Source organism: Herbaspirillum sp. RV1423, assembly GCF_000577615.1.
Taxonomy (GTDB): Bacteria; Pseudomonadota; Gammaproteobacteria; order Burkholderiales; family Burkholderiaceae_D; genus Herbaspirillum.
In genome coordinates this window covers 57,672-99,633 of record NZ_CBXX010000036.1, presented here as the reverse complement: position 1 = coordinate 99,633, position 41,962 = coordinate 57,672, and the positions used below count along the sequence as shown (strand labels likewise).

The following is a 41,962-nucleotide window of genomic DNA, read 5'->3' as shown; positions in this document are numbered from 1 at the left end:
CTTACCGCCTTTATTAGCCGTCCGTTCTGGAGCGACGGGATTGCGGCACTTTTGCTTCATATGCGGCGGCGATTGGCAAATTCGCTTCAGATAATCGGGCACTTTTACTTCAACGGACGGTGGCGCTCGTAGTCGGTGATAGGTCACACGAAAACGCACCTGCGACACAACTATAACAAAGCAATCCAGCCGTGGTAGCCAACGTAAAGACCAACCAGGACGATGAGGCCGCTAGAGAAGTAAGGGGCTTTACGAGCGAACTCACCGAAACCAGACCAGCGTTTTGAAGCATGGCGCACACTAATGGCAGCAATAACGCCTGAGAAAACCATCGTTAACGCCAGGCCGATGCTGAAACAAAGCACCAGGGTGGCGCCCAACGCCACCTTCTTGAGCTGCAAGCAGAGTAGCAGTACCGTAATGGCGGCGGGACACGGAATCAGGCCTCCGGTGATGCCGAATATCACAATCTGGCTATTTGTGACCTCGCGATTCTGGAAGCGTTGCTTGATGTCGTTGGCATGTGCCAACTCGTGTGGGTCCTGATAGTCCGGACTGCTGACATCCAGTCCGTTTGTCGCAGAGGCGTGTTCGTGGCCATGATGATGCTCATCCTCCTCATACACTAGGTCATAGTGATGGCCATGCTCACCATGAATAAGGGAAAGGCGAGCAGTGAAGGCATGCGGCTCAGGGATGTCGTCGATTGACTCCAGGAAGCCATCTCGCTGTACAAAAGCGAATTGCTGCGTCGAGCCATCACCACGCATCGTCTGTATGAGAACGTCACCGGCTTGCCAACTTTGTCCTTGGTTTCCTTCGTCATAAAATCGGAAGCGCGGTGGTACACCTGTCTCGAATATTTCCACACGGACAGTGCCATGCCCCGTATCCACCCATTTGGTTTCTTCATGACCCTGCGTGTGCAGCGCATGATCGTGGGATGTTTGCGCCAAAGATTGACGCCAAGTGCGCCAGGCCATCCACAGCGCAATACCGATAATCAAAACGCTCGACGCAAGCTGAAAATATGGCTCGGTGGTCTCCGCATCCCATTGGCTACCGAAGTACATACCTATGATTGCAACAAGCCAGACTACCGCTGTGTGTGAGATGGTCGCGGCAAGTCCAAGCATCACCGCCTGCCCGACAGTGCCGCGAATAGCCACGATGAAAGCGGCCATCATAGTCTTGGAATGCCCTGGTTCAAGCCCGTGTAAGGCGCCGAGCAAAATGGCGCTCGGAATGAAAAGCCAAGCGTTACCCGCTCCTTGTTGCAGGAGGGTAGAAAAATCAGTCATGCCAGTGTTCCTTACAAATACTTGGTGATTTCTTTGAATTCGCGGATGGCTTCAGCGGAATCCTTGGTGTTGTCGCCGATAGCGTGTTCGAGGCAATGTTCGATGTGATCGTGAACGAGCGCTTTCTTGGCATTGCCAACGGCGCTTTCGACCGCCTGCAGTTGCTGGGCGATTTCCAGGCAACTACGCTCTGTCTCAAGCATCGTGATGATGCCCTTTAGATGGCCTTCGGCGCGTTTGAGGCGTTTGATGATGTCAGGGTGAGATGTATGTGTACTCATGTTTAATATCCTATGCTGGGGTATAGGATACATGAATTTAAAAAAATGCTCATTCCTCCGAAAAAACCGTTGTCCGGCCACCACCATATGTATTTCGATATAAAATTTAAGCGCCATATAACCAAAAGTGTTATGAGCTATTTTTACCCTTATCTCGGCACGCCCCCAACATGGCGCGAATGGCAAAAAACAAGCTGGAGAAATGTTACGGCATCAATACGGTCGCGAAGAACGACTGCGCTGAGGGTGCGCATTCCTGTGCCGGCCAGGCCACCCAGGCACGCGATCCGAAGTCCTTCGTGTTGTTGCCGGCAGGTGACTGCTCCAAGATTCAGGGTGGCAAGTCGCAGGCAAGTTGAGCAGGCATCAAAGTATGAACGTTATTGCAGCCAAGATGCAGGACATGTCCAGCCCGATCCCCGCGAAAGCGGGAGTCGGGCTGCGTTTCCGACATCATCAAGCCGTTATCGATTCGGTCCCGAATGTCGCCTGGTTCGAGGTGCACACCGAAAATTACATGGGTGGCGGTACTGCACCAAAATACCTGAACCAGATTCGCCGCGACTATCCGATTTCGCTGCATGGCGTCGGTTTGTCGCTCGGTAGTGCCGACGGACTTGACGCGGCACACCTGGCCCGCGTACGAAGCGTGGCCGACCGGATTGAGCCCGGATTGATTTCCGAACATTTGTCTTGGAGTGCCGTCGGCGGCACGTATCTGGCCGACCTGCTGCCGCTGCCGATGACCGAAGAAGCGTTGGATATTGTTTGCCGGCATGTCGATCAGGTACAGGCTTACCTCAAGCGGCGCATTCTGGTCGAAAATCCCTCGACCTACCTGCGTTTCCGCCACTCGACGATTCCGGAGTGGGAATTCCTTGCACAAGTCGCCCAGCGTACCGGCTGCGGCATTTTGTGTGACGTCAACAACATCTATGTCAGCGCCAGCAATCACGGCTGGGATCCAATTACCTATCTACACGCTCTGCCGCCAGCAGCGATCGGCGAAATCCATCTGGCGGGCCACAGCATCCGGCAGCTCGATAACGGACAAACGCTGCGCATCGACGACCACGGCTCGCGTGTCGCGCCGGCAGTCTGGGCGCTCTATCGGGAAGCGCTTGAACGTTTCGGGCCGGTTCCCACCTTGATTGAATGGGACACTGACGTGCCGGTGCTGGAGATATTGATGGAAGAAGCCGCGGTCGCCGAGGCGGCGCTCGAGAAACAGCGACAGGAGTCCATCCATGTCAACGCTGCTTGAACTGCAACGCGCGATTGCGCAAAGCATGCTGCACCACCAGGATGGTGGCCTGTCTGCCCATATTATCGCCGACGGCTTGGATAGCGGCGCGCGACTCGACATTTACCGCAATACCTGCGCCACTGTGCTCGCAACGGCGTTGACCTTGTCTTTTCCGGCAGTCCGCTATCTGGTGGGCGCGGAATTTTTCGAAGGTGCTGCGCGCCTGTTCGTCGCCGAAGCCCCGCCGCGCAGTGCATTGCTGGATGAATATGGTGCAGATTTTCCGGATTTCCTGGCGCAGCTTCCGCAGGCCGCATCGTTGCCCTATCTCGCCGATGTAGCCCGCCTTGAATGGCAAGTGAATATCGTTTTGCATGCAGCAGACGCCCAGCCGCTCAATGTAGCCCCGCTTGTGCAATTAGATGAAGCTGAGTTGTCGCATCAGCGGTTTGCACCTCACCCTGCGGCAAAACTGTTGCGGTGTGATTTTCCTGCGGACGCCATCTGGCATGCGGTACTGGAGCGTGACGATAGTGCCATGGCGGCGATCGATCTCGCAGACGGTCCGGTTTGGCTGCTGATTCAGCGAGCACAGAGCAGTGTCGCCGTGGTGCGCCTGAGTAAGTGTCAATGGCGTTTTACGGCGCTGCTATTTTCCGGACAACCATTGCACGCAGCGTTGGAAGACGCCCCTTGCGCCGATGCGCAAGCCGTGCTGGCCGCGCATCTGACACGCGGATGCTTTACGGACATCGGTCTGACAGACACCGCGTTCGAATCTTAATTCAGGAGGATTCCGCAATGACGCCACTACCTCAATCGGCTACGCCGCCGACCATAAATAACAACCGCCTGCTGCGTCTTGTCCAGTGGTTCGATCACGTGCCATATACGCTGCTCGCCATCCCGCTGCGGATCGCGGTTGCGACGATATTCTGGAATTCCGCGATGACCAAACTGGCGAATTGGGAGACTGCGCTCGATCTGTTCCGGGAAGAATATAACTTACCGCTCCTGCCACCGGAACTTGCAGCCTACATGACGGTGTCGATCGAGTTGACTGCACCAATGTTGCTGGTGCTGGGACTGGCTACCAGGCCCGTGGTGGCGCTGCTGTTGGGCATGACGGCGGTCATCGAGATATTTGTCTATCCGCTAGCGTGGCCCACTCATATCCAGTGGGCCGCGATGCTGCTGGTGCTACTTTGCCGTGGCGCTGGAAGTTGGTCTATCGACCATTTTCTATCGAAGCGGTGGACAAGGTAGCCCAGGAGTAGCAATAATCAATCATCGTCTTCATCATCGTGATGGTGATGCCTATAACGATTCTCTTTCCAATACCAGCGATACTCCTGATCCCTATCGATATAGACCGGCGTCGGCTGGACATAATAAGGCCGAGGTTGAATATATACCGGCCGGGGCTGGATATAGACCGGCCTTTGCTCCACGTAAACCGGTGCTGGCCGTACATAGACCGGCTCTGGCGGCGGGGCGTAAAATCCTGGAATGCCAATATTGATACCAAAATCAACATTAGAAGCCATGGCAGGTGCTACTAACACCATGAGAGAGGCGCTGGCAATGCCGACGATCGCTGTGGTTAATGATGTCTTCATGATTATTCTCCTCACTGTCTTTGCCTGTATTTAACGATGAATGAACAAGTCATACTAGGGGAGTTATCGTAATCCATGTAACATTTTGTATCAGTCCGATGCTGCGCTTTATCAGTATTTCGTTTGGTACAACAGCAAGACGACTTCTTTCATAATCTTTTCACAATCGGAAATTTACCGCCCCAGAACTTCCTGATCCCCTGGCGGCACCAGAACAATCGGACGACGCAGCCCGTTCTCTGTGTTCGGGAGTACCGCAGTTTGCATGCCCACCTGCAGCAGACGAGGAATAACCAATGCATCCGGGAAATTTGCCGTACTACCCAGCGTAAAAAGATGCCACGGGCGCTGTAATTTTTCCTGGTAGAGCGCGCCATACCAGATCGGAACGCTGCCCTGATGCACAGAACCCTCCAGCAGATAGTTGGATCGCCACAGCCTGAGTATCGTCCGCATCATAGGCCGCGCCGGATCGAGCGCAACGAAAGCCAACTCTGAGCTCTTGCCCTGATCGTATTTCGGCAGCACCGGCAGATTCTTCACTTCCGTATTGGGCGAGAGCCATAGCAATGCTGCCTGTATCGACCATGGTGATGCGGGCTGCCAATGGGCAAGTGCCAGGCGTCTTTGTAGTGTTGTGGCGCTGTCTGCCCATTGCAAAGGGAAAAATTCCTCGTTATCCCCACTGATCTCGGTTCGCTGCTGAGGCAACTGGCGCCATCCAGTATTGATCCATTGATCCAGCGCGACAGTCCGCACCTGTGCAACAGGGGTATAGCCGGTCAGATCTGCCGAGAACTGATTGTGCATGGTCCAAGTCGCACCGGCCAGCAATGCCGATGCTGCCAGCGCCCCCAGGATTCTTGGATGCAGGTCTTCCTTTACCTGTTGATGGGTATAGACGATGGCCATCAACGCAATCCACGCAAGGCCAAGACTCCATCCTGCCAATACATCCGACAACCAGTGAGCACCCAGATACAGACGAGAGAAGCCTATGAGTGCGATGCCAACCACGGTGATCGTGGCGACAAACATTCGAATCAGCGGTGGCTGGCGACATGCGATTAAAAACGCCAGGAAACCGTAGATGACCATGCTAGACGTGGCATGGCCGCTCGGGAAAGCATACTGCTCGACACCGCTATACAGGTTCAACGGGCGTGGCCGACCTATCGTCAATTTCAGTAGCTTGACCAGGACCTGAGCAAAAACGGTCGTAATCACCCAATAGCCGGCCGTGCGCCAACAGCGGCGCACCAGCAGCCAGCCCAACACCGTGAGCGCTACCACCCAGAGAACACCGGCGCCGCCAAGCCCGGTGATACCAGCCATCAGATAATCGACGGGTGAAGTCCGCAGTCCTTGCAGCCAATGGAAAATGGCCCCATCCGCGCTCACCAATTGATCGTTTGCAATGACATCCTCCATGATGCCGAGGAAAAGCAAACTGCTGGCGGCCAGCAGCATCGTCAAGACGAGCAAGATCCGCGACTCTGGACGACGAAGATCAAGGACGAAAGATATCCAGCCCTTGATGCGTGTAAACCGTCCGGACGGTTGCCGGGTGGCCCATTGTAAGAGACGGTCGCGCCAGCTCTCGACAATAGGTAAACCGATGCTGATGCCTACACGCGTCACCCAGGTTGCAAACCATACGAATCCGCCCATTATGATCAAGATCACCGCCAATCTGCCGCTCACTGCTTCGGCGAGCTGGATTGAGGCGCCGAAGATGACGCCTGGCAGGATGTGTGCGGGTGACCACGCCAGCGCGGAACCGACATTCACCGCATAGAATTTGGCGCGCGGCATATGTGCTATGCCGGCAATGACGGGTACGACCGCCCGTACCGGCGCGAAGAATCTCGCGAACAAGATACTCTTGCCCCCGTGTCGTTGAACAAACTGTTCTCCGCGATCGATCACGGCGGTGCGCCGTTTAACAAATTGCCATGTTCTGAGGCGTTCGTAGTACGTACGTCCCGCTTCGTAACTCAAGCCGTCGCCAGCCATAGCGCCGACTGCCGCAATACCCAGCGTCAGCCAGATATTCAATACCCCGGCGCCGATCAACCCGCCGGCGGTAAACATCACAATCCCGGCGGGGACAAGCGTGCCGATAAGTACCAGCGATTCAGCAAACGCAACAAGAAAGACGACAAGTAGTATCCAATGGGGGTGAATGGCAATATCGTTCAGCAGCGCATGCATTCGCAATTCCTTACCCAGTCGACAGACTGTCTTCGCTATACCGCTGTTTGTCACTACCGAATTGCCCGAAGCGTAGCGAGAGCGTCGGTAATATGATCAAATTTAGCAACGTGGAGGTCGCCAGACCTCCAAGAATGACAATGGCCATGGGCCCTTCGATTTCATTGCCGGGTTCCCCGCTCGATAGCGCCAACGGCAATAACGCCAATGCGGTGACCAGCGCGGTCATCAGGATTGGAATTAAGCGCTCGGCGGCGCCTTGCACAGCCGTCTCAATATTCCAAGGCATCCCTTCGACATGCACCAGATTCTCGTAATGACTGATTAGCATGATCGAATTGCGCAGGGATATGCCAAAGAGCGTGACGAAACCAACCATGCTGCCGATAGTGAGGCTGCCACCAGTCAGTGCGACGATCAATACTCCACCGACCAGCGCGAAGGGCAAGTTTGCCAACACCAGCGCCACGCCGCGACGGCTCTTGAGCGCCATGAACAGCAAGAGCACGATCCCGAGTCCAGCCATTGCGCCATAGGCCAAAAGATCCCTTTGAGACTGGACCCGGGCCTCATCCTCGCCGGAAAACAACGCATAGGTTCCAGCAGACATAGTAATGTCCCGGTTGACACGCATTTGCGCCTCACTGACAAAATCGCTGATAGGCCGTCCTGCCACATTGACCGATACGGTTTGCATGCGCTGGCCGCGGTTATGGGTAATCTGGTAGCGCCCCGAGGTTTGAACGATGCTCGCTAGTTCAGATAGCGGCACCATCATGCCATCTGGATTATGTAGCGGCAGCGCACCGATCTGGGCAATATTTGCCCTAGCAGCAGGCGCCAGCATCACTGAGATGTCAAATATCCGGTTGTCCTGATACGCTTGCGCAACCGGCACTCCCTGATAGGCGCTTTGGATGGTGTCCAGCACGTCCACCGGTTTGAATCCCCATCGACTCAACTGCTCCTGTTTTAGCTTTACATCCAGCTCCGGCGTACCCGGCGGCGCCTCCAGGCGGACATTCGCCGCGCCAGGGATGGTCCCGACCAGTTGGGCTATTTCCTGTGCCTTCCTGTCGATGACGTCGAGATTGTCGCCAAACACATTGATCACGACCGGCGCTGTGTTGCCTGAAATCGTCTCGTTAATGCGCTCAGTCAGGAATGTATTGACGGCAGTGGAGACGCCTGGAAATTTGGCGAGCGTGTCACGAATCCGTTGCAAGGTAACATTTTGTTCCCGGCCGCTCATCGGCTTGAGATCCACTTCCAATTCACTGGTATTTACGCCGGCGGGATCGACAATCTCGCTTGCCCGGCCGGTATGCTGCGCCACCAGGCGAACGCCGGGAACATCCATCAACGCCGTGGATATTGCGGTCCCGACGCGCATCGACTCGGTCAGCGACGAGCCGGGCGCCAGCACCATGTGAACGATGTAGTGCCCCTCTTTTAACTCGGGAATGAAGTTGCCGCTAAAAAATGGCAATGTCGCCAGTGCCCAGACCGACATGATCCCAACCATGATGATGATCAGGCGCGAACGGCGTTCAACGGCCGTCAGCAGTCCTATGTAGCGCGCCTTGATCGATGTAATGAGCCTTGGTTCCTGGGCATGCGGAGGTGCTTTAGTCAGCAAAGCCAGGGCCATCGCCGGCGTGAGTGTGAGTGCGACGCCGAGTGAGGCCAGTACCGCCAGAATATATGCCATGCCGAGCGGCGCGAAGAGTTTGCCGCCTACCCCTGACAGCGACAAGATCGGCAGAAAAATCAGAATCACGATGAAAGTCGCATACACGACCGCGCTGCGCACCTCGATCGAGGCGCGCAAGACGACCTTGAACGACGGCAACGGCTGCGACAGATTCCGGTTCTGACGCAATCGTCGCAAGATATTTTCCACATCGATGATGGCATCGTCGACGACCTCACCCAGCGCAATGGCCAGGCCACCCAAGGTCATCGTGTTGAGCGTGACGCCAAAGGTATGCAACACAATAACGGCGACCAACAGCGAGAGTGGAATAGCCACGGCGGAAATAATGGCTGTTCTGACGTTTTGAAGGAATAGAAATAGCACGATGACAACAAGTGCTGCGCCGATTAACAACGCTGTTCGCAAATGACTGATCGCCGCATCGACAAAGCTCGCTGGTCGGAATATGTCGGCATGCAGTTCAATCCCTTGCTTTGCGAGCACGGGTCTCAATGCGGTCAGCGTGCCTTCCAGCGCCTTCGTCACGGACAGTGTGTTGCTGCCGTACTGGCTCTCCAGCATCAGCAGCACGCCGGGTGTCCCCATAATGGATGCGGCCCCTGCTGCGGGAGCCGCTGCGAAAGAGACAGTGGCGACGTCACCCAGACGAATCCCGGTCCCGTTGCTCCACTTCAGCACCACGCCGGCAAGCGCATCGGGTGTCACGACCTGCCCATCGGTATTAAGCACGATGCGTTGATTTGTATTTTCGACGAAGCCGGCGCCGCGCACGCCGGTAGAAGTCCGCGCCGCGGCGACCACATCCTGGATCGATAGGCCGTAACGTGTCAGCTTTTGAGGATCGATCTGGATTTGCAGTTGCCGGACATCGCCGCCAAACACGATCGCGTCGGCCACCCCTGATGCGCTCAGCAGTTGCGGTCTGACCGTCCATTGCGCCACGTCGTTTAACTCCATCAGGGAGCGTGTCTTGGAGGTCAGGCCGATCACCAGTGCGTTACTGGTCGCCGTCGTCAGGGGAAGTAATTTGGGAGGATGCACACCCTGCGGCAAGGTGGATGCCAGCGCATTAACACGCTCGCTCACTAACTGCCGCGCCTGATAGACGTTGGAATTGTCGCTGAAGACCAGCGTCACGACGGACAATCCTTGCAATGACTTTGAACGCATGGACTGGACGCCAAGCGTTCCATTCAAGGCGTTTTCTATTGGTTGAGTGACCAACGTTTCGACCTGCTCACTGGACAACCCCGGGGCCTCGGTCTGCACCACCGCCATGGGAGGAGCGAACTCGGGGAAGACATCAAGTCTTGCTTGTGTCAGGGTATAGAGCCCATAGGCGGCAACCACGACAGCTAGGGCAAAAATAACGCCACGGAAGCGAAGTGAGAAACGGACGATGGCGTTTAGCATGGGCAATAGTTGTTAGATGACGGGGTGGGACTGCACGTTGCGAAGTTAAGTGAAATCAGTCGTCACATTCCGGCGGATCTTTGCACTGCTGTGCGGCGATTCCCTGCGGCCGCAGTTCTTCCGATAACAACAACTGCGCGCCGTCGATCACGACTTGATCGCCGGCGTGAAAGCCGTCGGTGACGACAAGTCCGCGCTGCGTTGTTGGGTCGAGCGGTACATGCCGGCGCGTAAAGTGATTGGCGTCGGTCCTGACATAAGCCCATGACTGTCCGCCGTACCAGACGATTGCTGCCTCTGGAATACGAAAACCCGACGTGCTAGATGCATTCTTCCCGCGCAACGGCACATGTGCCAGGGTATGCATGCCCACCGGCAAAGCGCTATCGGCCACGTACAAATAGGGATTGCCCTGTACCGCGGGGTCGACTAGCGGCGAAGGTGATAGCCTGTGAACCAGGCTAGGCTGACCATCGCTGCCATCCATAGTGATCTGCTCCGGCGCAGATGTTGGACTACCACCTGGCAGCGTGACCCGTACTATCGCGGCGTGCCCGCTAAGCAGGCGGTCAGAGAGCGCGGAACGAGGTGCGACTGCTGCTACTGCCAGTGCATTGCCGTATTGCTGGCGCAATGCGGCGTCAAGGCCGCTCAACATTGCCTCGGCGGCCTGCAGTTTTGCCTCGTCTGCTTGCATCATCACCTGGGCGTCTTGCAGGCTTTTCTGCGATGCGTTGCGATCGTCCTGAAACAGGATGCGGGTCCGTTCAAATTGCAAGCGTGAAGCGTCGGCATGCGCTCGCGCGCTCTCACGATCTGCCCGCGCCGCAGCATGGCGATTGCGCAGATCAAACAACGGTTGCAGATCAACGACCGTGGCGTAGGCCGTGATTTCTGGCTGGTCCATTGCAGCCGCGACCGCGTGCACGACGATATGACTTGCGCGTTGTGCATCAACGCCGACCATTACCACCGTCTCGCCGTTCACAACCTGCACGCGCTGCAGGTCCTGAGATTGCGGCGTGGGAACCGTCGCAACGGGAGCAGTCGGCGCGGCGCTCATCGCGCGATAGCCATACCATCCTGTCCCAGCCAACAGCAGCACGGCGGCAGTCAGCAGTGTTATTTTGATTTTCATCGTGATATCTCTTTTTCAGTGTCCATCCCATCTATGGCATTCGGCGAATTCGTCACAATTAGTGGCCGTTGCATCGTATCCTCTAATGCGCCGGCAGCCTGCTGTACTGCCACCACGCCATTGAGGTGATCGATCTGGCTGAGTGCGAAATCCGCCTTGAACTGGGTCAGCGCCAGGCGATCGATGGCGCCGATGCGAAATCCGGTTTCCTGGCTCTCCAGCTGTTTCCGCGCTACGGAGAGTCGCTGACTGGACACGGTCAAAGCGTCGAGACTGGCCTGATAATGGGCAAGTGCATGATCGAGGTCGTTGATGATGGTGTCTTGCAGCGCCGCGGTTCTGGCAGCCGCTTCAGTGCGTTTTGCCTCCGCCTGCGCAATTCCGCCCTGATTCTGATCGAAGAGCGGCAGTGTGATGCCTGGGATGCCTAAACCAAATTTGTTGGTGCCAACGTCATACGTGTAGCCCACACCGATATGTATGTCCGGGTATTGTTTGGCGATCTCGAGTTGCAGCGCCGCCTGAGTGGCCTCATATTCCGCCAGCGAACTTTGCAGATCGGCACGATTAAAAATCGCCATCCGGCGTGCATCGGCCGAGGGAGGGATTGTGCCGGTCTGCCCGAATTCATCGAGATCCAGTTGAACCGACTGCAGGGCACTCAGCGGGATGCCGATCACGTTCGCCAGTCGCGCATTCGCATCTTGCAATGCGCCTTGTGCGGCCATCAAATCGGTTTGTGCTTGCGTAAGTGTAATCATCACCTGATGCACGTCCGGCCCGGAGCCATCGCCGACAGAGAGACGCTTCTGCGTCATGGCGAGGATCTGTTGTTGATCTGTGACTTTTTGTGTGAGAAATGCAATGCGCTCGCGCCCGGCATACATGCTGAGCATGGCGTCGCGGACCTGGCTGCGCACTTTCCACGCTTCATTACCTATGTTCAAACGAGCAGCATCCGACAGGCGTGAACTTTGATCGACCCGGTAACCGCGCTTGTGCGCGGTCTCGATCGGGAAGTCGAGCGCCAAACCTGTCGTATAGGGGCGGCCAGGTCCTGTCGAGTTGGAGCTGTACTCAAACGGTAGTTGCAATACCGGATTCGGTACGGTTCCCGCTACGTCGACTCCGGCTTTGGCCGTTCCCCATTGAGCCCGCGCGATATCCAGCGCTGGACTGTAATAGATCGCGGCAAGCGTGAGCATGTCACGGTTCCAGCGCTGTGGCGGCCATGCCGGTGCGTTGTTACCCCATCGCTGGATAAAGTACGCGTGTAATTCGTCGCTGGTTAGAGAGCGCGCTTCAAAAATTGCGGTTAGCGTCGCCGGCGTGATCGGCCGCGGCTGATAAGTCGCGCATCCCGCCAGCACCAAGCAGATCAGACCGGCAAAAGTAATGTTTTTTTGCATATTTTTATTCAATCGTCTTGTCCCGCAGTGCCAAAACCAGTACCCATGCCACAATAAATTGCCAAGACAAATCAGGGGCTGTTGACATGCTATCTGGAGGCAGATGAAGTTTTGCTTAAGGCTATGGTGATTTCTGGGCTAGCCCACCCAGGAAGCATTTCGTCTTGGCGTGCAGCACCTTAAGCAAGTTTTAAGCGAATTTGATCTACTCTCGCTCCGTAACGCCAAAGGGCATGAATCAACTCTATGAGAAAATGACCAAACGGCAAGCTTCCCTGATTGAAATGGGCGGAATGCATCGAGGCCGCATTGCTTGGCAGGAAAATCATGAAATTGGCGCCGATTGGTTCGCGGGTCAAAAGCTAAAGGGATGGAAACACGATGCGCTTATTGTTGGCGGAAGACGATTCCTTGATCGGCCAGGGCTTGCAGCAAGGACTGCGTCAGGAAGGTTTTACTGTGGACTGGGTGCAGGACGGTCATGCAGCCGCGCTGGCCCTGGACAGCACGACTTACTCTCTACTATTACTCGACCTCGGCCTGCCGCGGCAGGATGGCATGACGCTGCTTAAAACGTTACGGCAGCGCGACAATCCTTTGCCGGTGATCATTATCACTGCGCGCGACGCGCTGCCCGACAGGCTCAACGGCCTGGATAGCGGGGCTGACGATTATTTGGTGAAACCGTTTGCCCTGGAGGAGCTGGTTTCCCGGATTCGTGCGGTTAGCCGCCGTCAGACAGGCCAGGTGCAGACGGAACTTGCTGCCGGCGCTTTGCGGCTTGACCCCGTCCGGCATCTGCTGTGGCTGCGCAACGAGGCCATATCGGTATCGCCAAAGGAATTCGCACTACTGCATGAGTTGATGCTGGAGCCAGACGCTGTGATTTCACGCGAACAACTTGAGGACCGCCTGTATGGATGGGACGAAGAAGTCGCTAGTAATGCGCTGGAAGTCCATATCTACAACCTGCGAAAAAAATTAGGAGCCGAGGTCATTCGGACCATACGCGGCGTCGGATACCGGATTGGGGACGACGCATGAAGTCGCTGCGTCGCCGCCTGCTGCTCTGGCTGTTGCCGGCTACCTTCCTGGTTGGGGTATTGGCCAGCGTAGGCACCTACTGGGGCGCATTGATTGAGTTGAGTGACTTGCTCAATGATCAAATGCGCTATATCGCCGAACAGGTCAGTGTGGACGGCGACGGCAAGGTGTCTCTCCAGCCCCCCGTCAAACGTATGCAAGACCCTCTTGCTGAAGACAAAGCAGACGAAGTGCTGCTGCAGGTGTGGCGTAACGGAAAACTGGAATACACCACGAATTCCGCCGTGGTATTACCGCCGCCACAGCAATCGGGATTGCACGACGTTCTGGCTGGCGGCCAAACTTGGCACACCGTGGCGAGTGAGCGCGGTGACAGATGGGTTCGTGTCGCTCAAGCTAAGGATGCGCGCTGGGAGGCGTTGGCCAAGCTATCGATACATCTATTCTGGCCGGTGCTGTCGTTGATTCCACTCATGGCGTTGTTCCTGTGGTTCGGTATTGGTTATGGACTCAAGCCACTGCGGAAAATTACGGCGGAACTGGCCCAACGTAACGCCAACAGCATGGAGCCGATTGATTCCGTTTCGTTGCCAAGTGAAATCGCGCCCTTTGCCGGGGCGGTGAATGATTTGTTGTTGCGGCTGGAACAGGCGTTCACTATGCAAAAAAATTTCATTGGCGACGCTGCCCATGAATTACGGACACCAATTATGGGACTACGTATTCAGGCGCAGCTGGCACAGCGTGCTGACAATGACGGAGAGCGGCAGGCAGCGCAAAGCCAGCTGCAGACAGGGATCGATCGACTGGCCCACCTGGCTCAGCAATTGCTAGCATTAGCCAGACTGGATCCGCAAGAGAACGTCGCCATGAAACCTGTCGAGTTGGCTGCACTGTGCAAGTCGGTGATTATCGACCAAGCCCGTCTGGCGGAAGCCAAATTCATTGATTTGGGACTGGCCGAGCAAACGGTTGTGGAAGTGTGGGGGAATATCGATAATCTACGCATTTTGCTCAATAACCTGGTGGATAATGCGATTCGCTACACCGGCCGTGGGGGAAGCGTCGATATTTCTGTGCGCCGCGCATCGCACGGTGTCGTTCTGGAAGTCTGCGACGACGGCCCAGGTATTCCGGACGCCGAACGTATGCGGGTGACAGAGCGATTTTATCGAGGCGGCAATGCCACTGAAGCTGGTAGCGGATTGGGACTGTCTATTGTCAAGCGCATCGCTGAGCAGCACGGCGCAACCATTTCGCTGGATACAGGACCAAATGGCAAGGGACTCAAGATCCAGGTCCGCTTCCCGCCCACGGCCAGTGCAGATGCAGGGCGAGCTGGCATGCAGCAATCGATGTCAACCTCGTCTGATAGATGACGCTTAGTTGAAATCGCAAAAAATTAGCGGATGTTTTTTCCCCATTGTTTTTGGAGTGTTACTTGCAAACCACAGACACCGCAAAAAGTACATTGAGCCAGATCCCAACCGGAGTATGGGTACTCGGATTCGTTAGCATGTTGATGGATATTTCTTCGGAAATGATCCATAGCCTACTACCGCTGTTCATGGTGACGACACTCGGCGCCAGCGCCTTGGCTGTAGGGCTGGTTGAAGGACTAGCTGAATCGACCGCTCTGATTGTCAAAGTGTTCTCTGGCACATTGAGCGACTACCTTGGCAAGCGCAAAGGATTGGCGGTGTTCGGCTATGCGCTGGGGGCGCTGAGCAAGCCATTTTTTGCCATCGCACCAACGGTAGGCATCGTACTGTCAGCTCGCCTCCTGGATCGGGTCGGCAAAGGTGTGCGTGGAGCGCCGAGGGATGCCTTGGTGGCTGACATTACGCCGCCACATCTGCGCGGCGCAGCATTTGGGTTGCGCCAGTCTATTGATACGATCGGCGCATTCCTTGGCCCTTTATTGGCGGTTGGGTTGATGTTGCTTTGGGCCAATGATTTCCGGGCCGTGTTCTGGGTGGCGGTAATTCCCGGTTTGATGGCCGTCGTGTTGCTCTTCGTTGGCTTGCGCGAGCCAGAGCACAAGCAGGCCGAAAAGCGCACTAATCCGATTCGGCGGGAAAACTTGAAACGACTTAGTGGTTCCTACTGGTGGGTGGTCGGCATCGGTGCCGTGTTCACGCTAGCGCGGTTTAGCGAAGCATTTCTGGTGCTGCGCGCGCAGCAGAGCGGCATTCCGATTGCCTTGGTGCCGCTCGTCATGGTGGCGATGAATGTGATCTATGCCTTGTCTGCGTACCCGTTTGGCAAGCTCTCTGACAGAATGAGCCATAGAAAGCTGCTGGCAATCGGCTTGGCAGTGTTGATCGCATCCGATCTGGTGCTGGCCGCCAGCAATCACTGGGGTGTCGTACTCGCCGGTGTCGCCCTCTGGGGCCTCCACATGGGCATGACGCAGGGCCTGCTGGCAACGATGGTGGCGCATACCGCACCGGCTGATTTGCGCGGTACCGCGTATGGCTTTTTCAACCTGGTGAGTGGGCTTGCCATGTTGCTGGCGAGTGTCGTGGCTGGATTGTTGTGGGATCGGCTTGGAGCATCGTTCACCTTCTATGCTGGAGCGATGTTTTGTATGGTGGCACTCGTTGGCTTAGCCAAAACTGTCGTTCGCACCGACATTTCATCCTAAAATAGAAATTTCGCCAAGTTTCCTGCTATGGCTGGATATAAAGTCCCCCTGTGTTCTGTTTACTCAGTTTTAACGTCATGCCTACGTATTGAATACTAGAAAACAATGAGCAAGCTTGATCCATATATTCATGCAGCCACGCGTGACAATACCCGTCGCAGCTATCAATCCGCCATCCGACATTTTGAGACGGAATGGGGAGGATTTTTACCCGCTACCGCGGATAGTGTCGCGCGCTACCTAGTAGATCAAGCCGAGTCACTATCGATCAACACGCTGAGGCAACGGTTGGCCGCGCTGGCGCAATGGCATATCGACCAAGGGTTTCCCGATCCGACTAAAACACCGGTTGTGCGCAAAGTGTTTCGCGGTGTCCAAGCGCTTCATCCCGCTCAAGAAAAGCGCGCCAAGCCGTTTCAGTTGGCTCAATTGGAGCAAGTCGTCAATTGGCTTGATCGGGCGATTATTGTCGGCCGTAATGCAAACGATCGTAGTGTCCAACTGCGCCGTACACGCGATAAAGCATTGTTATTATTGGGATTCTGGCGTGGCTTTCGCGGAGACGAGTTGACGCACTTGCAGATCGAATATGTGGAGGTCGTGCCGGGCGAAGGAATGACTTGTTTTTTTCCAAAAACAAAAGGCGATCGACAACTAAAAGGGACCAGCTTCAAGGCGCCAGCACTGTCGCGGCTATGTCCGGTGACGGCGTATCTGGACTGGATTGCGTTGACCGGCTTGACTGCCGGTTCCGTGTTTCGGTCGATTGATCGTTGGGGCCATGTGGGCAGCGAAGGATTGCATCCGAATAGTCTGGTGCCCTTATTGCGAGGGCTCTTAGCGGAGGCCGGCATCGCATCGGCTGAACTCTACAGCGGCCATTCGCTGCGCCGTGGCTTTGCCAACTGGGCTACGGGCAATGGATGGGATCTGAAAATGTTGATGGAGTATGTCGGCTGGAAAAACGTCAACTCTGCCATGCGCTACATCGAAAGTGTCGATCCGTTCAACAAACACCGAATCGAAGCAGATATCAGTTTATTGCCTAATGCGGTGATCGGAGAGAAGAACAAATCATGCTAATTTTTATTGATACTGAATTCACAGATTTCGTGGACACGGAATTGATCAGCATTGGCTTGGTTACCGATAGCGATGAACATGAGTTCTATGCGGAACTGCCGGTGAGTCGACAAAAATGCAGTGATTTTGTCATCGAAACCGTCTTGCCACAGCTTGGGAAAACACCGGGTTCCCAGTGCAGCTCTGCGGAACTGGATGTCAATTTGCGATCATGGTTGGAGCAATTCAGGCATCACGCTGAGGTCACAATTTGCTTCGATTTTGACGGCGATTGGCAACTATTCCAGTATGCGTTAAGAGGCCACGTCCCAGGCTGGCTCACATGTCAGAACATTTATCGCGACATCGACCAAGCAATTGTGGCGCAGTTCTTGCTGGACAACCATCTCTTGGAACACCATGCGCTCAACGATGCCAAAGGCAACCGTTATGCCTATCGGGTTAGCAGCGCTGAGATTGCGGTTACCTCCAAGGGTTAACAAATCTAGAACGCTGCCATACAATAACGTCGGCGCCCATTGCGCTATGGTGGTGAATCCGGGTGTCGCGACTTGACTCTTTTTGGAGCTACGCGATGGCGAGTATTGAACGAACGGCTTATCCTCGTTTTCCCAGAACGTTGACGTTAAAGGACCTGCAGGTGTCGTTCTCGCCGCGCCCCGAAGAGACCGAGTGGGCACAAGGCTTCTCACGCAGCCCTGACCGTCGCTTGGCGCTACTGGTGTTGCTCAAATGCTTCCAGTTCCTGCGCCATTTTCCCGCATTAGAGACAATTCCGGCCGAGGTCGTAGAACATGTGTCGGCCACTCTGGCGATGCCGCCAGCGCAACAGATCGCGTATCCCGCCGCCCATACTGCGTTATATCGCCATCACAAAGCTATCCGTACGCTCTTGGGCGTCAAGCCCTATACCGATGCGCAGACGCGCAACTTGGCCATTAGTCTTGCACAACAGGCAGCTGGTGTAGTGGAGACACGTACCGACATCATTAATATCACCATCGAAGAACTGGTGCGCCTCGGCTACGAGTTGCCGGCATTTCGTACATTGGACGAAATTGCCGAACAAGCGCACACGGCAGCCGAGTTGGAACTACATGGGCGCATTGCGCAGCGCCTGCGTTCGAAGCAGTGCAAGTGGCTCGACCAACTTCTAGCTGCCGAACTGCCGGTACGTAGAACACTGTATAACCAGATCAAACGCTCGGCAAAGAAAGCTTCACGCAAGCACCTTGACCTAGTGCTGGATCAACTCAGCTGGCTGGAATCGCTGCCGGACAGCGACATGCTGCTGGAAGGCGTGCCGGCGACTAAGCTCAAGCACATGGCAGATATGGCCTCAGTGCTCGATGCTGGCGATATGAAAGACCTTCGCCCAGCCAAGCGGTACACGTTAATTCTGGCGTTAATTCGTCAAATGCGTATTGGTGCCCGCGATGACATTGCCGAAATGTTCATTCGTCGAATCGGTACGATGCATAAGAGCGCGCGCGAAGAACTGCAGGCAGTTCAGGCGCGTCAGCGTGAACTCAGTGAAGAACTGGTCGCCACGCTCGAACAAGTGCTGGAGATTCTGGCCGAAGGTCTTGACGACGCTGCCACTGGCCAACGTGTACGCGATCTGCTCGCGCCACACGGCGATCTGGAAAAACTACGTGCGGACTGCGAGGCAATACGCGTATGGGGTGGTGGCAATCATCTACCCCTTCTTTGGAAGCCGTATAGCAGTTGGCGCCCCGCGATGTTCCGTATGGCGAAGGTCCTACAATTCCAGGCAGCGACCGCGGATCGCAGCTTGCTTGATGCGCTCGATGTGGTACTGGAAAACGAGCACAAAAAATCCGAGTGGATCCCCGACGAAGTCACGCTCTCTTTTGCTTCGGAGCGCTGGCGCAAGCTCGTACGCCGCTCGCATGGATTAGGCCATCCCACGAACCGGCGTTATCTGGAAGTATGCGTGTTCAGCCACCTTTGTAGCGACCTGCGTTGTGGAGATGTGTGCATTGATGGTTCCGGCGCATTTGCCGACTATCGGAAGCAATTGCTGCCGTGGCAGGAATGTCAGGCGCTTCTCCCTGCGTATTGCGATCGCATCGGTATCGCTGACAACGCACATGATTTCGTTGACGGCCTCAAGAAGTTGCTTACTGACACCGCAGCGGAGATCGACAAAGAATTCCCACAGCATGCCGGCGACGTCACCATTGGTAGCAACGGCGAGCCGACCTTGCGGCGGACCACTGCGCGGGAAGTGCCAGCCTCGGCCATTGCCCTGCAGGCAGCCATCGAGAACCGTACTGTGCCGCGTAATTTATTGGACATTCTGGCCAATATTGAGCATTGGACCGGTTTTACGCGTAATTTTGGTCCACTGTCCGGCGACGAGCCTAAGTTGCGTAACGCGCGTGAGCGTTACCTGTTGACGGTCTTCGCAATGGGATGCAATCTCGGACCGAACCAGGCTGCGCGCCATTTATCGAACGGAGTAACGCCGCATCAACTGTCTTATTCGAACCAACGGCACATGGGCCTTGAGCAGCTGGATAACGCCTGTCGCGATCTCACTGAGCTGTATCTGCGCCTGGAATTACCTAAACTCTGGGGTGAAGGCAAGAAAGTGGCTGCCGACGGCACGCAATATGAATTTTACGAACAAAATCTTCTCGTTGGCATGCATTTTCGGTATCGCAAAATGGGGGCCGTGGCCTACCGGCATGTCGCCGATAACTACATCGCGAACTTTCGCCACTTTATTCCGCCCGGCGTGCTCGAAGCCGTCTATGTGATCGAGGGCTTGATGAAGGCCGGCCTGAGCGTGCAGGCCGATACCGTCTACTCTGATACCCACGGCCAGTCAGAGACCGTCTTCGCTTTTACGTATTTGCAGGGCATTCAACTGATGCCTCGTATCCGTAATTGGAAAGATTTGAAATTCTATCGCCCTGAAAAGGGCACGCGTTACCGCCACATCGACCGATTATTTACCGATGTAGTCGATTGGAAACTGATCCGCGATCATTGGAAAGATTTGATGCAAGTCGCCATTTCGATCCAGATGGGACGCATCCCGTCACCGATGTTGTTGCGCAAACTTAGCCATGAAGGACGGCATAACCGCCTTTTCGCGGCAGCACGCGAGTTGGGGCGCGTATTGCGCACGGTTTATCTGCTGCGTTGGATCTCCCGTAAAGAAATGCGGCAGGAAGTGACTGCTACAACCAATAAGATAGAGTCCTACCATGCCTTCACCAAGTGGCTTGATTTCGGAGGTGACGTCATCGGCGAGAACGATCCGAACGAGCAGCAGAAACGGCTGAGGTATATCGACCTGGTAGCTTCGGCAGTGATCTTGCAAAATACGGTGGATATGATGAAAATTATGCAAGATATGTATGCCGCCGGCGAACCGATCTCTGTCGCCGACGCAGAATTTATGAGTCCGTATGGGACTCATGGCGTCAAGCGATTTGGCAATTACCACCTCGATTTGAAACGGCCTCCTGAACCTTGGTTGAAAGAGTCGCAGTTTCGGGAAGCTGCAAAACGCGCGAAGGCCGCAGCAGCAGAAAACAAACGCACCGAAAAGCCAGGAGATACCGCATGAGCAGCACCGAAAGTACGGTCGCAACCGCCTATGGACGTTTAGATAAAGCTGCGTTAGAAGAAGCCCGGAACACTTACGACACAAGTGCGCTACTGAGTATCGTCGACGAGTTGCATGAGATGATCTTGGCCGCAGGAGAGAGTGATGGCCTTCGAGAAATGCTGTTGCGTTTGCATGGGATGGCGCATTCAGTCATCAACGGCGCTGGATTGTCGGTAGCAACAGACGAGGAGAGTTTGCCGGAACTAGCAGCTGAAGTGATATCCGAAGTCCAGGAGATAATTTTTACGTTGCAAAAATGGGTCAGACGGATTGAGCCGCTAGAAAAGCTTGAAGCTAAACACTGACAGTGTGATAACAGAGTTGGCTCCACAATTTATCACGAACTGATTCCATTCTTTCTTATATTGAAAATAATATAAACAACTGGATTTATATTACTTTTAGGCTTATGTGTCATTTCTGGCCTTATCCCGGCTCACCCTCTTCATGGCCAACTGCGCCGCATTGGGTTTGCGGCCGTTGCATCCCTGATTTTTGTTCCGTTCGCTACGTCCCAACAGCTGCCGGCGTTGCCCTTCAATATGGACGGTAGTGCTCTCGAAGCATATGCAGGCAAGTCGTCGTCGGTCGGTGCAGCTCTCGAGCCAGGCCTTCGGCTTATGAACGCAGCGCACGGATATTGCAAATCTATTGGGCGAGATCAGCCCCAGGATCTGCCAGTCTGCATAAAGACCGTCGTTGACGACACCATTAAGATGCTCGGCGAACACCGTGTGCTGGTGCCGAAGAGATGAGCGTCGTCAAACCCGCGCATTTTCTCCTCGACCCAAGTACATATTTTCGACTTGCCGTCTGTTTTGCCATATTTTTTGGCCCGGTTACGCTCGGTTACGTAGTCAAAAGTTACGATCTAATCAGCGCCGGCATCTTATGGTTGTTGTTTTCTTCCACGGTAGAAGCGTGCATGCGTATTGTCGTCAGCGCTTTCTGTCTTTTGATGACACTTAATGGCAAGAGGACATCAGCCGGCGACTTTGAGTGGCGCCGAGGATCCACCGTCTTTGAGTTGAATGTCGACTGGAACTCGTACCGTGCCGTCAGGCACGCCCCTGATCTTCACTATCTTCGGCGCCATCACGAGCAAATTATTCGATATTTTGTGATACTTACACTGGTTGTTGGAATGCCGTTACTGGCAATAACGTTCGCAGTTGCGCTTATTTCCAACTACGTCAGTTTTAAATGTCTGGTGCGTGAAGCAGGAAAGTCGTAAATCAGGCAAGATTTGAGTCACTTTTTGGGTTCTTGAAGTATGGATTCGTCGTCGAAGGTTATCGCATCATCCGTGTCTCTCGCAGGTTTAGCTGCCGAAGAAACGTCTGCACTATTACGAGATACGTTAGGAATCGCTCAGGCAAAGGCCCAGCGCGTAATTGTTTTCGACGCTGATCGGAATCATGAGCTCGTTGTCCTCGGGATGGGCGGAGGTGTTCTAGGCATCTCCGATCAGCACGAACTCACGCTGACGACGCAACCGGCCGACGACACCGTCTCGGTGACAAAACCGGTACGGCTGCTTCAATCGCTTCCCGAATTTCTTGACGTGAATTTGGTCGATTGGTTTCTGCTTTTCGGCACTGAAACGTTTGAAAAAATGTCACATGATCTGAAGTCCTTTTTGATCGATCTCTCACCAGGTGCCGGGACGACGGCATTGTTCGATCATATCGAAGAAGTCGACAAGCACTTGTCCTTGGCCATCATGCTCAGCGAATTGATTCGTAAGTGGATGGACCAAGGCGTGAACGTAGCGATGGCAGGAAAAGCTAATTTCGGTCCCTTGGGCCGGATATCGGTAGAAATTGGCACGAAGGACGTGTTTCAGTGGTAATTGGGGCTTTGAGCCCTCAGTAACGCATCGGTAGCTCGGCCGCAAATCAAGCATCCCTCCTCAGAGATTCATCTCAACGCAGGCTTCACCCTGTCGTCTGGTCGCATACGCGGCAACCCCTCATTTCAATCAAACAAGTCCTACAGCGGAGGCATTTTGGACGCCTTAAATCTTTACAACGACAAGAGAATAACCACCGTAAACGGCCGCGGGTGCGATGTAAGCATTCAACGGGCTGATGATCTGGATCTCTCATGCATCACGTTCATTCAGGAGCTCGGTGGTACCGTATATGCAGCAGATATCGGCTCCGCGGGAGGAGGACAAGCATTGCGCATGGCGGAAGCGGGTGCATGGGTCCTTGCCGTCGACGTCGAAGACTACTCACAGCAGTTTTTATCGGCAGCCGAAAGCAGGGGCGTCAAAGATCTGTGCCGCTATGCCCAGGGTGATGCGGCAAATTTTGCCCTTGTCAGCTACGCTCGGTTCAACATAGTCTCGTCGCAAAGAATGATCCATTATTTGCCATTCGCAGAAGCGCGAAAGATGTTGATCGGGATTCGGCAGTCGATGGCGCCAGAAGGTCGGCTCTACTTGTCGGCATCCGGAATCAGGAGCGAGCTCGGAAATAATTACGCCGGCGCCGGCGTCGCATTGCAGAAACGATATTTCGAGCTGGACTCCACTATGGCTGAAAAACATGACATCCGCGGGAACGTCTGCCTGTATTCCGAAGACGACTTCGCCGAACTCCTGACCGGGTGCGGATTTCAACCACTTTCTATCTACTCTTCAGCGTTCGGCAATGTGAAGAGTGTGAGTACACCGTCGGTGTCCTGATCATGAGCGCGACGTTGACTATCGGCAGCACAAACATTGATGTGATCGTACGCGCAAACAGCGAGAGCAAACCCCATCACAAAGACAGAATGGGTACCGTATCAATAGAGGTCGGTGGTTCGGCTACAAACGCAGCCTTGGGCTTTCATCGTTTAGGCTGCAGATCGCGTCTGCTGACTGCAATGGCCAGGTCACCCTTGAGTTCAATGCTGCAGTCTTGGTTGCAGAACAGCGGCATTGACCTCATTTGCGACGACCTCCCGACTTCTGACCTTGGAGCGTTTGTTGCCCAACTCAATGCAAAGGGTGATTTGGAGAATGCGATTAGCCAGACGCCGGTTGAGAGGCATACATTTACGAGCGAAACTTTGGCTAGGGCATTGGCCGGCATTGAGGTTGTCGTTGCCGATGCTAACCTGTCTGAAGAGACCTTGTTGGACGTTGCAAACGCAACCCAGGCATTGAGAATTCCGCTTGCTGTCATGACCGTTTCGGAAGACAAAGCTCAACGTGTGCTCGCCGTCCGCGGGAAAATTCAGATGATTCTCGCCAATCACTTGGAAGCCGAAAAGCTCATGTCCGAGATTGGCGCCACGGACCCCGGGGAAATTGCAGAGCACATGCAATGTCTCGTTATTGTCACTCGGGGCGAGCGTGGTGCCTCTGCCTATTTTCCTGACGGCAGGAAAGAACGTATCAAAGCGCCGGTACTAGATAATCCGAAAAATTACCTCGGGTTCGGAGATGCTATGACGTCTGGCCTTGCGCTGGGAGTGCTTGGTCGTGGACTAGGTGTGCAAGAAGCAACCGACCAGTTTGCGGAAGGTCTTATCCGTGAGATTGCCACTTCTACTTCCTGCAATGGCATGCCAGGTGCCATCGCCAATATCGTTGAAGTCCTCGTAGACAAGGGACAACGTGATCACCTCACGCATTTGCTTTTACGCGGCGGCTTTGAAGATGCGTTTCGTCGATTGAAAGGGCCGACAAATACGTTGTTGGCTATCGACGTGGACAGATTCAAGGCTGTCAATGACCAGCACGGTCACGAGAGCGGCGACAAGGTGTTGGCTTTAATTGCCCAGGTAATTCTCGACAACACACGTACCGACGATCTGGCCGCTAGATATGGTGGAGATGAATTCTCTCTAATTTTGACGAACACACCAACGTCAGAAGCTCGTTTCGTTGCTGATCGGATCCGCGGTGCTGTAGAGGCCGCGAACCTGTATGGAGTCACTTTATCGATCGGCGTCGCCGCCATTCTCCCAGAGGACACCTTGGCGACCGTAATGGCACGCGCCGACGGATCAATGTATGAGGCTAAAAGGTCCGGGCGGAACAAGGTCGTTCTCGTGGATTGATTTCTTTTCGATCTTCGATATATTGTGGCTGTTACCAACAAACTCAGACCAATAACCATGAAATTGAGCACATTCATCCGTACTGCTGTCGTTGCGATTGCCTCCCTGGGCGTTCTGACAGCCTGCAATAAAACCGAACCGTTGACTACGGAGAGTGCGACAACGGTGCTGGCGGACTACTATAAGACCAACAAGGATATCTGCGCCTACCTCGGAGACTTCCCCGTTTCTGTTCCGACCCGGGAGCTGTCGCCTGCGATTACCTCCATCATGACCGACGGACTTCCGGCCCGTCTGCTGGCGTTGGAGTCTGTCGCCCTCGTCACCCGCTCGAACGGGTCTGAGGCCTCCGGAGGGCAGTTCAAAGTGTCGACGCCCGTCGCGAAATTTGATTTGACGACCGAAGGCAAAGCCCTATACACAATGCGGGAGCAAGAAGTTTTGGGCACTACTGGCGGCACCAAGAAAGTCGCACGTAATGAACTCTGCTTCGCTACACGTGCCCTCGATAGCATCGTGAAGGTTCAAGAAAAGCCAGTTGATGGCAAACCTGATCGCGCTGTCATCACATTCAAGTTGAAAATCGAGCCACGTGGTTCGTGGGGAGAATAGGGAAAACGGAAAAAATCGGGCGCTAAGCCCTGTTACCGATTCTTGAAGTCCGCAGCGGCCGATATTTTTCTCATCAACCTTCTTGCTCTTCCTTCAAATGTAATATCCGGTCCCGTAGATGTGCTCCCAGGCCAACGAGGACACGAAACTGCAGCATACTGGCGTCGGGGAGCTGCCAGGACCGCGCGCAACCTGTGTCGCCCGCTCCAGAAACACCGCATGCCAAAGAACGATGGCGCCCGTGTTACGGGACAAAGCCGAGAAAGTGCGGGCGCCTTGAAAGTAACGCCACGCAGGTGGCGATCGCCTTTGCTACGGGGCAGGAAGCAGATCATTCCTTCTCCTTGCACGACCTCAACATATTCCGCTTGCAGACGGGCCAGCTCATCGCCACGAAAGCCGCGCCAGAACCCCAAAAGCAGCAGTGCGCGGTCGCGCGTATGCCGGAGCTCACCTGCACGATCTTTGGCGGTCTGCGCCGCCGTGATCGCAGTTTCGAGCCATGCATCGACCTGGCTGAGTTGGCCTAGTTGGAATGGTTTGGCACGTTTTTCCTGTGCTGGATGTTCTGCCTGGATGCCCCGGAACACTTTGCGCACCAGCGGAGCCTTGGTGGGATCAGGAAAACCTTGATCGAGATGCCATTGTGCGATGGCGGCCAAGCGCTGTCGCAGGGTATTGATCGCCAATGTTTCCGCGTGATCGGCAAGATATTGAGCGATATTGTCCGCAGTGGCCGGCAGAAATCCGCCCCATTCGACTTCGTAGTGTCGTAAAGCGGATTGATAGCCGATCCGCGTGTTATCGCGGGTGCCGGCTTGGACGTAGCGGTCTATTTTGTTCATGGCGGCCTTTAGCGACTAAAGCCTATCAGTACACGAAATGCGCTCAATTTTAGCGAGTTTTTTGAAATCACACACAATAACTTTTAATTATTGCATTTTAATATTACTTCAAAACTGATTGAATTTCATTGTAAATTAGTATGTAATTACGTGGTACGTAATACATAACTTTATTTGAGCTGGAGTACCATGGCCCGTAGCGGATTACTGAAGTCAGACGTCAAAAAAGCGCGTGATTCCTTGGTCGCGCAGCGGATTAATCCCTCCGTAGACGCCGTGCGCGTCGCATTGGGCAATACCGGCTCGAAAACAACCATTCACAAATATTTGAAGGAACTGGAGGAAGACGGTACCGGCAGCGTCGGTACCCGGGTTTCTCTGAGCGAGGCGCTACAGGATTTGGTAGCTCGGCTAGCCGCGCAGTTGCAAAGTGAGGCGGATACGCGGATCGATGAGATCCGCACGCTTGGAGGCGAGAAGGAGCGCCAGCACGCAGCCACAATTGCGGAACTGCAGGCGACGATCATCGCATTAAAAAATCAGGTAAGCCGCCTGGAGGCCGATTCCTTTCATGAAAGAACGACCAAAACAGCGCTGCAAGAGAGCCTCCAGCAGGAGACGGTCGCCCGACACACGGCCGAACAACAGGTCAACGATTTGAAGGAGCGCCTGGCCGAAAACGAATCCCACCGCCAATCGCTGGAAGAAAAGCACCAGCACGCACGCGAAGCCTTGGAGCATTACCGGCAGTCGGTAAAAGAACAACGCGATCAGGATCAGCGTCGGCATGAGCAGCAAGTGCAACAACTGCAAGCCGAAATGCGCCGGCTGCAGCAAAGCATCATTGTCAAACAGGATGAAGTAACCCGATTAAACCAGGAAGCGGCACGTCTGGTCGGCGAACTTAATCATGCGCAAAAGCAGGTATACGACCAACAACTGCAGCAGCATCAGTTGGCCCAAAAAATCGAATCTCTGCAAGCCATTGAACAGCATTATAAGGTGCTGGAACTGCATGTTTCCGAGAAAAATGCACACGCCGAGGCGTTGCGGGAACAGCTTGCCCTGGCCACGTCAAAAGCGGATCATTTGAATGATCGGAATCGGGAAATGGAATTGGCTTTGGCGGCGATGCAGGCAAAACTCGACGCGCAACAAGGCTTTACAAACGAACTTCGGGCTTACCTGGATGCACGTGAGAGTCCCGCCAACAGCAGCCCATAACGGTATCAAAGCAGTCGTGTTCGACGTTTTTGGCACCTTGATTGAAATTGGATCATAAAATTTAGTTCGGTTACGGCTATGTACTACGACTTCATGACTCTGGCGCCTAACGACTTCGAGGCGCTATCTGCTGACTTACTCGGAAAGGCTTTTGGTTGGCGGTTAGAGGCTTTCAAAACAGGAAAAGATTCTGGAATAGATCTTCGTCATGCTTTTTCTCAAGATGGCCAAGGTGACGTAATTATTCAATGCAAGCGATATGCGACGAATAAGTTCAGTGACCTTTTGCGCAGTTTAAAAAATGAACTGACGAATCTCGCTATTTTGAAGCCGGCTCGCTATATTATTTCCACGTCAGTAGCACTTACTCCATCGAACAAAAAACTGATCATTCAAGCGTTAGATCCCTGGATCCGGTCATCAGACGATATCGTAGGACCTGACGAGCTAAATCAGATGTTGCGTGCCTATCCTGAAATAGTCGGCTCACATTTTAAACTCTGGATTTCGAGCACAGCAGTACTAGAAAGAGTTCTGAATGCGCGTATTTTTGCACAAACGGAAGCCACGCTTGAAGCCACTCGGCAATATGCCAGCAAACTTGTTGTGCACGCGGGATTAAATAGGGCGTTGGATATACTTCGGGCTCGCCACCACGTCATGGTGGTCGGAAATCCAGGAATCGGCAAGACTACATTGGCGCGTATGCTTATGTGCCACTATATGGAGGAAGGCTTTGAACCAGTATGGGTCGTTGGAAACATAGAAGATGCCTGGTCGGTCATTCACTCTGCCGTTGGCTCAGAGCGAAAATTTGTCATTGTCTATGACGATTTTCTTGGCAGACTCCAGTTTGACACAGAAAAGTTCGGAAAGAACGAGGATGCATCGTTACTTTCCCTTCTAGATCGGGCTGCAAGACTACCCAACCTACGGTTGATCTTAACTACGCGAGAATACATTTTTGCCGATGCCAAGCGCCTCCACGGTACGCTCGACGCTAGGGCAGGGGACATTATCAAATACACGCTATCGTTGGCTGTATATTCGCGGCAAGAAAGAGCTCAAATGCTCTTTAACCATCTCTATTTCTCTGACCTACCAGATTCTCGCCTTAGAAAACTTGTTGAAACGGGTGCTTATCGTAACGTTATCAAGCATGAGCACTTTAATCCTCGAATCGTAGAGAGCGTGAGTAATTTCGCGAACAGTCAAGCTTTGAACGACGAACAATATTTGAAGTTTTTTGAGAGTGAATTCGATAATCCCGCCAAGCTGTGGGAAAGACCCTTTTCCCGAGAAATTGGTGCTATAGCTCGCCAAACTTTAGTGGCTTTGTGGAGTTTCGGAAAACAAGCTGAAATTGGTCTACTAGAGAAATCTGTTCGCAAAATGAATGCAACTCTTTCGGGTGTAGATTTTCGCCTTCAATTTGAGGATGCGCTTCGCCAACTCGAAGGGAATTTTACGATAAGCAATCGTTATCCGGCCCGTGAACGACGCAAGGCATATTTGATTGTCGAATTTCAGAATCCTTCGATCGAGGAGCTAATTGAGAGTGTCGTGATCGATCAACATTGGATTCAAGAGCTTATATCTGCTGCGGTCACAATAAATCAGGTCCAGATAATTTCCCGAGCAATGCAGCGAAGGTCGGATATCGCATCCCGAGAGCTATGGCTAAAGTTGCGTGTTAGTGCAACTGCATGCGAAGCCATCGATGCCGGACGGCTTTTCAACTATCAAAGATGGGACGAAAGAAAACCTGTGCGTACTTGGAGTTATGACGAACTTTCCAAAGCCGAAATTCTATTGTATTTGTTGCAGCTAGAAACATTTGCTGACTCAGAAGATTATCGCCAAGAGCAACTGTATAACAGGGTGCTCACAGAATCAGGGTGGTTCGACTTACTGGAGGCACTTCCAGGAGACACTGAAATTGCGTTTTCCACATATAAGTTGCAGCAATGGATAGTCGAGTCTAGCGGTTGGCCGGCAGAACGTATCTCGCTTGCGGAGCAAAGTTTCCGCTCTGGCCTAATTAAATTGTTTTCAATAGACCACGCATGGCCTATAGACGTCGTCTCAATTGAAACTCTCGCGGACGCCGCATCATTCGTGAATAAATCCTTCTACGCGAATGAAGTCGCGGTCATTGCGGAGACCGCGAAGCAAGCTACAGTAACAGCGCAGCAGAATGGTTGGGATCTATCAATTCTACGTGATGAAATAGAGGCTCTAGAACATCTCGGGCGTAGACTCAATATAAGTTTCAGTCTAGTTCTAGAGCAGCTAAGAGAAACAGTAGAGGCACGCGAAATAGAAGAAGAAGCGAATTTTGATCAGCAATTGCCTGCTGATAGAAAGAGATTTGATGAGCGGATGGAGAATTTGGATGTGGACCAATTATTTCAAAGTCTGACAGAACGATAAACCGTTATATCCAAAAGCTTCTGCAGCTACGGGGTCTGATTCAGCGTAATACAAGGCCCACAAGAAAGTACTCCCATGACGTAAAGGTAAGTGTTAAATCCACTAGCGCCCAGATTTCGATTGGGCGCATACATTTACGTAACTTCTCACCATAGATTTACGTTAGAGCACTACATGGACTTAGCCACGGTCATGAACACCAGATTACATGGGGTTCGGTTTGACATAATGTAAATTATGCGAAATCTACCATGCTGCAAATTCTCAAAAATGTTCACCAAGGCAACATTTCTTTACCCCGTTGCCGATACCTCTTTCAAGCCCACAAACTCGAAAAAGATCATGCGCTACCCCAATACCCGATACGGAAATCCCACCGAATTCCAGTACTACGCCCAAGGCCAGTTACCTAAGGACATCGCCAAGCGCCTGCGCCGCTCAGAACACTCGGTCAATCTCTGGCTAGCCGGAAAACGCCGCATGCCGTGGTGGATTCCTGAAATCCTGCGACTTCAACGCCTCGAATATGACATGTGGATGCGTCAGGCCGGTCTAGGACGCATGCGCGACAAGCTCGGCACGGTCAGCGCTGACGTTATTGAATTCAGCGGCGCACGGCCACCGGCCAAACCGTTGAGACCAGAAAACGGCCACGGCGACAGCCAGGTCGCTTAATTTCCCATCAATGCTATACTTTTAACTAAGGAGAACCCGTGGCAACAACTTTCTTCGATACACACGACTATGTAAAGCGCCTTGAGGAATCCGGCATTCCCACCGCCCAAGCCGAAGCCCACGCAAAAGTACTTGCAGAAGCTATGAACAACGAACTATTGAAAAAAGCTGATCTGAACGAATTCCGCGCCGAAGTCAGAACTAAATTCGCCGAAGTCGAAACCAAGTTCACCGAGGTCAAAGGACAATTTGAGCTACTTAAATGGATGCTCGGCTTTATGCTGGCCGGGACTGTCGCTATCCTATTTAAGATTTTTCACTGACTAAATACCAAGCACAAAAAAACTAAAGCCCCGCAAGGGGCTTTTTTATTATTCACTAACGACTGCTATTCGGGCTAACTTCGTTCTCTGAAAATTTTACGACCGATGTCGCGTGCCTGATGAAGAGGAAGATCATAAATCACACTTATCAAAATCACACATTCAGAGGCCTTAATTCCATCAGCCAATGCCCAACGAAAAACCTCTTCAGCAGTTGCGCCCTGAAATTTCATTTCAATATATGGCCTACGGTCTTTGTGAAGCATGTTTATCAAGAAGGCGGAAACTCTCTATTACCTCAATAACTTTTTCAATGAAATCATCCGCCGCAGTTGTTCCTGTCAGATCAGAGCGAATGGTAGCAATCTGACGCTGAAGTAAATTCTGGAAGAGTTTTGATTGCTCGGGAGTCTGGACTGCACACAATGAATAGAGAATAGCTTTGATGCCAGCTATTTCCACACGCATATTTTCGCTAAGGTCGCGATTCATCAATTTATCCCTTTCCGTAATTTCTAGAGTTGAATAACGACTTCTCGGCGGGACGAAATAAATTTACATTCCAGCAGCTAGTCTGCTTAACGCAAGCGGGTCCAATATCTGGACTTCTCGGTGCCGCACCTCAATGACACCATTCTGTCGCAGTTTACTTATCACTCGGCTGACACTTTCCGAGGTGAGGCCTAGATAGTTGCCGATATCCGAGCGCATCATGCGTAGTTGAAAACAAGTCGCAGAATAGCCCCGCGCCGCATAGCGGACTGACAAATTCACCAGAAAGGCAGCAAAGCGCTGTTCTACGCTCATATTACCGAGCACTAAAATGATATTTTGCTGACTAACAATCTCCTCGCTCATTATGTGATGAAAATGACGCAATAGCGACGGCATTCGGCTAAACAGCATTTCCAACTTAGAAAATGGGATTTCGCAAACCTCACTATCCTCTAATGCAACCGCATTGCATTGATAGGCGCTACTATTAATTGCATCCATTCCCAACAAATCTCCTATCATTTGGAACCCATTAATCTGAGTACCACCGTCAGAAGATATTTGGTAAGTTTTGAAATGGCCAACACGTATGGCATACAAAGAATTAAAACTATCCCCAGTGCGATAAAGATGTTTGTCGCGCGATACCTTACGACGACTAATGATGCTGTCCAAATATTTAGTATCTTCTTCGTCTAACCCGGCCGGCAAACATAACTCACGCATTCCACAAGAGACACAATTTCTAAACACCGCATCTTCACAGGGAAGGAATGTATTTGATAGCAAAGCTTGATTCATATATTACCTTCCCCCAAAAATGTCGGCGTAGTAAGTGCGTAGAAGACTTAGAACGGGATTATTCCAGATTCATCATTATTACATGGAGCGGTTGCAATCCAAATTACATCAAGAATATGACCTCTGGATGCATCAGGTCGGACTTGGACGCATGCGAAACAAACTCGGCATAGCCAGCGCTGACGTGATCGCTTTCAAAGACATACGGCCACCCAATGACCTACCGGCACCACCTCAAATCAGCCACGGCAAAAGCCAAGCTGCTTAATACCCCATCAATGCTATACTTCTAACCAAGGAGAACCCGTGGCAACAACTTTCTTCGATACACACGACTATGTGAAGCGCCTTGAGGAATCAGGCATTCCCACCGCCCAAGCCGAAGCCCACGCCAAAGCACTTGCAGAAGCCATGAACAACGAACTAGTGAAAAAAGCAGACTTGAACGAGTTCCGCGCTGAAGTCGGAACCAAGTTCACCGAGGTCAAGGGACAGTTTGAGCTACTTAAATGGATGCTCGGCTTTATGCTGGCCGGAACTGTCGCTATCCTGTTTAAGATTTTTCACTGACCGAATACCAATCATCCAAAAACTAAGCCCCGTAGATCGGGGCTTTTTTTTTCTTTCATGCATTGAAACTGAAATTAGCGTTGACGCTGTGGATGGCCAGACCAATCGCCGACAGGTAAAACACCGGTCGGGAACACTCCTACCATACGGTGCTTTTTTGGCGGCGACAGCATCCCACTCTGTCAAATTTACACAACGGCCACCTCCGGCATTGCCGAAAGCTTATTTACCAACAGAGCAAACGTAGTCGCCCCGGTTGCCTGTGCCATCGCATCCAATTGCTGTGGCGATGCCTCAAACATTGCCATCTCCATTGCTTCGCGTTTTTGTTCCGGGTTGGCGTTAAGGGAAAGAGCGCTTCTCAGCAGGTAGAGATGTTTTTGGACTGTTTGTTGTTTATCGGAAGATATGCCGCCCATGACTGCCGTTTCCACCTTCTGCTGCTTCTCGGCGGATAACGCGTTGAAAACCACCCTACTTCCATCTTCAGATGGCCCGGCATTTTCCGGTCCTGACGCATGCGCGTTTACGATATTTTGTATCTCCTGAAGAGCCGCTAAATGCTGCGGAGCGGCCCGCTCACGGACGAAGGACTGGGCCTGCCTCTGCTGCTCAGGCGAAGACTTGTCCCACAGCACTATTGCAGCCTGGTTACGCATATCCACCATCACCCGGTCGATCTCCTGCTGTCTCACGTCGTCAATGCCATCAGTTCGCGCAGGCAAATGAGCAGCCACGCGTATTCCATCCTGCAACATCACTATCTGTCGCGGAAAAGGCTGCGCGTCAGCCGCATTGGCGCCGGGCAGGGACGCCGCCTGCGGGTTGTCAACGGCGCCGCTGGAATCCTGCATTTCCACCCCTACGCCAGCTTTTTGTGTATCGGTCGAGGGACGTGGACTTACCGGCCGCTGCTGCTGATCCATGAATTGTCTTGAACCGCGCAGGTTAACGGGCGCGCGTTGTTCTTGCTCATCTTCCGTGCGGATGCTATCCCGATAATCGGACAGTTTTATATGCAGTTGTGCTTCATTGAAAGGGGCAGTGACAATTTTTATTGCCTCGACATACCCGCTTTGCTTATTGACGGCGAAGCCGATAGCGCAAAGGGCACGGTGCGCTACATGAGGATTTTGAAATCGCAGGGTCAAGTCCGCTTGCAGGGGATTACGAGTGCTATCCTTGACGTGCATGACGTCATCGCGTTGTCCATGCCTGAATACGCGCAGACCCACCTCCAGAAATTTAATCGCATGCGCGTCCATGTCGACGTGCGCATATTGCAGAAATTTCTTGTCGATTTTCACGTCGGGAATTTGCGCCGTGGCGAATAGAGGCAGCACGGCCGCAGACGCATGAATATTGCGGTCCGATTGCCGACCATAAATCATGCTGTCCAGTGTATCGGTCCCGTACGCAGATTGCGGCTCGTTCGGCGTGGCAAATGATGCATGCAGAGACTGATTGTGTCCAATTGTAACTGAGGGATTCATAACACTCACCTATAAAAAATACTGAAAGGAAAAGACGAAATTAAAAAGCGGACGAAAGAAAACGATACGCCTTTGAGGAACGGCGTTAACTTCCCAATATGTTCATTGAGTTGCAATCAACAAAAAAAAGTTCTAAAGCAAGAGCGAATTCTTTTGGCTTTGTCGCAATAAAAGGGGGAGGTTGATCGAAAGCGGCGGTGGCCTCCCAGAAGCTCAAGCGGAAGCTATTTCTGAAGCAATCAAAAATGCTTCTGAAACTGGTGATACGGTTTCGAAAAAAGACCTGCAAATCGAACTGGCTCCGATCAGAACCGATTTGACGCTCATGAAATGGATGCTAGGTCTTATCGTCGCAGGCGTCGCCGCCCTCGTCCTGAAATCGTTTTTCTGACGGCATTACGCTCCAAAAAACCAAAAGCCCCGAAAGGGGCTTTTTTTTTATACTCTCCTAATACACATGTAATAATCAATCACATATCAAATAAACAATAAAGGAAAAACATGTTTGGTCAATGGACGGGACACTATCAAGATGGCGAAAACAAAGGCCAAGCGATTTTAAATCTTGACGACTGTGATACTCATTACAAAGGCGTCATGTTCTTGAATACGTTTTCCAGCGAACACCCCGGACTACAAATAAACGTAGAGTTCAAAAAACCAGTTCCTAAACAGTTTCGCTTCACTATTACCAAAGCAAACTATTTCCCTTTGAACGAAAATACAGGGCTGGGTTATAACTCGTGGCCAGAATACGAACAAAAAAAACCGAATAAAACATGGCCAGAAACAATCGTCATCGATGCAAAACGATCCAGCGCATCACTGACGTTTCAGTGGAAAACGAATACAGCTCAAACTGGAACTATCAGATTGGATGCGCCCAGAAAAGGCAACTCAACACTTGATTCCAGTAAATTGACATGGGACGAATTTAAGGCTCGCGTACATAAATTGGAGACGCGACGTTATATTTTTAGAGGTCAAAATCAGACATGGCGTTTACGTACCTCGTTTCATCGAACACACCGAGCCAATCTCTTCACGTTTATGAGCGAGGATATACAAATCCTTCATCGCACTCTAAGCGGAAGAACAAAGCATATTTTTAATTTAGAAGTGCCTCAACAAAACGGAGCGTTTTTTAATATGCTTCAACATCATGGCTACCCTACTCCGATTTTAGATTGGACTCACTCACCTTATGTTGCGGCTTTCTTTGCCTTCAGAACGATTTCAAGCGAAGAATCAAAGAAAGCAAAAAATAAGGATAAGCACGTCCGCATATTTGTCTTTGATCGTAAAAATTGGGTCACAGACATTCCTCAAGTAATGCTTCTAAATATTAGCCTTGAACATTTTTCAGTTTCAGAATTCATGGCTTTAAACAATGACCGCGTAATTCCTCAACAAGGGATAGCGACAATAACAAATATCGATGACATCGAAAAATATATCGAACGCACTGAACAGCACCGAGCGAAAAAATATTTGCAAGCAGTAGACCTACCTTGGAGTGCCCGAGATAAAGTCATGACAGAGCTAAGTCTTATGGGCATTACAGCTGGTTCGCTGTTTCCCGGAATTGACGGTACTTGTGAAGAGATGCGAGAACGACATTTTAGAATTTAACTTCGACAACAAATAGAGAACACCGCCATGCAAGCACTATTCCTCGGCGCAGGCGCTTCATACGACTGTGGCATGCCGATTGTCATCGAACTAACATCAGAGCTAAGACGATGGCTCACGCCAGAAAAACTTTTACGATTTAACGCCGGATGGCGAACAATGGGAATCGGATGGCGTGATCACACAGTCCTTTTTTTGCACGAGCTATTAAAAGATAAAAGTCGGCATTACGAGAACATAATCGGAGCAATTCAATCTCGCTATAACGGAGAGGTGGACCAGAATGTTCGCAATGAATGGCATTCCATATATCTCTTTCTTTGCCAGGCTATACAAGGGCTTTTAGTAGAAAGACAAATAAAAAATTCCCTCTTTGCACAAGCAGCATTGGATGACTATGAAGGTATAAAAGTCTTACTTAAAAAAAATAGACCTCTGTGGATATTTTCTCTAAACCACGACATCATGATAGAGATACTATCCGCAAAATATTCCATCCCTATTAAAAGCGGATTCAAAGAAAAACTTACTATCGAGATTAATAGCGATACTGAAAAAGGACATGAAGTAAATTTTGAGAAGCTATCTCGTATTGCCATTAGCAACAACGACTATGATTTTTTCAGACCCGGAGAAGACGGAATCAACCTCATAAAACTACATGGTTCGCTCGATATCTTTGGTGTTGGTGATGAATTGAGTTTTCTAAAAATTGCCCCTCATGCTAATGATCCAAACTTCTACGTAAATCAGCTGGACCATATCGAAAAGATCAACCGCGACATATCATTAAAAAGCAAGGTACATACTAGAAACGAGCACGTACACTTGGATAGTCAGGGAGAGATTCAATTTCTTCGAGACACAATTCTCAGCGGTGGCGAAAAATTTACACGGCAGTCACTACAACTTGCCCCAAAAGAATTTTTGCCACTCTTTGAAGATTACCTACATCAAATATCAGAGCTAATTTGCATCGGCTATGGTTTCGGAGACGATCATATCGACAGCGTGATTGCTAAATGGTTAGCTAAAGATGTGACAAGAACGCTAGACATAGTAAATCCCGGTATAGACGCATGCCCGAATAAATATAAACATCTATCTCAACAAGTAAAATTAACGCCTAAATTTACAAACGAATTCTTCCTCGATTTAGACAGAACTACAGACACCCTCACCAGAAAGTGGGCTAGAAATTTTCGTTCAAAAAATAGAGAAAGAATGCGAAGAGAATTGCTACAAGAATAGTAAGCAAAACACTCCTTCAATTAAAATGGCGCGGTTTCCTGATATCGAATAGAGTTCGGAGCTGTCGCTATCCAAATCACATCGAGTGCTTTGTTATACCAAAACTGTGCGCCATCAAGCAGGCCTGATGCGGCAATAGCAAACGCCGTTTGCACGGCACCAAGAGACGTAACGCTAGCGATAGGCCAGCTTTGTACCTCCGGCTTGGGAATTCCTCTCGACGCGAAATAACGCTTCTGATCTAGTTCGCGACAATCCATTTCTTTTGCGCAGTACTTGGCGATGTACGCAGCCAGTTTATGTACGCCCTCTTTTCCAAATCCGAATTTGGTTGGATTGCGCACATCGATGTTCGACATTGAGCGCCCTTGCTCATCGACGCCAACAATGCTCGACCAGATCGAACGCAGCAAGTGATAGGACTGGCGACCATTCACGGCCACACGGAAATGCAACGCGCCGCGCTCTTGCTCCTCAATAACGGCCACGTAGTGGAATTCTCTGTATTTGCGCATACGTCGCCGGAATCTGTCCCAATGCTTCAAGGCCGTTTCGCGGTCGGTCATATTCGCCCGGTACGTCAACGTGATCATGCGATCAGCACCGATGGTCTTGCAGGCTTGGCGCACCCTCTTCTTCGCCGCCCTCCCCGCTACCGATTCGTTACGCTCACGGTTCTCTGACTCGCCGCGCTTAGTACGCTTTTCTCCGGTCGGAGCCGGGCCTATAAAGTGTTTTTCGCAGTAGACGGTTACTTCCATCTCTGGCGACAAATCAAAAATGACACCTGAACTGCGATATTCCACCGACTGGACCGGCGCATTGCCATTGCCCGACCCACGTTACATTAAAAGCGGCCGGTGTACTGCGGGTGACCGTCTTTTACCAATAACCAAGTAGCTTCCACCAAAGGCCGCCGATGACACCGAAAATCAGCAATTCGATCACGCACATCACAAAACCGACACGCCACCACAGGCCCAGCGAGACATAGCCACTGCCGAAGATGATTGGAGATGTGCCAGTAGCGTAATGCGTCAGTGTCATCATGATGGCCGATCCTGCTGTCATCAGCAGCATGAATGGAATCAAGTAATGGGCTGGCAGCAGTTGCGCGCCAACAGTTAGAAATGCAAGCAGCATGGCACTAACGTGGGCGGTCGTGCTGGCAAAAAAATAATGCGAGAACACAAACACCAGCAACAGCACTAGCGCAATTGATGTCCATGGCATGCCGCTGGCGACAATCAGGTTCTTCATGCCATCAGAAAACCAGTTGATGACACCCATCTTGTTCAATTGCTCAGCCATCATCACCAAGGCCCCAAACCACACCAATGTATCCCAGGCACTTTTCTCTGAAAGGACGTCGTCCCAATCGATGGTGCCGGTAATGATCAGTGCAAACAAGCCAAGAAAAGCAACAACGGTAGGATCAAGATTGAAGGCTTGGCCGAACAGCATGGCTGGAACATTGGCCCATAACACCAGCAATATGGCAAAGGTTCCCAACATAACCTTCTCCTTCGGCGCCAATGGCCCCATCCTGGCCAATTCAGTGCGCGCATAGTCGATTGCATTGGGGGTTGTTTTCACCTGCGGTGGTGCCAGCATATAGATTACCATTGGCATGAGCAGCAGACACACCAGGCCTGGTAACAGCATACACGTTGCCCAGGTGGCCCAGGACAGGTGAAAATTCTGTTGAGTTACTTTGGCCACATAGTCCACCACCAGCGGATTTGGAGCTGTCGCGGTCAGAAACATGGCAGACGTAATTGGGTTGGCGTGATAGTTTACCAGCGCTAGGTAAGTCCCTACCTTCCTTTCGGTCCCATGTGCCGGGTCTGATTCGAAGGCATTGGCGATGGAAAGCATGATGGGATGGACGATACCGCCACCGCGGGCGGTATTACTCGGAGTGAATGGTGCCAGCACCAACTCACAGAGCGTCAGACCGTAACCGATACCGATGGTCCGCGCGCCAAGTAGTGCAATGAAGATTAAACCGATCCGACTACCCAGACCGGTTTTCTTCAAACCGCGGGAAATCAGAATGGCAACGACAATCAACCAGATCAAGGGACTGGAAAAGCTACTGAGCGCGTCGGCCATGGCGGCCTTGGATGAGCTTGCAGTGACCTGCGAAAAGGAAACAATCACGATGGCCATCATGGCCATGACACCGATCGGCATTACTTTCAGAATAATCGCCACAATCGTGGTCAGGAAGATGGCAACCAGCCCCCAGGCTTTGGGGGTCAGCCCATCGGGCGCAGGAATCAGAAGCAGTGAGATTAATACCACACTGGTAATCAATGCAGGTACCAAGCGAAAAGGCACCGCCTGATTGAAGTAGCGGAATGTTCTTTTTAAGTGTGCAAGCATTGTGGAAAACCTTTTGAGAATTGCACGACAGCAGGGATGGATGCTGATCCGGGCTAACCATGTCTAACCTGTGCAGGTCGGCATGGTCACGACTATGCGGCAATTGCTGGTTCTCTGCTTTGAGGTATATCAACTTCTGTAATTACGTCCCGTGAGAGGAGTTAGTGTCCTGTAACGGTCGATTCAGTAGTGATGCGTTTGCTCGTGTCGAAGTATTTCCACTTCACGGGCATAGGTTTCTCGTTGTACTTGCGGATGTAACGCATGAGTTTTTTCTTGAGATCGGCAACGGAAGTGAAGATGCCACGCCCTTCCCCTCCGCAAAGGACGACACAGTGGCGCCAGTCATTGTGCCTAGGACAGCAGCTTGTAGAAAGTTTCGTCGATTCATGCCAGTGTCTCCATTTCCCATTTCAGCGAGGAATGCCGTTCGGTACGGCTGCGCAAAGACTGTTGTGCGGGCCTTGTCAGGCTTTGATATTGTTGCTGCTTGTCCGTATACCATGGCATCTTGAGTACGCTGTCGAAGCCGGGGAGACGCGCCGATGCTGGTGTCCCATCCACCACAAACGCCTTCGGAAAGTCAGGCGAAAGGAACTTCTGCGGGGGCTCCCATCAAGTAAGTCCAAACGTCTTTCTCAACCCTTTTTCGACAGGGCCCGCAGGCATAAACCGGCGAAGCTTCGCCAACAGCGATGCTTCGCCTTTAGGGGGGGCCTCATTTTCCACGGATTCAGACTTGCGTCGGCAATGGTCGAGGCAACCCCAGTTGGATCGGGTGCCTTTTGAACATTCTGCTGGATGGCCCGCGAAACGATGCTCAGATCCTTGTCGTAATCGGAAATCCGCATCGCCGTCTGCGGCGCGTTCGCATCCATGTTGGTTTTCGTGAAGGACGGCTCCACCAGCGTGACCCGAACGCCAAATTGACGGACTTCATGGTCCAGCGTTTCGGAGAATCCCTCAACTGCATGTTTGGAGGCGGAATAGAGCGCCATGTACGGTGCCGGCAAAAATCCCAACACCGAACTGATATTGACGATGCGACCTGAACCTTGTCCGCGCATATAGGGGAGCACTGTCTTGGTGGTGCGCAGGAGACCAAAGAGATTGGTATCGAAGAGCAGTTGGGCCTCTGCAATCGAGGTTTCTTCTACTGCACCGAGCAAGGTGACTCCTGCGCTGTTGACTAGTACGTCAATTCGGCCAGCCTGCGCAATGATGCTGTCCATACCGCTCTGAATGGAAGCTTCATCGCGGACGTCCATATTGATGAGGGTGACGCCGGGGATAGCCTGCGCAGTTGCCGGATTGCGGACTGTACCAAAGACCTGGCAACCACGATTTACAAACTCCCTCGCCGCAGCCCGTCCGATGCCAGACGTGACTCCAGTAATGACTGCAACTTTAGAATTCAACATGGTGATCTTTCGTGTGATGTGGGTTGTGGAATGCAGAGCTTCTCTAAGTCTTATGGGTTGGCTGGCCGGATCTTGAACCAGATCGAGTACATGGCCGGAAGGAAGAGCAGCGTGAGGATGGTTCCCGCAAAGGTGCCTCCGATCAGGGTGTAAGCCAGCGTGCCCCAGAAGACTGAATGGGTCAGCGGAATGAAGGCGAAGATCGCGGCCAGAGCGGTCAGGATGACTGGACGCGCTCGTTGCACCGTGGCTTCGACCACTGCGCGGAAGGGATCGAGGCCGGCCTGTTCGTTATGGTGGATCTGACCGATCAGAATGAGCGTGTTGCGCATCAGAATGCCCGACAGCGCAATCAAACCGACCAGCGCATTGATGCCGAACGGCTGGCCGAATACCAGCAGCGTTGGAACGACCCCGATCAGTCCCAGCGGGCTGGTGAGAAACACCATCACCATGGCGGCCATCGAACGGACTTGCAGAATGATGATGAGTAGCGTCACCGCGATCATGATCGGGAAGATCGGGAGCATCGCGACGGTCGCCTTGCCTGACTCCTCGATAGAGCCTGCTTCGACGATATGGTAGCCACTGGGTAGCTTCTCGATGATGGACTGCAATTGCTGCGTGATCGCCTTGGAGACATCGGGCGGCTGCAGACCATCGGCGATATCGCCGCGAACGGTGATGGTCGGAACGCGGTCGCGGCGGCGCATCACCGGCTCTTCCATGCGCACTTCGACTTTGCCCACTTGGGAAAGTGGGATGCGCTGACCGTTACTGCCGGCCAGAGTGAAATTGCCGATCTTGGCCGGGTCCATCCGCGTCGCCCCTGCTGAGCGCGCAGTCACCTGGACGGTACGAATGTCTTCGCGCACCGCTGTCAGGGGCACGCCATTGAGCAGGAACTGGAGTTGCTGCGCCGCTGAACTGGAGCTCAGGCCGACGGCCTGCAGGCGATCCTGCTGCAAGGTGAAATGCAGGGTCG

37 protein-coding genes and 2 pseudogenes (1 of these 39 running past the window's edge) are annotated in these 41,962 nt (G+C 52.5%); 24 read left to right on the top strand and 15 right to left on the bottom strand.

Annotation, left to right across the window (positions count from 1 at the left end; all coding sequences use genetic code 11):
• Window positions 1–170: 170 nt before the first annotated feature.
• A complete protein-coding gene (locus RV1423_RS23225; protein WP_034302003.1) occupies window positions 171–1,301 on the bottom strand; it encodes a nickel/cobalt efflux protein RcnA in 1,131 nt (376 codons plus the stop codon).
• A gap of 11 nt (window positions 1,302–1,312) precedes the next feature.
• The gene (locus RV1423_RS23220) at window positions 1,313–1,582 is read right to left on the bottom strand and encodes a metal-sensing transcriptional repressor (RefSeq protein ID WP_034302001.1); all 270 of its coding nucleotides are present in this window, start codon (window positions 1,580–1,582) and stop codon (window positions 1,313–1,315) included.
• Window positions 1,583–1,749: 167 nt separating this feature from the next.
• Between RV1423_RS23220 and RV1423_RS23215 the strand changes: the two are divergent.
• From RV1423_RS23215 to RV1423_RS23200, 4 genes and pseudogenes are all read left to right on the top strand, one after another.
• Window positions 1,750–1,941 (top strand): annotated as a pseudogene (locus RV1423_RS23215) (DUF2282 domain-containing protein); the annotation flags it as partial.
• Window positions 1,942–1,955: 14 nt separating this feature from the next.
• Complete coding sequence (locus RV1423_RS23210; RefSeq protein ID WP_034301998.1) at window positions 1,956–2,846, top strand: DUF692 domain-containing protein; 891 nt, start codon at window positions 1,956–1,958, stop codon at window positions 2,844–2,846.
• Window positions 2,830–3,612 carry a DUF2063 domain-containing protein gene (locus RV1423_RS23205; RefSeq protein ID WP_034301995.1) on the top strand — a complete coding sequence of 261 codons (783 nt, stop codon included), beginning with the start codon at window positions 2,830–2,832 and terminating at the stop codon, window positions 3,610–3,612. Before RV1423_RS23210 ends, RV1423_RS23205 begins: the two co-directional genes overlap by 17 nt.
• Window positions 3,613–3,629: 17 nt before the next feature.
• Window positions 3,630–4,094, top strand: coding sequence for a DoxX family protein (locus tag RV1423_RS23200; protein WP_034301993.1), 465 nt, complete (start codon window positions 3,630–3,632; stop codon window positions 4,092–4,094).
• A 17-nt stretch (window positions 4,095–4,111) separates the two neighbouring features.
• On the opposite strand, the gene RV1423_RS29335 is transcribed toward RV1423_RS23200, so the two are convergent.
• The 5 genes from RV1423_RS29335 to RV1423_RS23180 form a co-directional block, all read right to left on the bottom strand.
• Window positions 4,112–4,447: a hypothetical protein gene (locus RV1423_RS29335; protein ID WP_081768965.1), complete on the bottom strand. Its 336-nt coding sequence runs from the start codon at window positions 4,445–4,447 to the stop codon at window positions 4,112–4,114.
• Window positions 4,448–4,621: 174 nt separating this feature from the next.
• Window positions 4,622–6,661, bottom strand: coding sequence for a bifunctional DedA family/phosphatase PAP2 family protein (locus tag RV1423_RS23195; protein WP_034301990.1), 2,040 nt, complete (start codon window positions 6,659–6,661; stop codon window positions 4,622–4,624).
• A 10-nt stretch (window positions 6,662–6,671) separates the two neighbouring features.
• Window positions 6,672–9,791: an efflux RND transporter permease subunit gene (locus tag RV1423_RS23190; protein WP_034301987.1), complete on the bottom strand. Its 3,120-nt coding sequence runs from the start codon at window positions 9,789–9,791 to the stop codon at window positions 6,672–6,674.
• A 55-nt stretch (window positions 9,792–9,846) separates the two neighbouring features.
• Window positions 9,847–10,929: an efflux RND transporter periplasmic adaptor subunit gene (locus RV1423_RS23185; protein WP_034301984.1), complete on the bottom strand. Its 1,083-nt coding sequence runs from the start codon at window positions 10,927–10,929 to the stop codon at window positions 9,847–9,849.
• On the bottom strand, window positions 10,926–12,338 hold the full coding sequence (locus tag RV1423_RS23180) for a TolC family protein (protein WP_034301980.1): 1,413 nt from the start codon (window positions 12,336–12,338) through the stop codon (window positions 10,926–10,928). The genes RV1423_RS23185 and RV1423_RS23180 overlap by 4 nt, the downstream gene beginning before the upstream one ends.
• Window positions 12,339–12,719: 381 nt before the next feature.
• Between RV1423_RS23180 and RV1423_RS23175 the strand changes: the two genes are divergently transcribed.
• The 12 genes from RV1423_RS23175 (at window position 12,720) to RV1423_RS23115 (ending at window position 25,426) form a co-directional block, all read left to right on the top strand.
• Window positions 12,720–13,382, top strand: coding sequence for a response regulator (locus RV1423_RS23175; RefSeq protein ID WP_034301978.1), 663 nt, complete (start codon window positions 12,720–12,722; stop codon window positions 13,380–13,382).
• The gene (locus RV1423_RS23170; protein WP_034301975.1) at window positions 13,379–14,761 is read left to right on the top strand and encodes an ATP-binding protein; all 1,383 of its coding nucleotides are present in this window, start codon (window positions 13,379–13,381) and stop codon (window positions 14,759–14,761) included. Before RV1423_RS23175 ends, RV1423_RS23170 begins: the two co-directional genes overlap by 4 nt.
• A gap of 137 nt (window positions 14,762–14,898) precedes the next feature.
• Window positions 14,899–16,029: an MFS transporter gene (locus RV1423_RS23165; RefSeq protein WP_155835230.1), complete on the top strand. Its 1,131-nt coding sequence runs from the start codon at window positions 14,899–14,901 to the stop codon at window positions 16,027–16,029.
• 105 nt (window positions 16,030–16,134) lie between these two features.
• A complete protein-coding gene (locus RV1423_RS23160) occupies window positions 16,135–17,112 on the top strand; it encodes a site-specific integrase (protein ID WP_034301973.1) in 978 nt (325 codons plus the stop codon).
• Entirely contained in the window at window positions 17,106–17,591 is a 486-nt protein-coding gene (locus RV1423_RS23155; RefSeq protein ID WP_034301972.1) for a 3'-5' exoribonuclease, read from the top strand. The genes RV1423_RS23160 and RV1423_RS23155 overlap by 7 nt, the downstream gene beginning before the upstream one ends.
• A gap of 95 nt (window positions 17,592–17,686) precedes the next feature.
• Window positions 17,687–20,716 carry a Tn3 family transposase gene (locus tag RV1423_RS23150; protein ID WP_034301970.1) on the top strand — a complete coding sequence of 1,010 codons (3,030 nt, stop codon included), beginning with the start codon at window positions 17,687–17,689 and terminating at the stop codon, window positions 20,714–20,716.
• Window positions 20,713–21,063: a Tn3 family transposase post-transcriptional regulator TnpC gene (gene tnpC, locus RV1423_RS23145; protein ID WP_034301968.1), complete on the top strand. Its 351-nt coding sequence runs from the start codon at window positions 20,713–20,715 to the stop codon at window positions 21,061–21,063. The genes RV1423_RS23150 and tnpC overlap by 4 nt, the downstream gene beginning before the upstream one ends.
• 446 nt (window positions 21,064–21,509) lie before the next feature.
• Entirely contained in the window at window positions 21,510–21,992 is a 483-nt protein-coding gene (locus tag RV1423_RS23135; RefSeq protein WP_034301964.1) for a hypothetical protein, read from the top strand.
• A 72-nt stretch (window positions 21,993–22,064) separates the two neighbouring features.
• Window positions 22,065–22,610 (top strand): hypothetical protein, encoded by a 546-nt coding sequence (locus RV1423_RS23130; protein ID WP_155835229.1) that lies wholly within the window; start codon window positions 22,065–22,067, stop codon window positions 22,608–22,610.
• Window positions 22,611–22,766: 156 nt separating this feature from the next.
• Complete coding sequence (locus RV1423_RS23125; protein WP_034301958.1) at window positions 22,767–23,450, top strand: bifunctional 2-polyprenyl-6-hydroxyphenol methylase/3-demethylubiquinol 3-O-methyltransferase UbiG; 684 nt, start codon at window positions 22,767–22,769, stop codon at window positions 23,448–23,450.
• Between the two features lie 2 nt (window positions 23,451–23,452).
• On the top strand, window positions 23,453–24,814 hold the full coding sequence (locus RV1423_RS28695) for a PfkB family carbohydrate kinase (RefSeq protein ID WP_081768964.1): 1,362 nt from the start codon (window positions 23,453–23,455) through the stop codon (window positions 24,812–24,814).
• 57 nt (window positions 24,815–24,871) lie between these two features.
• Window positions 24,872–25,426: a hypothetical protein gene (locus RV1423_RS23115; protein WP_034301956.1), complete on the top strand. Its 555-nt coding sequence runs from the start codon at window positions 24,872–24,874 to the stop codon at window positions 25,424–25,426.
• A 32-nt stretch (window positions 25,427–25,458) separates the two neighbouring features.
• Here RV1423_RS23115 and RV1423_RS30060 read toward each other — a convergent pair whose 3' ends face one another.
• On the bottom strand, window positions 25,459–26,271 hold the full coding sequence (locus RV1423_RS30060) for a hypothetical protein (protein WP_155835228.1): 813 nt from the start codon (window positions 26,269–26,271) through the stop codon (window positions 25,459–25,461).
• A gap of 189 nt (window positions 26,272–26,460) precedes the next feature.
• Here RV1423_RS30060 and RV1423_RS23100 point away from each other — a divergent pair, with 189 nt between their 5' ends.
• The 4 genes from RV1423_RS23100 to RV1423_RS23085 all read left to right on the top strand — a co-directional run bounded on the left by RV1423_RS23100 (window position 26,461) and on the right by RV1423_RS23085 (window position 30,926).
• Complete coding sequence (locus tag RV1423_RS23100; RefSeq protein WP_034301948.1) at window positions 26,461–27,495, top strand: DNA-binding protein; 1,035 nt, start codon at window positions 26,461–26,463, stop codon at window positions 27,493–27,495.
• 78 nt (window positions 27,496–27,573) lie between these two features.
• Entirely contained in the window at window positions 27,574–29,928 is a 2,355-nt protein-coding gene (locus RV1423_RS23095) for a restriction endonuclease (RefSeq protein WP_034301945.1), read from the top strand.
• A 270-nt stretch (window positions 29,929–30,198) separates the two neighbouring features.
• The gene (locus tag RV1423_RS23090) at window positions 30,199–30,603 is read left to right on the top strand and encodes a hypothetical protein (protein WP_051516878.1); all 405 of its coding nucleotides are present in this window, start codon (window positions 30,199–30,201) and stop codon (window positions 30,601–30,603) included.
• 38 nt (window positions 30,604–30,641) lie between these two features.
• On the top strand, window positions 30,642–30,926 hold the full coding sequence (locus RV1423_RS23085; RefSeq protein ID WP_034301943.1) for a DUF1640 domain-containing protein: 285 nt from the start codon (window positions 30,642–30,644) through the stop codon (window positions 30,924–30,926).
• 246 nt (window positions 30,927–31,172) lie between these two features.
• Here the strand turns inward: RV1423_RS23085 and RV1423_RS23080 are convergent, their stop codons facing one another.
• Entirely contained in the window at window positions 31,173–31,418 is a 246-nt protein-coding gene (locus RV1423_RS23080) for a hypothetical protein (RefSeq protein ID WP_034301940.1), read from the bottom strand.
• A gap of 63 nt (window positions 31,419–31,481) precedes the next feature.
• Window positions 31,482–32,222, bottom strand: a complete 741-nt coding sequence (gene fnr, locus RV1423_RS23075) for a fumarate/nitrate reduction transcriptional regulator Fnr (protein WP_034301939.1) — start codon at window positions 32,220–32,222, stop codon at window positions 31,482–31,484.
• 306 nt (window positions 32,223–32,528) lie between these two features.
• Between fnr and RV1423_RS23070 the strand changes: the two genes are divergently transcribed.
• Window positions 32,529–32,792, top strand: a complete 264-nt coding sequence (locus tag RV1423_RS23070; RefSeq protein WP_034301937.1) for a DUF1640 domain-containing protein — start codon at window positions 32,529–32,531, stop codon at window positions 32,790–32,792.
• A 188-nt stretch (window positions 32,793–32,980) separates the two neighbouring features.
• On the opposite strand, the gene RV1423_RS30055 is transcribed toward RV1423_RS23070, so the two are convergent.
• Window positions 32,981–34,285: a hypothetical protein gene (locus RV1423_RS30055; protein WP_155835227.1), complete on the bottom strand. Its 1,305-nt coding sequence runs from the start codon at window positions 34,283–34,285 to the stop codon at window positions 32,981–32,983.
• A 181-nt stretch (window positions 34,286–34,466) separates the two neighbouring features.
• Here RV1423_RS30055 and RV1423_RS23055 point away from each other — a divergent pair, with 181 nt between their 5' ends.
• The 3 genes from RV1423_RS23055 to RV1423_RS23045 all read left to right on the top strand — a co-directional run bounded on the left by RV1423_RS23055 (window position 34,467) and on the right by RV1423_RS23045 (window position 37,168).
• A complete protein-coding gene (locus RV1423_RS23055; RefSeq protein WP_051516877.1) occupies window positions 34,467–34,676 on the top strand; it encodes a hypothetical protein in 210 nt (69 codons plus the stop codon).
• 110 nt (window positions 34,677–34,786) lie between these two features.
• Window positions 34,787–35,917: an FRG domain-containing protein gene (locus RV1423_RS23050; RefSeq protein WP_034301931.1), complete on the top strand. Its 1,131-nt coding sequence runs from the start codon at window positions 34,787–34,789 to the stop codon at window positions 35,915–35,917.
• A 27-nt stretch (window positions 35,918–35,944) separates the two neighbouring features.
• Window positions 35,945–37,168: a hypothetical protein gene (locus RV1423_RS23045; protein WP_155835226.1), complete on the top strand. Its 1,224-nt coding sequence runs from the start codon at window positions 35,945–35,947 to the stop codon at window positions 37,166–37,168.
• A gap of 20 nt (window positions 37,169–37,188) precedes the next feature.
• On the opposite strand, the gene RV1423_RS23040 is transcribed toward RV1423_RS23045, so the two are convergent.
• The 4 genes and pseudogenes from RV1423_RS23040 to RV1423_RS23025 all read right to left on the bottom strand — a co-directional run.
• A complete protein-coding gene (locus tag RV1423_RS23040; protein WP_231502488.1) occupies window positions 37,189–37,974 on the bottom strand; it encodes a hypothetical protein in 786 nt (261 codons plus the stop codon).
• A gap of 76 nt (window positions 37,975–38,050) precedes the next feature.
• Entirely contained in the window at window positions 38,051–39,556 is a 1,506-nt protein-coding gene (locus tag RV1423_RS23035) for a DASS family sodium-coupled anion symporter (RefSeq protein ID WP_034301926.1), read from the bottom strand.
• 615 nt (window positions 39,557–40,171) lie between these two features.
• Window positions 40,172–40,977, bottom strand: a pseudogene (locus tag RV1423_RS23030) (oxidoreductase).
• A gap of 50 nt (window positions 40,978–41,027) precedes the next feature.
• A protein-coding gene (locus tag RV1423_RS23025) for an efflux RND transporter permease subunit (protein WP_051516875.1) crosses the window boundary here: on the bottom strand, window positions 41,028–41,962 show its 3' portion. 2,128 nt of this gene lie beyond the right edge of the window; 935 of the gene's 3,063 nt are visible here — the last part of the coding sequence; its start codon lies off the right edge, out of view; it ends in the stop codon at window positions 41,028–41,030.

Bases quoted from the DNA above. Each gene is read 5' to 3' on its own strand.
- RV1423_RS23225 (WP_034302003.1), bottom strand. From the start codon at position 1,301: ATGACTGATTTTTCTACCCTCCTGCAACAAGGAGCGGGTAACGCTTGG.
- RV1423_RS23220 (WP_034302001.1), bottom strand. From the start codon at position 1,582: ATGAGTACACATACATCTCACCCTGACATCATCAAACGCCTCAAACGC.
- RV1423_RS23210 (WP_034301998.1), top strand. From the start codon at position 1,956: ATGAACGTTATTGCAGCCAAGATGCAGGACATGTCCAGCCCGATCCCC.
- RV1423_RS23205 (WP_034301995.1), top strand. From the start codon at position 2,830: ATGTCAACGCTGCTTGAACTGCAACGCGCGATTGCGCAAAGCATGCTG.
- RV1423_RS23200 (WP_034301993.1), top strand. From the start codon at position 3,630: ATGACGCCACTACCTCAATCGGCTACGCCGCCGACCATAAATAACAAC.
- RV1423_RS29335 (WP_081768965.1), bottom strand. From the start codon at position 4,447: ATGAAGACATCATTAACCACAGCGATCGTCGGCATTGCCAGCGCCTCT.
- RV1423_RS23195 (WP_034301990.1), bottom strand. From the start codon at position 6,661: ATGCATGCGCTGCTGAACGATATTGCCATTCACCCCCATTGGATACTA.
- RV1423_RS23190 (WP_034301987.1), bottom strand. From the start codon at position 9,791: ATGCTAAACGCCATCGTCCGTTTCTCACTTCGCTTCCGTGGCGTTATT.
- RV1423_RS23185 (WP_034301984.1), bottom strand. From the start codon at position 10,929: ATGAAAATCAAAATAACACTGCTGACTGCCGCCGTGCTGCTGTTGGCT.
- RV1423_RS23180 (WP_034301980.1), bottom strand. From the start codon at position 12,338: ATGCAAAAAAACATTACTTTTGCCGGTCTGATCTGCTTGGTGCTGGCG.
- RV1423_RS23175 (WP_034301978.1), top strand. From the start codon at position 12,720: ATGCGCTTATTGTTGGCGGAAGACGATTCCTTGATCGGCCAGGGCTTG.
- RV1423_RS23170 (WP_034301975.1), top strand. From the start codon at position 13,379: ATGAAGTCGCTGCGTCGCCGCCTGCTGCTCTGGCTGTTGCCGGCTACC.
- RV1423_RS23165 (WP_155835230.1), top strand. From the start codon at position 14,899: ATGTTGATGGATATTTCTTCGGAAATGATCCATAGCCTACTACCGCTG.
- RV1423_RS23160 (WP_034301973.1), top strand. From the start codon at position 16,135: ATGAGCAAGCTTGATCCATATATTCATGCAGCCACGCGTGACAATACC.
- RV1423_RS23155 (WP_034301972.1), top strand. From the start codon at position 17,106: ATGCTAATTTTTATTGATACTGAATTCACAGATTTCGTGGACACGGAA.
- RV1423_RS23150 (WP_034301970.1), top strand. From the start codon at position 17,687: ATGGCGAGTATTGAACGAACGGCTTATCCTCGTTTTCCCAGAACGTTG.
- tnpC (WP_034301968.1), top strand. From the start codon at position 20,713: ATGAGCAGCACCGAAAGTACGGTCGCAACCGCCTATGGACGTTTAGAT.
- RV1423_RS23135 (WP_034301964.1), top strand. From the start codon at position 21,510: ATGAGCGTCGTCAAACCCGCGCATTTTCTCCTCGACCCAAGTACATAT.
- RV1423_RS28695 (WP_081768964.1), top strand. From the start codon at position 23,453: ATGAGCGCGACGTTGACTATCGGCAGCACAAACATTGATGTGATCGTA.
- RV1423_RS23115 (WP_034301956.1), top strand. From the start codon at position 24,872: ATGAAATTGAGCACATTCATCCGTACTGCTGTCGTTGCGATTGCCTCC.
- RV1423_RS30060 (WP_155835228.1), bottom strand. From the start codon at position 26,271: ATGAACAAAATAGACCGCTACGTCCAAGCCGGCACCCGCGATAACACG.
- RV1423_RS23100 (WP_034301948.1), top strand. From the start codon at position 26,461: ATGGCCCGTAGCGGATTACTGAAGTCAGACGTCAAAAAAGCGCGTGAT.
- RV1423_RS23095 (WP_034301945.1), top strand. From the start codon at position 27,574: ATGTACTACGACTTCATGACTCTGGCGCCTAACGACTTCGAGGCGCTA.
- RV1423_RS23090 (WP_051516878.1), top strand. From the start codon at position 30,199: ATGTTCACCAAGGCAACATTTCTTTACCCCGTTGCCGATACCTCTTTC.
- RV1423_RS23080 (WP_034301940.1), bottom strand. From the start codon at position 31,418: ATGAATCGCGACCTTAGCGAAAATATGCGTGTGGAAATAGCTGGCATC.
- fnr (WP_034301939.1), bottom strand. From the start codon at position 32,222: ATGAATCAAGCTTTGCTATCAAATACATTCCTTCCCTGTGAAGATGCG.
- RV1423_RS30055 (WP_155835227.1), bottom strand. From the start codon at position 34,285: ATGAATCCCTCAGTTACAATTGGACACAATCAGTCTCTGCATGCATCA.
- RV1423_RS23050 (WP_034301931.1), top strand. From the start codon at position 34,787: ATGTTTGGTCAATGGACGGGACACTATCAAGATGGCGAAAACAAAGGC.
- RV1423_RS23045 (WP_155835226.1), top strand. From the start codon at position 35,945: ATGCAAGCACTATTCCTCGGCGCAGGCGCTTCATACGACTGTGGCATG.
- RV1423_RS23035 (WP_034301926.1), bottom strand. From the start codon at position 39,556: ATGCTTGCACACTTAAAAAGAACATTCCGCTACTTCAATCAGGCGGTG.